The 57671-nt window shown below is 68.5% G+C and carries 45 protein-coding genes (2 of these 45 cut by a window edge); 18 read left to right on the forward strand and 27 right to left on the reverse strand.

Going from position 1 to position 57671, the window contains the following annotated elements; translation table 11 throughout:
• On the reverse strand, window positions 1-188 hold the 5' portion of the coding sequence (locus N8888_RS00240; protein WP_065182116.1) for a hypothetical protein. The gene continues 691 nt to the left of window position 1, outside the view; the window shows 188 of its 879 coding nt (coding positions 1-188); the start codon lies at window positions 186-188; the stop codon falls past the left edge of the window.
• A gap of 259 nt (window positions 189-447) precedes the next feature.
• Between N8888_RS00240 and N8888_RS00245 the strand changes: the two genes are divergently transcribed.
• Complete coding sequence (locus N8888_RS00245) at window positions 448-1287, forward strand: acid phosphatase (RefSeq protein ID WP_263176682.1); 840 nt, start codon at window positions 448-450, stop codon at window positions 1285-1287.
• A 106-nt stretch (window positions 1288-1393) separates the two neighbouring features.
• Here the strand turns inward: N8888_RS00245 and N8888_RS00250 are convergent, their stop codons facing one another.
• Window positions 1394-3661, reverse strand: coding sequence for a TonB-dependent receptor (locus N8888_RS00250; protein WP_193395692.1), 2268 nt, complete (start codon window positions 3659-3661; stop codon window positions 1394-1396).
• A gap of 160 nt (window positions 3662-3821) precedes the next feature.
• Between N8888_RS00250 and N8888_RS00255 the strand changes: the two genes are divergently transcribed.
• Both N8888_RS00255 and N8888_RS00260 read left to right on the forward strand, forming a co-directional pair.
• Window positions 3822-4844 carry a TIGR00266 family protein gene (locus tag N8888_RS00255; protein ID WP_053516031.1) on the forward strand — a complete coding sequence of 341 codons (1023 nt, stop codon included), beginning with the start codon at window positions 3822-3824 and terminating at the stop codon, window positions 4842-4844.
• Between the two features lie 182 nt (window positions 4845-5026).
• The gene (locus N8888_RS00260; RefSeq protein WP_065174096.1) at window positions 5027-6019 is read left to right on the forward strand and encodes a patatin-like phospholipase family protein; all 993 of its coding nucleotides are present in this window, start codon (window positions 5027-5029) and stop codon (window positions 6017-6019) included.
• Window positions 6020-6049: 30 nt separating this feature from the next.
• Here N8888_RS00260 and N8888_RS00265 read toward each other — a convergent pair whose 3' ends face one another.
• The gene (locus tag N8888_RS00265; protein ID WP_263176684.1) at window positions 6050-6529 is read right to left on the reverse strand and encodes an Lrp/AsnC family transcriptional regulator; all 480 of its coding nucleotides are present in this window, start codon (window positions 6527-6529) and stop codon (window positions 6050-6052) included.
• A gap of 125 nt (window positions 6530-6654) precedes the next feature.
• Here N8888_RS00265 and phhA point away from each other — a divergent pair, with 125 nt between their 5' ends.
• Window positions 6655-7548: a phenylalanine 4-monooxygenase gene (gene phhA, locus N8888_RS00270; protein ID WP_053516024.1), complete on the forward strand. Its 894-nt coding sequence runs from the start codon at window positions 6655-6657 to the stop codon at window positions 7546-7548.
• Between the two features lie 47 nt (window positions 7549-7595).
• Here phhA and N8888_RS00275 read toward each other — a convergent pair whose 3' ends face one another.
• The 9 genes from N8888_RS00275 to N8888_RS00315 all read right to left on the reverse strand — a co-directional run bounded on the left by N8888_RS00275 (window position 7596) and on the right by N8888_RS00315 (window position 17070).
• Window positions 7596-8696 carry a GDSL-type esterase/lipase family protein gene (locus N8888_RS00275; protein ID WP_263176686.1) on the reverse strand — a complete coding sequence of 367 codons (1101 nt, stop codon included), beginning with the start codon at window positions 8694-8696 and terminating at the stop codon, window positions 7596-7598.
• A 93-nt stretch (window positions 8697-8789) separates the two neighbouring features.
• Entirely contained in the window at window positions 8790-9545 is a 756-nt protein-coding gene (kduD, locus tag N8888_RS00280) for a 2-dehydro-3-deoxy-D-gluconate 5-dehydrogenase KduD (protein WP_053516021.1), read from the reverse strand.
• An 80-nt stretch (window positions 9546-9625) separates the two neighbouring features.
• A complete protein-coding gene (gene kduI, locus N8888_RS00285; RefSeq protein WP_197572129.1) occupies window positions 9626-10474 on the reverse strand; it encodes a 5-dehydro-4-deoxy-D-glucuronate isomerase in 849 nt (282 codons plus the stop codon).
• 184 nt (window positions 10475-10658) lie between these two features.
• Window positions 10659-11717, reverse strand: a complete 1059-nt coding sequence (locus N8888_RS00290; RefSeq protein WP_053516017.1) for a LacI family DNA-binding transcriptional regulator — start codon at window positions 11715-11717, stop codon at window positions 10659-10661.
• A 40-nt stretch (window positions 11718-11757) separates the two neighbouring features.
• Window positions 11758-13347, reverse strand: coding sequence for a family 43 glycosylhydrolase (locus tag N8888_RS00295; protein WP_263176690.1), 1590 nt, complete (start codon window positions 13345-13347; stop codon window positions 11758-11760).
• A 16-nt stretch (window positions 13348-13363) separates the two neighbouring features.
• Window positions 13364-14647 carry a TRAP transporter large permease gene (locus N8888_RS00300; RefSeq protein WP_053516013.1) on the reverse strand — a complete coding sequence of 428 codons (1284 nt, stop codon included), beginning with the start codon at window positions 14645-14647 and terminating at the stop codon, window positions 13364-13366.
• Between the two features lie 3 nt (window positions 14648-14650).
• A complete protein-coding gene (locus N8888_RS00305; protein WP_164151498.1) occupies window positions 14651-15190 on the reverse strand; it encodes a TRAP transporter small permease in 540 nt (179 codons plus the stop codon).
• A gap of 10 nt (window positions 15191-15200) precedes the next feature.
• Complete coding sequence (locus N8888_RS00310) at window positions 15201-16205, reverse strand: TRAP transporter substrate-binding protein (RefSeq protein ID WP_263176693.1); 1005 nt, start codon at window positions 16203-16205, stop codon at window positions 15201-15203.
• Window positions 16206-16245: 40 nt separating this feature from the next.
• On the reverse strand, window positions 16246-17070 hold the full coding sequence (locus tag N8888_RS00315; protein ID WP_053516007.1) for a 2-keto-4-pentenoate hydratase: 825 nt from the start codon (window positions 17068-17070) through the stop codon (window positions 16246-16248).
• 155 nt (window positions 17071-17225) lie between these two features.
• Here N8888_RS00315 and N8888_RS00320 point away from each other — a divergent pair, with 155 nt between their 5' ends.
• The 3 genes from N8888_RS00320 to N8888_RS00330 are packed head-to-tail and all read left to right on the forward strand — an operon-like array spanning window position 17226 to window position 20482.
• Window positions 17226-18209, forward strand: a complete 984-nt coding sequence (locus N8888_RS00320) for an alpha/beta hydrolase (protein WP_430542964.1) — start codon at window positions 17226-17228, stop codon at window positions 18207-18209.
• Window positions 18206-19843 (forward strand): carboxylesterase/lipase family protein, encoded by a 1638-nt coding sequence (locus N8888_RS00325; RefSeq protein WP_263176695.1) that lies wholly within the window; start codon window positions 18206-18208, stop codon window positions 19841-19843. The genes N8888_RS00320 and N8888_RS00325 overlap by 4 nt, the downstream gene beginning before the upstream one ends.
• A 51-nt stretch (window positions 19844-19894) precedes the next feature.
• Complete coding sequence (locus tag N8888_RS00330; RefSeq protein WP_053516003.1) at window positions 19895-20482, forward strand: cysteine dioxygenase family protein; 588 nt, start codon at window positions 19895-19897, stop codon at window positions 20480-20482.
• Between the two features lie 19 nt (window positions 20483-20501).
• On the opposite strand, the gene N8888_RS00335 is transcribed toward N8888_RS00330, so the two are convergent.
• Complete coding sequence (locus tag N8888_RS00335; protein WP_263176697.1) at window positions 20502-24302, reverse strand: LamG-like jellyroll fold domain-containing protein; 3801 nt, start codon at window positions 24300-24302, stop codon at window positions 20502-20504.
• A 137-nt stretch (window positions 24303-24439) separates the two neighbouring features.
• Window positions 24440-27205, reverse strand: coding sequence for a TonB-dependent receptor (locus N8888_RS00340; protein ID WP_065182101.1), 2766 nt, complete (start codon window positions 27203-27205; stop codon window positions 24440-24442).
• Window positions 27206-27490: 285 nt separating this feature from the next.
• Between N8888_RS00340 and N8888_RS00345 the strand changes: the two genes are divergently transcribed.
• The 3 genes from N8888_RS00345 to adhP all read left to right on the forward strand — a co-directional run bounded on the left by N8888_RS00345 (window position 27491) and on the right by adhP (window position 30258).
• Window positions 27491-28510, forward strand: a complete 1020-nt coding sequence (locus N8888_RS00345; RefSeq protein WP_053515997.1) for a sugar kinase — start codon at window positions 27491-27493, stop codon at window positions 28508-28510.
• Window positions 28497-29135: a bifunctional 4-hydroxy-2-oxoglutarate aldolase/2-dehydro-3-deoxy-phosphogluconate aldolase gene (gene eda / locus N8888_RS00350; protein ID WP_065174105.1), complete on the forward strand. Its 639-nt coding sequence runs from the start codon at window positions 28497-28499 to the stop codon at window positions 29133-29135. The genes N8888_RS00345 and eda overlap by 14 nt, the downstream gene beginning before the upstream one ends.
• 94 nt (window positions 29136-29229) lie before the next feature.
• Complete coding sequence (adhP, locus tag N8888_RS00355; RefSeq protein ID WP_053515992.1) at window positions 29230-30258, forward strand: alcohol dehydrogenase AdhP; 1029 nt, start codon at window positions 29230-29232, stop codon at window positions 30256-30258.
• 92 nt (window positions 30259-30350) lie between these two features.
• Here adhP and N8888_RS00360 read toward each other — a convergent pair whose 3' ends face one another.
• Window positions 30351-31226, reverse strand: coding sequence for a methylglyoxal synthase (locus tag N8888_RS00360; protein ID WP_065182100.1), 876 nt, complete (start codon window positions 31224-31226; stop codon window positions 30351-30353).
• A 287-nt stretch (window positions 31227-31513) separates the two neighbouring features.
• Here N8888_RS00360 and N8888_RS00365 point away from each other — a divergent pair, with 287 nt between their 5' ends.
• Window positions 31514-33847: an ATP-binding protein gene (locus N8888_RS00365; RefSeq protein ID WP_263176702.1), complete on the forward strand. Its 2334-nt coding sequence runs from the start codon at window positions 31514-31516 to the stop codon at window positions 33845-33847.
• On the opposite strand, the gene N8888_RS00370 is transcribed toward N8888_RS00365, so the two are convergent.
• The 3 genes from N8888_RS00370 to N8888_RS00380 all read right to left on the reverse strand — a co-directional run bounded on the left by N8888_RS00370 (window position 33833) and on the right by N8888_RS00380 (window position 40392).
• Entirely contained in the window at window positions 33833-35278 is a 1446-nt protein-coding gene (locus N8888_RS00370; RefSeq protein WP_065182099.1) for a glutamate synthase small subunit GltD family protein, read from the reverse strand. The two genes, N8888_RS00365 and N8888_RS00370, sit on opposite strands and share 15 nt — an antisense overlap.
• Window positions 35279-35373: 95 nt before the next feature.
• Window positions 35374-39828: a glutamate synthase large subunit gene (gltB, locus tag N8888_RS00375; protein WP_263176704.1), complete on the reverse strand. Its 4455-nt coding sequence runs from the start codon at window positions 39826-39828 to the stop codon at window positions 35374-35376.
• A gap of 174 nt (window positions 39829-40002) precedes the next feature.
• Window positions 40003-40392: an I78 family peptidase inhibitor gene (locus N8888_RS00380; RefSeq protein ID WP_053515984.1), complete on the reverse strand. Its 390-nt coding sequence runs from the start codon at window positions 40390-40392 to the stop codon at window positions 40003-40005.
• A gap of 111 nt (window positions 40393-40503) precedes the next feature.
• On the opposite strand from N8888_RS00380, the gene N8888_RS00385 reads away from it, so the two are divergent.
• Entirely contained in the window at window positions 40504-41559 is a 1056-nt protein-coding gene (locus N8888_RS00385) for a DNA topoisomerase IB (protein WP_263176706.1), read from the forward strand.
• Here N8888_RS00385 and N8888_RS00390 read toward each other — a convergent pair.
• Window positions 41537-41845, reverse strand: coding sequence for a hypothetical protein (locus N8888_RS00390; RefSeq protein ID WP_128987665.1), 309 nt, complete (start codon window positions 41843-41845; stop codon window positions 41537-41539). The genes N8888_RS00385 and N8888_RS00390 overlap by 23 nt on opposite strands.
• A gap of 151 nt (window positions 41846-41996) precedes the next feature.
• Here N8888_RS00390 and N8888_RS18755 point away from each other — a divergent pair, with 151 nt between their 5' ends.
• Together N8888_RS18755 and N8888_RS00400 are read left to right on the forward strand one after the other, a co-directional pair.
• Entirely contained in the window at window positions 41997-42230 is a 234-nt protein-coding gene (locus N8888_RS18755; protein WP_053516095.1) for a metallothionein, read from the forward strand.
• Between the two features lie 34 nt (window positions 42231-42264).
• A complete protein-coding gene (locus N8888_RS00400) occupies window positions 42265-43380 on the forward strand; it encodes an SDR family oxidoreductase (RefSeq protein WP_065182097.1) in 1116 nt (371 codons plus the stop codon).
• On the opposite strand, the gene N8888_RS00405 is transcribed toward N8888_RS00400, so the two are convergent.
• On the reverse strand, window positions 43346-44434 hold the full coding sequence (locus tag N8888_RS00405) for a serine hydrolase domain-containing protein (protein ID WP_263178441.1): 1089 nt from the start codon (window positions 44432-44434) through the stop codon (window positions 43346-43348). The two genes, N8888_RS00400 and N8888_RS00405, sit on opposite strands and share 35 nt — an antisense overlap.
• A gap of 256 nt (window positions 44435-44690) precedes the next feature.
• Between N8888_RS00405 and N8888_RS00410 the strand changes: the two genes are divergently transcribed.
• On the forward strand, window positions 44691-45317 hold the full coding sequence (locus N8888_RS00410) for a hypothetical protein (RefSeq protein WP_263176710.1): 627 nt from the start codon (window positions 44691-44693) through the stop codon (window positions 45315-45317).
• Between the two features lie 9 nt (window positions 45318-45326).
• On the opposite strand, the gene N8888_RS00415 is transcribed toward N8888_RS00410, so the two are convergent.
• Entirely contained in the window at window positions 45327-45779 is a 453-nt protein-coding gene (locus tag N8888_RS00415; RefSeq protein WP_128987667.1) for a hypothetical protein, read from the reverse strand.
• Complete coding sequence (locus N8888_RS00420; RefSeq protein WP_263176714.1) at window positions 45779-46213, reverse strand: Rap1a/Tai family immunity protein; 435 nt, start codon at window positions 46211-46213, stop codon at window positions 45779-45781. The genes N8888_RS00415 and N8888_RS00420 overlap by 1 nt, the downstream gene beginning before the upstream one ends.
• Before the next feature lie 242 nt (window positions 46214-46455).
• Between N8888_RS00420 and N8888_RS00425 the strand changes: the two genes are divergently transcribed.
• On the forward strand, window positions 46456-46842 hold the full coding sequence (locus tag N8888_RS00425) for a BlaI/MecI/CopY family transcriptional regulator (protein ID WP_053515971.1): 387 nt from the start codon (window positions 46456-46458) through the stop codon (window positions 46840-46842).
• Between the two features lie 3 nt (window positions 46843-46845).
• Entirely contained in the window at window positions 46846-48819 is a 1974-nt protein-coding gene (locus N8888_RS00430; protein WP_263176715.1) for a M56 family metallopeptidase, read from the forward strand.
• An 86-nt stretch (window positions 48820-48905) separates the two neighbouring features.
• Here the strand turns inward: N8888_RS00430 and N8888_RS00435 are convergent, their stop codons facing one another.
• The 4 genes from N8888_RS00435 to N8888_RS00450 form a co-directional block, all read right to left on the reverse strand.
• Window positions 48906-49241, reverse strand: coding sequence for an I78 family peptidase inhibitor (locus N8888_RS00435; RefSeq protein ID WP_111187061.1), 336 nt, complete (start codon window positions 49239-49241; stop codon window positions 48906-48908).
• Between the two features lie 17 nt (window positions 49242-49258).
• Window positions 49259-51388, reverse strand: a complete 2130-nt coding sequence (locus N8888_RS00440; RefSeq protein WP_263176716.1) for a DUF4132 domain-containing protein — start codon at window positions 51386-51388, stop codon at window positions 49259-49261.
• A gap of 132 nt (window positions 51389-51520) precedes the next feature.
• Window positions 51521-52561 carry a ribonuclease H-like domain-containing protein gene (locus N8888_RS00445; RefSeq protein ID WP_065174118.1) on the reverse strand — a complete coding sequence of 347 codons (1041 nt, stop codon included), beginning with the start codon at window positions 52559-52561 and terminating at the stop codon, window positions 51521-51523.
• The gene (locus tag N8888_RS00450; RefSeq protein WP_065182089.1) at window positions 52558-55047 is read right to left on the reverse strand and encodes a DEAD/DEAH box helicase; all 2490 of its coding nucleotides are present in this window, start codon (window positions 55045-55047) and stop codon (window positions 52558-52560) included. Before N8888_RS00450 ends, N8888_RS00445 begins: the two co-directional genes overlap by 4 nt.
• 343 nt (window positions 55048-55390) lie before the next feature.
• On the opposite strand from N8888_RS00450, the gene N8888_RS00455 reads away from it, so the two are divergent.
• Window positions 55391-55870, forward strand: a complete 480-nt coding sequence (locus N8888_RS00455) for a hypothetical protein (RefSeq protein ID WP_430542991.1) — start codon at window positions 55391-55393, stop codon at window positions 55868-55870.
• 18 nt (window positions 55871-55888) lie between these two features.
• On the opposite strand, the gene N8888_RS00460 is transcribed toward N8888_RS00455, so the two are convergent.
• Window positions 55889-57671 carry the 3' portion of a hypothetical protein gene (locus N8888_RS00460; RefSeq protein ID WP_263176721.1) on the reverse strand. The gene runs 47 nt beyond the window's last position, so the window shows 1783 of its 1830 coding nt (coding positions 48-1830); its start codon lies beyond the right edge, outside the window; the stop codon is at window positions 55889-55891.

The following is a 57671-nucleotide window of genomic DNA, read 5'->3' on the forward strand; positions in this document are numbered from 1 at the left end:
CTGCTGTTCGGCAGCCCCTGGCGGACGGTGTCGATGATCGCCGGTTGCCAGTAGTCCTGGGTGGCGTTGGTCTGCGCGCCGGTGCCGTGCACGAAGGCCACGCCGACCACATCGGCGGCGGTGGCCGGCGTGACGGCCATGGTGGCGAGCAGGACCAGGACGGTACTTCCTGTTGCGGTGCTGCGCATCGCTTCTCTCCCTCTGTCAGCGGATCCCCCCGACCCGGCTGGAATGGAATGGCATGCATGCCATCGTTGCGCCGATGCTCGATGCCCCGGCGCGTGAAAGTCCGTGCGCTGCGCCCGGATTCGGGAGAATGGCGGAGCGCGATGACGCTTTTGCCCCGTTTTGATGACCATGCCGGGTCTGGCCGTATGACCGACGGCCACTGCGACGCCGGCTGCGGGCTGCGATCATGGCGTGGTGTTTCCTCTGCTGAGCCTGACCATGTCTGTGATCTTCCGCCCTGCCCGTCCCCTGCTTGGCCTGGCCATCGTGCTGGCGCTGGCCGGCTGTGCCGCGTCTGCTGCCCGGCCGACCGCCGTCGAAGCCAACGTCACCACCAAGGCCGTGGGCTATCTGGACGCGCGCGCCGTACCGGCCAGCCTGGCCCTGGTTCCGGCGCCACCCACCGCGGGCTCGGCGGGCTTCGCCCTGGATGAACAGGTCAGCCGCGAAGCGCGTGCACTGCGCGGCAGCCCACGCTTCGCCCAGGCCACGCTGGATGCCGAACTGGCCTTTCCGGAAGGTGCCAACCAGTTCTCCTGCGCGGTCGACATCGATGTGGACGCGGTGAAGACGCCCGCGCTGTACCGCCTGCTGGAGCGCAGCCGGATCGACGCCAGCGCTGCCACCAAGGTCGCCAAGAACCACTACCAGCGCCCGCGCCCGTTCATGGTCAATGGCGAGCCGACCTGCACGCCGGATGATGAAGCGGGCCTGCGCAGCAACGGGTCCTATCCGTCCGGCCACACCTCGATCGGCTGGGCATGGGCCCTGATCCTGTCGGAGATCGCGCCGGATCGTGCCGATGCCATCCAGGCCCGTGGCCGCAACTATGGCGAGAGCCGCCTGGTGTGCAACGTGCACTGGCAGAGCGACATCCTCGAAGGCCGTTTCATGGGGGCTGCCGCCGTTGCCCGGCTGCATGACAATGCCGCGTTCCAGCGCGACCTGCTGGCGGCACGCAGCGAGATCGCCGCCGCGCGCAAGGCCGGCCTGCACTCCAGCCGCAACTGCACCGCCGAAGAGGCAGTGCTGAAGGTACGCCCGCAGAGCGCGCTGTAAGCGCTCGCGGCGCACAGGTGGCACCGGGCCACGCCCGGCGGACACCGAACGCAGAAGGGCCGGCATTGCGCCGGCCCTTCTACAGTGCCTCGGTACAGCGACCGCATCAGAACTTCGCGGTGAACTCCACGCCCCAGGTCCGCGGCTCGTTGAGGAAGCCGGTCAGGTTGTTGAAGTCGATCGCACCGACCACGCGTGTCTGGTTGGTGAGGTTGCGGCCGAACACCGCCACGTCGTACTGGCCGTACTCCCAGTTGTAGCCCAGGCGCAGGCCGCCTTCCAGCGAACTGCGGCTGCGGAACTCCGGCGACTCGTAGATGAAGAAGTTCACCGGGCTGCGGTAGGCCCAGTCGGTGTAGGCGTACAGCTCGCTGCCATCGGTGAGCGGGAAGCCCACGCGCAGGGTCATGTTGTGGATCCACTTCGGCGCCTGCGGCAGCGGATTGCCGTTGACCAGGGCGTAGGTGCCGCCGTTGATCACCGTGGTGGGATCGGTGATGGTGCAGCCACCGCCGCAGATCGCCACGGCCAGGTTTCCGTCCTTGATCTCGGTGTCGTTGTAGCTGCTGCCCAGGGTCAGCAGGACGTTGTCGGCCAGGTAGGCTTCCAGGTCCAGCTCCACACCCTGGCCGATGGTCTTGTCGGCGTTGAGCAGGGTGGCGGTATTGTTGCTGCCGCCGACCGCGATCAGCTGCTGGCCGTCGACGTCGTAGCGGAACACGCTGAAGCCCAGGCGGGCGCGGCGATCGAACAGGTCGGCCTTGATGCCGGCTTCGTACGAGATCACCTTCTCGGAATCGGCCTGCGACACGCCACCGAAGGCCAGACGGCCCTGGATCGACGGCGCGCGGAAGCCCTTGGCCACGCGCGCATACGCATTGACGTTGTCGGTCAGCTTGTACACACCGCTGACATCCCAGCTGACGTCATCGACGTCGGTGTTGGCCAGGTACGGCCCGCTCACCGGGGTGCCACCCTGCACGGCCTGCAGCACGCGCGCGGTGAAGTCCTTCTTGTCCTGCGTGTAGCGCACGCCGGCGCGCAGCTTGAAGCGGTCGGTGACATCGAAGTCGCCCGATGCGAACACCGCCCACGCCTTGTTGCGCTGGCTCTGCACGGCATGGCCGGTCTGCGGATTGCCCGGCGTCAGCGAGTCGTAGTTGAAGCTGTCGATGGTGACGTCTTCATCGAAGTAGAAGACACCGGCCTGCCAGTCGAAGCGGCCCCACTCATTGGATTCCACGCGGAATTCCTGGGTCCACTGGCGGTGGTGCGGCAGGCCATCGGCCGATTCGGACGGGAACGGAATGAAGCCCGGGCCATAATTGCCGGCGCCGAGGAACGAAGCACCGTAGCCACCGTCGATATCGCCGCGGTTGAGCGATTCGGCAGTCTCGTAGCCGGTGATGGAGTGCAGGGTCACCGAGCCGAGGTTCCACTGCAGGCGCGCGCTGCCGCCCCAGGTTTCCAGGTCGGAGAAGTTCACGCCGTCGTTGGCCACCTTGTCGCGGTCGAAGTTCTCGACCAGCGCGTTGCTGCCCTTCTGGATGATGTTGGCGCGGAACAGGCGGGCGGTGCCGTTGAGCTTGCGCTTGTGCAGGTTGAACAGGGCCTCGAAATCGTCGCCCTCATACAGGAACTGCACGCGGCCGGCGGCCTCGTCATAGCCTTCAAAACCACTGTTGGGCGCGCCGACGCGGGTGTTGTCGACCCAGTCGTCGCGGCGCTGGTAGATCGCCGAAACGCGTGCCGACCAGCGGTCGGTCAGCGGGCCGCCGTAGGCGCCCTGCACGTTCCAGCTGTTGTAGCTGCCGTAGCCGACGCGGACGTAGCCATCGGCATCCTGCGACGGACGCGCCGAATCGAACTTGACCACGCCGGCCGGCGTGTTGCGGCCGAACAGGGTGCCCTGCGGCCCACGCAGCACTTCCACGTTGGCCAGGTCGAACAACGGGAAGCCCTTCAGCAGCGGGCTTTCCTGCACCACGTCGTCGTACACCAGCGAGACCGGCTGCGAGGCATTGAGGTCGAAGTCGGTGTTGCCGAGGCCGCGCATGTAGAAGCGCGGGAAGGCACGGCCATAGGACGATTCGATGTTGAGGCTGGGTACGCGCGCGGCCAGGAAGCGGATGTCGTCGCCGGCCGAGCCGAGCACATCGAGCTTCTCGCCCTGGATCGCGGTGATCGCGACCGGCACGTCCTTGGCATTCTCGACGCGGCGCTGGGCCGTCACCTGCAGGGTATCGAGCGCGACCGGATCCTTGGCGGCGGGGGTTTCCTGGGCGGCTGCAACCAGCGGCAGCAGGGCGGAGAGAGCGGCAACGAGGGGGCGCGCGACCGGAATACGGCCGCGGGAAGTGCGGGTCGGGGACATGGCGGTAGGCTGTGTTTGGAGGGGTGGTAAAACGGCGCTACCAGATAATTGTTGCAATACAGCACCTGCGCCGCAAATGGCCGCTGTTCATGGCGCGGTCGCGGGCCACCGGGGAGGGTCGCTAGACTCGGGCTTTCCCACCCCGACCCGGCGCACCGCCATGACCCAGTGGTACTTCCATTCCTCCGCCCAGGCCGACCGCATCGGGCCGCTCGATGACGAAGCCGCGCGCCGCTACGCGCAGGCCAACCCCCGCGCGCTGGCCTGGTGCCAGGGCATGAGCGGCTGGACCGCCATCGCCGAGGTGCCCGAGCTGCAGGCGCCCGCCCCGGGCATGCCCAACACGCCGCCACCCGTGCCGGGCGGGCCTGCGCGGGGCCGGGCCGACGACATCGACTTCCGCATCGTCGGCCATGAGATGCAGTTCGTGGAGATCGAGCTGGATCCCGGCGAGAGCGCCATCGCCGAAGCCGGCGCGCTGATGTTCAAGGACGCCTCGGTGCAGATGGATACGGTGTTCGGCGACGGCACGCACAGCGGCCAGGGCGGCGGCATCATGGACAAGCTGATGTCGGCCGGCAAACGCGTGCTGACCGGCGAGAGCCTGTTCGCCACGCTCTATACGCATACCGGGCAGGGCAAGGCCAAGGTCGCTTTCGCCGCGCCCTACCCCGGCACCGTGCTGGCCATGAAGCTGGACCAGCACGGCGGCCGCCTGGTCTGCCAGAAGGACAGCTTCCTGGCCGGGGCGCGCGGTGTGCAGATCGGCGTGCAGTTCCAGCGCAAGATCATGACCGGCCTGTTCGGCGGCGAAGGCTTCATCATGCAGAAGCTGGAAGGCGATGGCTGGGTGTTCATCCACGCCGGAGGCTGTGTGGTCGAGCGCGAACTGGCCGCCGGCGAGCGGCTGGACGTGGATACCGGCTGCGTGGTCGCCTACCACCCGACGGTGGACATGGACGTGCGCCGGGTCAGTGGCATCAAGAGCATGGTGTTTGGTGGCGAGGGTGTGTTCCTGGCAACCCTGACCGGACCGGGCAAGGTCTGGCTGCAATCGCTGCCGTTCTCGCGCCTGGCCGGCCGGATGTGGATGGCCGCGCCGCAGGGCGGCGGGCAGAACCGCGGCGAAGGCTCGGTGCTGGGCGGCATCGGCCGCATCCTCGACGGCGACAACCGGTTCTGATCGCCTGCGGGTAGCGCCGGGCCAAGCCCGGCGAGCGCAGCGGCCCTGAACTGCCCGCCAGGCCATGCCCGGCGCTACCCATGGCGGTCCATGAATAGGGCGTCGTCCTGCCCTGCCCGGCCCGCCGTGGCTTCGGTATGCTGGCGCCCTTCCCTGAATCCGGCGCCGCGAGCGCATTGCCGATGAGCCTGTTCCGTCCCCGCGTGCTGCTGTCCGTTGCCCTGCTTGGCCTGCTGGCCGGTTGCGGTGGCGATCCGGTGCGTCCGGCGCCGCCGCCGGCGCCGACCGTGGTGCCGCAGGCCAAGCCGGTGAAGATCGGCATCGCGCTGGGCGGCGGCGCGGCCAAGGGCTTTGCCCACATCGGCGTGATCAAGATGCTCGAGGCCAACGGCTTCGAGCCGGTGGTGGTGTCCGGCACCAGCGCCGGCAGTGTGGTCGGCGCGTTGTACGCCAGCGGCATGGATGCGTTCCAGATGCAGAGCCGGGCCGTCGCGCTGGATGAAGCCAGCATCCGCGACGTGCGCCTGTTCTCCGGCGGGCTGGTGCAGGGCCAGAAGCTGCAGGACTACGTCAACGAGCAGGTCGCCAACCGTCCGGCAGAGCGCCTGAAGAAGCCGTTCGCCGCCGTCGCCACCCAGCTCGAAACCGGCGAACGCGCGATCTTCGTGCGCGGCAACGTGGGCCAGGCCGTCCGTGCGTCCAGCAGCATCCCTGGCGTGTTCGAGCCGGTGAAGATCGGCGGCCGCAACTACGTCGATGGCGGCGTGGTCAGCCCGGTGCCGGTCGATGCCGCGCGCCAGCTCGGTGCCGACTTCGTGATCGCCGTGGACATCTCCAGCAAGGCCAGTGGCAAGGCACCGACTGACATGCTCGGCATCGTCAACCAGTCGATCGCGATCATGGGCCAGCGCCTGGGCGAGCAGGAACTGGCCCGCGCCGACATCGTGATCCGCCCGCGCGTGCTGGATATCGGTGCGGCTGATTTCAGCCAGCGCGGGACCGCGATCCTGGAGGGCGAAAAGGCGGCGATGGCCGCGATGCCGCAGATCCGCGCGAAGATCCAGCAGCTGCAGAAGGCGCGCGCCGCCGCGCTGGCACCGCCGCCGGTCGCCGCGCCGAAGTGCGAGGAGACCTCGCGGCTGGGCAGGCTGATGGGGCGCAAGGACAAGTGCTGAGCCCTCGCCCGCGCTGAGCGGTGCTCAGGGTTACAGCTGCGACAGTGGCAACGCCTGGAAGCCCTTCACCGTGCGCAGCACGAAGCTGGAATTGGCATCGGCCACGCCACCGGCATTGAGCAGGCGGTCCAGCAGGAAGCGCGAGAAGTGCTCGAGGTCGCGCACGTAGACGTGCAACAGGTAATCCATGTCGCCGGTGAGCGCATGGCAGGCCACCACTTCATCCCAGCCCTGCACGCTGTCCACGAAATGCGCGATGGCCGCCTGGTCGTGCTTTTCCAGTTGCACCCGCACGAACGCCTGCAGGCCCAGCCGCAGCTGCCGGGGTTCCAGGCGCGCGCCATAGCCGACGATCACACCCTCGCTCTCCAGCCGCTGCAGGCGGCGCAGGCAGGCGGAGGGGGAGAGGTTCACCCGGGCCGCGAGCTCGGCATTGGTGGCGCGACCATCCCGCTGGATTTCGGCCAGCAGGCGTATATCCGTGCGATCGAACTGGACTTCTCCGGCCATTGTTGCCCCGCAACATGGTGAGTACGCAAGGATATTGCGCCAGCAAGGTTATTCCGCGCAACTTTTGCAACCCTGTTGCGCCCGCACTGCCCTAGCATCGTGGACATCCCTTCAAGGAGCGTCCCATGGATCCCGCCCAGCCCCGCCGCGTCGAACACCAGCAGACCGACAAGGGCTACGTGCCGGTGTACACCACCGCGCTCGTCGAGCAGCCGTGGGATACCTACAGCGCCGATGACCATGCGACGTGGAGCACGCTGTACCAGCGCCAGCGCGAACTGCTGGTCGGCCGTGCGTGCCGGGAGTTCCTGGACGCGCAGGACGAGATGGGCATGAGCGCGCACATGATTCCGCGCTTCGACCAGCTGAATGAAGTACTCGGCGCAGCCACCGGCTGGACGCTGGTGGGCGTGGAGGGGCTGCTGCCGGAGCTGGACTTCTTCGACCACCTGGCCAACCGCCGCTTCCCGGTCACGTGGTGGATCCGTCGCCCCGACCAGATCGACTACATCGCCGAGCCGGACCTGTTCCACGATCTGTTCGGCCATGTGCCGCTGCTGATGAATCCGGTGTTTGCCGATTACATGGAGGCCTACGGCCGTGGCGGTGTCAAAGCCCACGCCATCGGTCCGGAGGCGCTGCAGAACCTCACGCGCCTGTACTGGTACACGGTGGAGTTCGGCCTGATCGATACCCCGGATGGCCTGCGCATCTACGGCGCCGGTATCGTCTCGTCAAAGGGCGAATCGCTGTACTCGCTGGAATCGGCCGCGCCCAACCGCATCGGCTTCGACCTGCAGCGCATCATGCGCACGCGCTACCGCATCGATACCTTCCAGAAGACCTACTTCGTCATCGACAGCTTCGAGCAGCTGATGCAGGCGACGTCGCCGGACTTCACCCCGATCTATGCCTCGCTGGCCGAGCAGCAGCACCTGCCGGCCGGTGACGTGCAGGCCGACGACCGTGTGTTCCAGAAGGGAACCGGCGAAGGCTGGGCCGACGGCGGCGACGTGTGATGCGGCAGGGGCATCCCTAGGGCCGGCTCCACGCCCGGCTCCGCGGGTCAGCGCGGGTATGCCAGCAGCAGCACCAGATCCTCGTCACCCACCTGCTGCAGTGCATGCGAACTGCCTTTGCGCGTCAGCAGGGCATCGCCTGCGCTGACGTCGTACTGCCTTCCGTCCAGCACGTAGCTGCCTTTCCCGCTGACGATGTAGTAGATCTCGTCCTTGTGCTGCGGATGCAGGCCGATGCCTGCACCCTTGTGCAGCACGCGCTTGCGCAGCACGAACGGCAGGTTCTTCTCTCCGGCGAAGAACGGATAGGCCGTGGTCGGCCCGGCGCCACCATGCGGGCCGGGCTGGCGGATGGCGATGTCATGCTCATGGACCACGCGCGAGGGCTGCGCCGGTTGCCCGCCCTGCCCCGCCGCCGCGCCCACGTCACAGTCGATGTCGCGCACGAGTGCATCTTCCAGCCCCGGCTGCAGCACCCTCCACTCGCGCAGCACCAGGCAGGCAACGGCGTTGGCGCCGGCCACACTGAAGTGGGTGCCGTCGGCCTTGCCCTGCTCGGGCACGAACAGGAAGTAGGGGCGTGCACCCTGCTCGCCCAGCGCGCGTATCCAGCGCGTGCTGCGGTCGTTGAGTTCGATCAGGGCAACGCGCTCGCGCGCGGCCAGCTGCTGCATCGCCCGCGTGTAACGCGCATGTGTGTCCAGCAGCGAACCGAAGTCATACAGCAGCCGCGCCACCGGCGTGACCAGCACCGGCGTGGCGCCCTTGTCGCGCGCCACCTGCACGTAACGCATCAGCAGGCGCGGATAGTCGCTGTCCGGATCGGTATAGCGCGTGGGATCTTCGAACTTGGCGTCGTTATGGCCGAACTGGATCAGCAGCACGTCGCCACGGCGCAGCTCGGTGGCGATCGCATCCAAGCGGCCTTCATCGATGAAGCTGCGCGTGCTGCGGCCTCCCCGGGCGTGGTTGCGCACTTCGAACCGCGCCGGATCGAGGTAGCTCTGCAGGGCCTGGCCCCAGCCCGCCTGCGGCGCGCGCTCGGGACCGTACTCGGCCGCGGTGGAGTCACCTGCGATGAACACCCGCACCGGCGCCGCCTGCGCGGTGGTGCACGACAGCAGCAACAACAGCAACAGCCTTCGCATCGCGGCACTCCTGTAGAGCCGAGCCATGCTCGGCTGTTTTTCGATCAGAGCGCGACAGCCGAGCATGGGCTCGGCTCTACAGACCGGTGTGCCTCAGCGCGCCAACCAGCCACCATCGACCGGCAGCACGGCGCCGTTGATGTAATCCGATGCGCTGGATGCCAGGAACACCGCCGCGCCGGCCAGATCCTCCGGTGTGCCCCAACGGCCGGCCGGAATGCGATCCAGGATCGCCTTGTTGCGGTCGGCATCGGCACGTAGGGCCGCCGTGTTGTCCGTGGCCATGTAGCCCGGCGCGATCGCGTTGATGTTGACGCCCTTGCCGGCCCATTCGTTGGCCAGCAGGCGGGTGATGCCGGCGATGCCACTCTTGCTGGCGGTGTACGACGGCACCCGGATGCCGCCCTGGAACGACAGCATCGAGGCGATGTTGATGATCTTGCCGCTGCCCTGGGCGATGAAATGACGGCCCGCCGCCTGCGAGATGAAGAACGCCGACTTGATGTTGACGTTCATCACGTCATCCCAGTCCTGTTCGCTGAACTCCACCGCGTCGGCGCGGCGGATCAGGCCGGCATTGTTGACCAGGATATCCAGGCCACCCAGTCCCTCGATGGTTTCGCGCACCACGCGCTCGACCGGCTCGATGCTGATCAGGTTGGCTTCCACCGCCAGGCAGCGTCGGCCGAGCGCGGTGATCTTCTCGATGGTTTCGGTGGGCGGCGCGATGCCGGCCACGGCGACATCGGCGCCGGCGGTGGCCAGCGCAACCGCGATACCTTGGCCCAGACCGGTATTACCACCGGTTACCAGAGCGACTTTGCCTTCCAGGCTGAAGGGATTGGCCATTGCGTGTGCGTTCCTTGGTAGAGGTGTGCGTGATGCAGGCGAACGGCCACCGGCACGCGTGCGCGGCGGCCAGGCAGGACTTACTTGAGCTGGCAGATGTCCAGCACGTGCATGTCGGTGTAATCCAGGTTCTCGCCGCCCATCGCCCAGATGAAGGCGTAATTGCTGGTACCGGCACCCATGTGGATCGACCACGGCGGCGATACCACGGCTTCGTTGTTCTGGATGACGATGTGGCGCTGCGCGTCCGGTTCGCCCATGAAGTGGTACACGCGGTCGTTGTCGCCCAGGTCGAAGTAGAAATAGACCTCGCTGCGGCGGTCATGCAGGTGCGGCGGCATGGTGTTCCACACGCTGCCGGGCTTGAGCACGGTCAGGCCCAGCAGCAGCTGCGAGGACTGGCAGGTGGCCGGCACGATGTACTGGTAGATGGTGCGCTCGTTGCTGGTCTCCAGCGCGCCGCGGTCCAGCGCTACCGCGTCCTTGATCGACAGCTGCTTGGTTTCAAAGCGCGCATGGGCCGGGGTCGAGGCCAGGTAGAACTGAGCCGGGTTGGCGGCGTCCTGCGAGGCGAACACGACGTCCTTGCTGCCCATCGCCACGTACAGGCCATCCTTCGGGCCCAGCGTGTAGACGGTGCCGTCGACGGTGACCGTACCGGTACCGCTGCCGACGTTGATCACGCCCAGCTCGCGACGCTCCAGGAACGGATGGCCGGCGGCCGACGCCGGGTCGGTCTGCACCGGCAGCGCCAGCGGCGCATCCAGGGGCGCCGCGCCACCGAGTACGAAGCGCTCGTAGTGGGTGTACTTCAGCGTCACCTGGCCGGGGTTGAACAGGCCGTCGAGCAGGTACAGCTCGCGCAGCTGGTCGTTGCTGGCGCCCTTGATGGCGTCGGGATGGGTGGCGTAGTGGGTCTTGCAGTACATGGCATCTCCAGAGCAGGGGGCGGGCCGATCATTCGGCCCCGGCACGGTTCAGGGGGATTCTAGCGACGTTGGTAACCGGTGTCATTTTGCGCCGCACGATAGCGCTCAACGATCGCGGCAAGGTGAGGCGGCTTCAACGGAGTCGCAGGCAGGCCTGCGGGCTACCGGACTGATCCCCGCCGGATCAGTCCTCCGGCGGCTGGCAGGAGTCGCGCACGATCAGGTGCGGGCGCACGCTGGCGATCTGCAGCGCCGGTTGGCCGTCGGGCTGGATCAGCATCGCCGCAGCGGTGCGGCCGGTATCGCGGGTATGGCGCCGTACCGAGGTCAGCGACGGCCACAGGCGCGAGGCCAGCGGGCTGTCGTCGTAGCCGATGATGGACAGCTGGCGCGGGATGTTGATGCCTGCACGCAGCGCCACCTTGTAGATGCCCGCCGCCATTTCATCGTTCCCGGTGAAGATCGCGGTCGGCCGGCGCTTGCCCAGCAGCAGCTTCTCGGCGGCGGCCACACCCGATTCAAAGGTGTAGCCCGCCTCGATGATGCGGTCCTTGGGCAGCTCGATGCCACGCTGCGACAGCGCATCGATGAAGCCGGCGGTACGCTCGTGCGCCGAACGATAGGCGCTGGGCCCGGTCACCAGGGCGATGTCGCGGTGGCCCAGCGAGAGCAGGTAGTCGGCGGCTTCGGCGGCGCCGTCACGATCGTGGGTGACCACCATCTGCGAACTCTCGTCCAGCGGCAGCGCAGCCACGCGGGTGAAGCGGCAGCCGATCTCATCCAGCATGTCCGCCAGCGCCTGGTCCTCGGAGGCACGCGGCACCAGGATCACCCCATGCAGCTTCTGCTGCTGCACGAAGCGGCGCACGCCGTCGATGTAGCCCGGGCTGCGGCTGTCGCAGGGGTGCACGACCAGCTCGAAGCTGGAACCGCGCAGCGCGTCGAGTGCACCGTACTGCATGTCCACGATGTACTGGGCGGTGGGGTTGTCGTAGACCATGCCGATCAGGAAGGATCGACGGAAGGCCAGGCCGCGCGCCAGCGGATCGGGCGTATAGCCCACCTCGCGCATCAGGGCTTCTACCTTGTCGCGCGTGTCCTTGCGCACCAGCGGTGAGTTGTTGATGATCCTTGAAACCGTTTTCTTGGACACTCCGGACAGTCGCGCGATGTCGTTGATCGTGGCTGCCTTGCCTTTGGCCAATGCCGGCGTGGCGGCATCATTCTTGTTGCGCACTGACATGTAATGGACCAGGTAAGTCGGGGGATTTCCGGCCGCGCACTCAGTCCAGCGCGCGGTAGCGGAAGCTGCGGAAGGTCACCGCACCGTCACCGGCAGCGTACAGCGCCGGCTTCAGGGCGAGAAACTTACCAGCCACATTGTGATGGTAACCCGAGGTTTCCATCTGAACCGGGTACTTCTGCCAGGTCCGGCCGTCGCTGCTGGTATGGAAGGTGACGATATGGCGGTTGTTGGTGACGCGCAGCCAGAGCCGCCCGCCGCGCTCGCTGGGCGCAAGCCGGGCAGGGCGTTCCTCGCCGTAACGGTGCATGATGAACTGCTCGCCGTTGCTGCCCACGCCCACATAAAGACGGTCGCTGTAGAACAGCAGCGCGCCCCCGACTGCGCCCGGCGCTACCTCCAGCTCCACCTCGAACTGGTAGGCCGGATCGCCGGCGATGGTGGTCAGCGGAGACGCATCGCGCGGCGCACTGCCCTTGCCCTGCATCACCAGCCCATCGCCGCTGAAGCGCAGGCGCTCGTATTCGTCACTGCCCGGGTTGAAGAACGCCCACTGTGGCCCGAGCCTGCCGCCGCGGAAATCATCCGAAAGCGCCATGCCGTGCGGTGCCAGGCCGCTTCCGGAAGGCTTGCGCAGCGGTTGGCCGAGGTCACCGCCCCTGGCCACGAACCAGCCATCGTCCGTCCACTCGATCGGGTCCAGCAGGGTCTGCCGGCCCAGGGTCCAGAAGCCGTTCTCATACCCGTGGTACATCATCCACCAGCGACCGTCGGTGCCTTCGATCACTGTCGCGTGGCCTCGTGACCACCACGGCTCGGACGCCGACTGCGTGCGCGTGATCGGATTGTTCGGTGCGTTCTGCCAGGGCCCATGGATGGAGCGCGAGCGCGCAGTGATCACCATGTGCCCGGTGGGTGGGCCGGCGGTGCCTCCCACGGCGGTGGTCATGTAGTACCAGCCCTCGCGGAAGTGGATCTTCGGTCCTTCCTGCGCATAGGCTTCCACATCCCAGCTCTGCGGATAGCGCCAGCCGTCGTAGACATGCTTCGGTGTGCCGACCACGCTCAGCCCGTCATCGGCCAGCTGCACATAGTCGCCTCCGCTGAGAAACAGGTAGCGCTTGCCGTCCTCGCCCACCGCATGGCCGGGGTCGATGTAGCCGCCCAGGCCGATGTCGATCGGATCGCTCCACGGCCCGCGGATGTCATCGGCCCACACCACGAAGTTGCTGCGGTGTTCGCCGGTCCGGGCCGGGAAGTAGATGAAGTAGCGACCCTGGTGCTTGACGATGTCCGGTGCCCAGATCGCACCCACGTTGCGGGTGATGGCATGACCCAGCGGCTGCCAGTTGACCAGGTCCCGCGAATGCCAGATCGGCAGGCCGGGATAGGCGTCGAAGGAGGACAGGGTCAGGTAGTAGTCCTGTCCGTCCTTCAGTACCGACGGATCGGGGCGGTCGCCGGCCAGCACCGGGTTCAGGTAGGTGCCGTCGCCGAGATCGGCCTGGCGCTGGTTCTCCAGCCCACGTGCCCAGGTTGGTGAGGCCGGGCCGGAGGCCAGCGCCGGAAGCGCGGCCAGAAGCAGGCTGGCCAGGGCCACGGCAGGGATGCGGCGAAGCGGACGGTGCATGGCAGCGGTCTCCGGCTCAGCTGCGCAGCGTGGCCGGCAGCCACAGCGACAGGGCAGGGAAGAAGGTGACCACCAGCAGCACGCCCAGCGCAGCGAACCAGAACGGCCAGATGGTACGCATGCTCTGGCCCACGCTGATCTTGCCGATGGCGGTACCGATGAACAGCACCGAGCCCACCGGCGGTGTCACCAGGCCCAGGCCGCCGGTCAGCACCAGCACCAGCCCGAAGTGGATCGGATCGATGCCGTACGCGCGCGCCACCGGCAGGAAGATCGGCGTGCAGATCAGGATCATCGGTGCCAGGTCCATGAAGGTTCCCAGCAGCAACAGCATCACCACGATCATCAGCAGCACCATGAACTGGCTGTGCGCGAAGGACTGCAGGAAATCCACCGCCGCCGCCGGCACCTGCAGGTAGGCCAGCAGCCAGCCGAATACCGCAGCGGTGGCGATCACGAACAGGATCACGCCGGTGCTGCGTGCGGCGTGGACGACCGTGGCGAAGAACTCGCGCCAGCGCAGTTGCCGATACAGCACAGTGGTCACCAGCAGTGCGTACACCACGGCGATCGCCGCGCTTTCCACCGCAGTGAAGATGCCAGCGCGGATGCCGACGAAGATCAGCGCGACCAGACCGAGGCCGGGCAGGGCGGAGATCATCCGCAGCATCACCGCGCGCCAGCCCGGGAACACCTCCACGCCATAGCCGCGGCGGCGCGCGACGACGTAGCCGGTGATCATCAATGCCAGCGTCATCAGCAATGCCGGAACGATACCCGCCGCGAACAGATCGGCGATCGAGAGGCCGCCACCGGCTGCGGCCGAGAACAGGATCAGGTTGTGCGAGGGCGGAACCAGCAGCGCGACCAGGGCGGCGGTGATGCTGACATTGACGGCGAAATCGCGGTCATAGCCGCGCTTGACCATCTGCGGAATCATCGTGCCACCCACCGCCGAGACATCCGCGATGGCCGAGCCGGAGACGCCGCCGAAGAACAGCGAAGACAGGATCGAAACCTGGCCCAGGCCACCACGCAAGCGCCCCACCAGCGAGGACGCCAGCGCGATCAGGCGCTCGGAGATGCCGCCGCGCATCATGATCTCGCCAGCGAAGATGAACAGTGGAATGGCGATCAGCGATGCAGACCCGGTACCTGCCGAAATCTGCTGGACCAGAACGATGGACGGGATGTCCAGGTAGAGCAGGGTGGCAAGGGCGGCCGCAGCCAGCGCGTAGGCCACCGGCACGCCCAGCAGCAGGAACACTGCGAACACCGAGAACAGAATGGCGATACCCATGGATCAACGATCTCCTTCAGCGTCATCGGCGGCAGCGTCTGCCGGCGTGGACTGCGTGGCCTTCCACGCACGGTTCAGCGCGAACACCACCATCAGCACGCCGCCCAGCGCCAGCGGCAGGTAGTTGATGCTCTGCGGAAGCTCGGCACCGGCGGTCTTGATGTCCAGGCCGTCGAGAAGAAGCTCGGCCGACCACACTGCGATGAACGCGCCCAGCACGGCCACCACCAGTTGCACCAGCACGTCCACAGCGCGGCGCAGCGCCGGCGCCATATAGGCATGCAGCAGGAAGAAGCCGAAGTGGCGGTTGGTGTGCACGCCACAGGCCGCGCCCAGGCTCATCGCGGTGCTGAGCAGCAGCAGGGTCACCGGTTCGGTCCAGCTCGGGGAATCGTTGATCACATAGCGCGCGAAGACCTGCCAGCCCTGCACCACCACCAGCCCCAGCAGGGCCGCCACGGCGGTGTAGATGGCAATGTCGGCGATGCGGTCCAGCAGGCGCTGCCCGGGGCCGGGTGGGGAAAATGTCGTCGTTTCGGTCATGGCTGTGTCCTCAGGCTGCACCGCGGATGCGATCGACCAGCGCGGCGATTTCCGCGTGCTGCAGGTACTGCTGCAGCAGGGGCTGCGCGGCGGCGCGGAACGCCGGCATGTCGACCTCGTTGGCCTTCACGCCGTACGCCAGCACCGCGCGTCGTGCCGCATCCTCGGAGGCATCCCACTGGTCGCGCATCACCTTCACCGACGCACGTGCGGTCTCCAGCAGCAGCTGGCGGTCATCCGGCTGCAGCCGCTCGAAACTGGCGCGTGACATCAGCAGCACGTCCGGTGCATAGGAGTGATCGCTCTGCGACCAGTAGTGCGCAGCCTCGAAGTGACGGCTGGAATGGAAGCTGCGCATGTTGTTCTCGGCACCGTCGATCATGTGCGTCTCCATGCCGGAGAACGTATCGCCCAGCGACATCGGCGTCGGGTTGGCGCCGAGCAGCCGCATCAGCTGGATGAAGATGTCCGATGATGCGACGCGCAGCTTCAGCCCGTGCAGGTCACCGGGCTGCGTGATCGGATGCCGGGTGTTGTAGAAGCAGCGCGCACCGGAATCGTAGATGGCCAGGCCGACCAGGTCGCGGCGTTCGAAGCCGCGCAGCACGGCATCGGCCACGCCGCCATCAAGCGCTGCCCGCTGATGCGCCACCGATTCGAACACGTAGGGCAGGCACAGCGCCTGGGTCAGCGGAAACGCGTTGTTCAGCGCGCCCGCATAGACACGGGTGATGTCGATGGCGCCGAAGCGGGCCATGTCGATCGCTTCGGACTCGCGGCCGAGCTGGCCCGAGTGGTACTGGCGCAGACGCAGGCGTCCCTGGGTCTCACGCTGCAGGGTCTCGCCGATCCACTTCACCGCTGTCACGGTGGGGTAATCGGCCACGTGCACATCGGTCGCCGTCAGCAGTTGGCTGCCGGCTGCGTCAGGGCCCGGCCCGCGGCCACAGGCGGCGAGCAGGGGAGTGGCAAGTGCAGTGGCGCCACCGGCCAGGAAATGTCGTCGTGTGATCATCTGCGCCCTCCCGCGCGTGTTCACTGGATCGTGCCGCGGCTTACCCGGCCGGCACGGCCCTGCAGGCAATCTCGCCGAAGCCGGCGAAGCGCACCAGCGCCGTTTGTCCTGCCTGGATGTCGTGGATGCCGGTCGCATTGCCGGTGGCGATCAGGTCGCCACGCCGCAGGGGCCGGCCGCGAAGCGCGGAACGGGACAACGCGAACGCGTACGCTGCGCGCAGGCCACCGGGCAGGCGGCTCGCGCCGCCGACCCCGACCACTTCACCCTCGATCAGGGTCTCGGCGCGCAACGCCGACTCATCGAGGGACGTCCAGTTGCCGATCTCCGGCCCCAGCACGAGGCCGTTGTTGTTGCCGAAGTCGGATACCACCACGCGCGGGCCCAGCTCGTTGATCGTTGCCAGCGGGCTGCTGGCAACCTCGACACCGAGGTACAGGCGGGCCGGCAACGCTTCAGCCTGTTCCGGCGACCAGTGCAGCTGGTCGGCGGGGGCATCCTCCAGCAGTTCCAGCACGTACTCGGCCTCGATCGCGGCGAAACCGCCGACGAACACCGGAACATCCGTTGTTCCACCGGTAGCATTTTTGAGCTGAGGCTTGAAGATCGGGCCCAGCAGCCGTTCGTCCCCGGACGCATCGCGGCGTTCGGCAGCGATGTAGCCGACCTTCCAGCCGACCACCGGCTGGTTCCAGCGGGCGATGGCCAGGTCCTGGACCTGGTAGGCCGCGACCAGGTCCGCCGGGATGTCGCCCGGGAACGCCTCCAGTGCCTGGCCCGCAAGGCGTGCGGTGGTGAAGGCCTGGGCAATCGCGGCCGCATCGGCCGGCGGCGTGTGCCCATGTGTGCCGTGTTCGTTGCTCAAGAACGTCTCCCTCTGGCGTTGTTGCGCTGCCTATCGACAGCGTCTGCAGGACGTGTATATGGTAAACCGGTGTCATCACGCAAGCGGCAGCGCATCACGCCGTCTTTGCCGACGCCGCCAGCGCCCTGTCCTGTCCTGTTGGAGCCCCGTCAGTCATGCGTCTGCCCATCGTGTTGCTGTGCCTGTCCCTGCTGCTGCCGGCGGCGCCCGCCTGCGCGGTCGACACGCCGCTGCGCGAAGGCGAGCGTGTGGTCCAGGCGTTGCCCGGCGAGCAGCTGCCGTTGTGGCCGGCAGGCGCAGTGCCGGGCGAAACCGGCACTGCACGTCCGACGCGGGTGGTCGAGCGCAGTGCGGACCCTGCACGCCCGGACCGCTACGCCGACCAGATCGACGCGCCCTCTCTGCAGGTGTACACACCCGCCCGGCCGAACGGCCGGGCCCTGCTGGTGATCCCCGGCGGCGGCTACCAGCGGGTGGTGATCGACAAGGAGGGCAGCGCGCTGGTTCCGTTCTGGGTGGACGGCGCCGGCTACACCCTGTTCGTCCTGCGCTACCGCCTGCCGCAGCCGGGGCGCGACCGCCAGGCCGCGCTCGCGGACGCGCAGCGCGCGCTGCGGGTGGTGCGCGACCAGGCGCGACGGCGCGGGCTGGACGCGAACGACGTGGCGGTGATGGGCTTCTCGGCGGGCGGCCACGTCGCGGCGCGGCTGGCCACCGGCTTCGACATCGCCGTCCATCCCGCACGGGATGACCTCGACCGGCTGAGCGCCCGCCCGAGCCGTGCCGTGCTGGTCTACCCGGTGATCGACATGGGCGCGCATGCGCACAGCGGCTCGCGTGCCCGCCTGCTGGGCGAGCATCCGGGGACCTCGCTGCAGGCAGACTATTCAATGCAGCAGCGGGTACGCGGCGACATGCCGCCGACGCTGCTGGTCCACGCCGCCGACGACGCCGTGGTGTCGGTGCACAACAGTGAACTCATGGCGCAGGCACTGGCGGGTGCGGGTGTCGAGCACGAACTGCACGTCTTCGCCCATGGCGGCCACGGCTTTGGCATGGACATTCCCGCGCGGTCGACGCTGGCACTCTGGCCGCTGCTCGCGCAACGCTGGCTGGGCCCTGCGGAGGACGCGCGATGAACGATGCGCCGGCCGACCTGCAGCGTCGGCGGTTCCTGCGCGACAGCGCCCGCTGGGCGCTGGCCACCGCGTCCGCTACGGCTGCCTTCACCGCATTGCCAACGCTGGCCAGCGTGCCGGGTGTCCGCGACGACCGCCTGCCATTGGCCCGGGTCCGTGGCGGACGTGTGCGTGGCCAGCGCGAGCACGGGGTACTGGTGTTCCGTGGGCTTCGCTATGGTGCCGATACCGCTCGCCACCGCTTCCAGCCGCCGCGGCATGAAGCTGCCTGGCGCGGCATCGCCGATGCACTGGAGTACGGTCCGGCCGCACCGCAGGGCGGCAGTGAAGGGCCCGGCAGCGAGGACTGCCTGTTCCTCAATGTGTGGACGCCCGCGCTCGGCGACGGTGGACGCAGGCCGGTGCTGGTGTACGTTCACGGCGGTGGATTCAACAACGGGTCCGGCAGTGATCCGCTGTACGACGGCGCTGCGCTGTGCCGCCGCGGCGATGTGGTGGTGGTCACCCTCAATCATCGCCTGAACACGTTCGGCTATCTCTACCTGGGGGCGTTGGGCGATCCGCGCTACGCCGCCTCGGGCAACGTCGGCCAGCTCGACCTGGTACAGGCGCTGCAGTGGGTGCGGCAGCACGCGGCGGTCTTCGGTGGCGACGCGGCGAACATCACGGTGTTCGGGCAGTCCGGCGGGGGCGCCAAGATCGCCACGCTGATGGCGATGCCTGCGGCCCGAGGGCTGTTCCACCGCGCGTGGACGATGAGTGGCCAGCAGGTCACCGCTGCCGGACCGCGCGCGGCCGCGCAGCGGGCTGCGATCGCGATGCAGGCCGTCGCTGCACGAGACGTGCAGGCACTGCTGGACCTGCCGGTCGACGTATTGCTGGAAGCCACCCGTGCGCGTGATCCCTCGCGCGTGGAAAGCACGTCGCTGTACTTCGGCCCGGTGCTGGACGATGTGGTGCTGCCGGTGCATCCGTTCTGGCCACAGGCGCCGCAGCAGTCGGCGGCGATTCCGATGGTGATCGGCAACACCCGCGACGAGACCCGCGCGTTCCTCGGCAACGATCCCGCCAACTTCGCCCTGACCTGGGAAACATTGCCGGCACAGCTCGAACGACAGCAGTTCGTCGATCTGCGGCCGGAGACCGTGATCGCCGAGTATCGCCGCCTGTATCCGCACTACACGCCCTCTGAAGTGTTTTTTGCTGCAACCACGGCTGGCCGCAGCTGGCGTGGAGCGGTGGAGGAACTGGAAGCGCGGGCGCGCCAGCCCGCGGGCGCAGCACCGACCTGGGCGTACCAGCTGGATTGGGGGTCGCCGGTGGAGGAGGGGCGCCTGCGTGCTTTCCATACGCTGGACATCCCGCTGGTCTTCGACAACGCAGGGCTGCCGGGCGCGCGCACCGGGGGGGGCGATGATGCGCGTGCGCTCGCGGCGACCATGAGCGAGGCCTTGATCGCCTTCGCCCGCAGCGGCGACCCCAATCACGCCGGATTGTCGCAATGGGCCCCTTATACGCTGCCGCAACGGCGGACAATGCTGTTCGATCGCACCAGTCGCGCGGTTGACGATCCGCGCGCAGGCGAGCGCGCGCTCTACGGAAAAGTGCCTTTCGTGCAGCGCGGCACGCAGTGATGACACCGCAGCACAAACATTCTGTTAACTCCGCTCGGCTAGAGTCGAGTCATGGGAGACACGTTCACGCCACTGCCGTTCGCCGGCCGGGAGCGCCTGCTTGCCGCCATTGATGGTGCGGTAGCACTGGCGGATCCGCACGCGATCACCGAGGGCCTGCAGCGCGTGCTGCGTGATGCCATCACCGATCCTTCGATACAGCTGCCGCCGTGTGTACGGCGACCGGTGCGTGGTCACTACGCACGTCGTGAACTGCACCGCAGCCGGACCCTGGGGTACAGCGTCATCGCCATGTGCTGGGGACCGGGGCAGGGTACGCCGCTGCACGATCACGATGCGATGTGGTGCGTGGAAGGCGTCTGGCAGGGCGAACTGCTGGTCACGCCGTATGCGCTGCTGGAGCGGAAGGGCACTCGCCACCGCTTTGCTGCGCAGCCTACGCTGTATGGCCAGCGCGGCAGCGCCGGCAGCCTGATTCCCCCGCACGAATACCACACGCTGCGCAATGCCAGCGATGCCGATGTGGCCGTGTCGCTGCACGTCTACCAGGGCGTGATGGAGCGCAGCGCGGTGTTCGAGCCGCTGGGCGATGACTGGTACCAGCGACGGGTGAAGCGGATGGAGACCGACGCGGCATAGGCCGCGCCGGCCGCGCCGTTCAACGCTGCACGTCCACGACGTTGTTGAGCAGGGTCACTTCCTCGCCACCGTCAGCGAGGGCGACGCGCACGCGCAGGCCACCCCGATGACCGGCGGGGATCATCAGCGTCACGTGGGCGGTCTTCGGTTCCAGGTCATCGGGTGCCGCCATCGCGGGCACATCGGTACGCGCGATCTCACGGCCCGTGGTGTCTTCCAGGATCGCCACGCCCGCGCCGGTGGCCACGTGGCCCAGGCTGTGCACGGTCACCCGCACACGCTGGCCGTCCACCTGCACATCACCGCGGCCGACGCCCAGGTCGGCGCGTGTTTCCACCGGGCTGCCGGCGACGACGCGCTCGAACTCGAACAGTTCCGTGCGCCCGGGACGGAACTGCATCGGCACCGCGCGGCTGGTTTCCAGCCGCACCGTGCGCTCCGTCGGCGTGCCATCGATGCGTCCATCTCCATCGGCATCCACGCCGGCACGGATGCGCCACGTGCCGCTGGCAACGTTCCAGCCGGTCATGTCGGCACTGATGGTGCGGTTACCCAGATTGTGGCTGGTGATGGTGAAGCGCTCGCGCGAGGGCGCATGCACCAGCAGTGCAACCTGTTCGGCGGCACCGTCGCGATCGAAGCGCCAGCTGACCGTATGCCCGGGCCAGCTCTGGTTGCGCTTGAGCGCGATGCCCCCCAGCCGGGCGCGCTGCAGGAACTCGCTGGGTGCTTCCACGCGATCGGACCACCAGTGGCCCTCGGTGTTCATGTAGGCCCGCAGCACCTTCGCCTGCAGTCCTTCGGCATGCAGTGCATCGATGTACTTCAGGTCACCACTGGCCTGCCAGGCCATCAGGCTGGCGAAACCGGTCTTTCCGGCGTCGGCTTCGGCAGTCAGTTGCGGATACCAGTCCTGCTGGCGTCCCAGCACCTCGACGATGTTCTCGCCGAGATTGGCCAGCGCGCCCGGTCCCCCGCGTGCCACGCGATAGTCCAGCGCCTGCAGGTACTTCGCATCGCCGGTCCAGCGCCAGGCGGCCCAGAAGGTGTGCAGCGTGTCGCCGCCGCCGGAACCGTCGTTGAGTTCACCGCCGCGGGTGGCGCCGGTGGCCCAGTGGATCTCGTTGGGCAGGGTGAAGCGTCCTTTCGCGTCCGTGCCGGCATGGGCGAGGTAGCTGTCGGCCAGGCCGGTCACCAGCCGGCGCCCGGTGGGATCGGCGTTGTACTGGCCCAGCAGGAACGCGGGGTGCAGCACCGGGAACGAATACGGCTTCTGCCATTGCCAGTTCGGTTCGCGGTAGATCCTGTTGCCGCCGAACCAGTTGCTGGAGAACAGCAGGTGTCCCTGCGGATTGGGCAGGATGATCCGCTCGTCGAATGCCTTGACCGTCTCCATCAGCCGCTCCAGCGTCAGCGGATCACCCCAGTTGAGGTACAGCATCGCGCTGTTGGTGTTGATGCCCTCTTCGTAGGCATGCAGCTCATCGGTTTCGATGGTGCTCAGGCCGTTGCTGAACATGCCATTGCGATACACCGCATCGGACAGGGCGGTGAGCGAGGCATTGAGGCGGTCCGGCTGCACGCCCATCAGCGCCAGGCCCGGCCACTGCTGGGTGAGATCGGAATCATCGGAGATGCCGCCGCCGAAGTCGCCGTAGGGCACCTGGCGATGGTCGATCCACCAGTCGACGAAGCGACGCACCTGTGCAAGGTCCTGCACCTGGTGGAAGGCCCAGGCCGGCACACCGGCGGGCACCGCCGGTGCGGAGTAGGGCGGCCGGCCCTGGCTGTTGTAGCTGATGTAGTTCCAGTACTGCCGCCCCAGTGCGTGGTCCGGATCGACCCGCAGCAGGTCGCTCAGGTCGGCGTAGACGCGCGCATACAGGCGCTGTCGTTTGGAGGTGGTGTGCTCCTCCACCAGGAATCCCCAGTTGTCGCGCACCTGGTTGAAGCGGTCGGCCACGTGCTCCTTCAGCGCTTCGGCGCGCGGCTTGAACACCAGCCGGATCTGCGCGCCATCGAGCGCCCGGGCATCGAAGCCGGGCGCGGCCGAGGCGATGCTCAACCACAGGCTGTCAGGGGTGAGGATGCGGTCGCGCAGGTCCAGCCACAGGGTGCGCTTCTGTCCCGGCTGCACCGAGACCGACACGTCGATCATGTCGCGCGCCGGCCAGATCGGGTCCTTGATGCGGATGTTGAGCGGAATCAGGCCTTCATGCGTGGCCGCCAGATCCAGCGCGGGAAGATCGATGGCAACGCCGTCCAGGCCGTCGTGCATGTTCTCCCAGCTGTAGGCCCAGCTGCGGATCAGCGGCTGGTCGGGCGGCGCATCGCCTACCCCGGAAGGAATGAGCACGTGCACGATCGGGCGCGGCTGCGCGGGCAGGGTAACGGCATCGCGGCGGCGTGAGCCGGCCCCCTTGGGCAGCGCCATCACCGTGCTGCGTTCGGCCTCGGGATAGCGACCGTCGATGTAGCGGCGCAGGGCATCCAGATTGGTGTAGTCCGGCAGCGCCTGGCTGTCGATCGTGTAGGTCTGCTTGACCGTGCCGTCCGGCTCGCTGCCCTCGCTCACGGCGTAGGCCCAGATTTCCTGGATCGGCGTTTCCTGCTCGACGTTGCTGAAGCGCAGCACGCCGCCGCTGAGGGACGGGATCGGATCGACGCTGCGCACCACGCCGCGCGGGCGGGTGAACAGGGTGCGGGTGGCGTGCGCGGCGTCGCTGCCATGTGCCAGCGTGCCGAAGGCCGCGCCGCGGATCTCGATGCGGTTGACCGTCTCGCCGTCCGGCAGCGTCAGGTCCAGGTGCTTTCCACCCTCCACGTAGGTGTTCCAGTCCGGCAGCTGGAAGTAGTCGTTGCGTCCGGGCAGCCGCGAGCGGTTGTAGACGCCGGGCCATGTGGTCTCGGCGATGCCGTCGGTGGCCTTCCACATCCACGCCTTCAGATCGCGGGTGTCGGCGAATTCGACCTTGCGGATGCGGGTGGTCGGCGCGGTCAGCGCCGGTGGTGCGGTGCCGTCCCAGCCGAAGCGATGGCGCCAGGCACGCAGGCCTGCCTCGGGAACCTCGGCGGTGGTGGGCGTAACGCCACGGGCCAGCGCCGCCACGGCCGGCGCATCGAGCATGCGGTCGTAGATGCGGATGTGCTGGAAATCGCTGCCGCGCAGGAAGTTGTAACGGCTCTGTACCTGGTACGGTGCCATCACCCGGCCGGCCAGGCCAAGCTGGTCCAGCGCGGCATCGTAGTCGCCGGTGGTCTGCGCGCGGGCCACTTCGCGTCCATCGATGAACAGGCGTACACCCTGGTCCTCGTCCCAGGCGAAGGCCAGATGCAGCCACTGGTCCGCGCGTGGCGGCGTGTCCATGCGGAACGAGACGCGGGTGCGGGCAAGATTGGCATCGGTGACGAACGCATCGAAACCGTGGCCGTTCCAGTCGATGCGCAGCCACGCCATGTCCCAGCTGCTGTGATCGGCATAGCCGACGCGGAAGATCACGAACGGGGCTTCGCCCACCGCGTACCGCGCCCGCCAATCGAAGGCCAGGGTGCCGCGCTGGGCCAGGATGTTGCCCGGCGCATCCCACGCCAGGACGCCATCGTCCTGCCATTGGATGGCCTTGCCGCGTACACCGTCATCGACCACCGCCACCCTGTCGCGGAAGTTCGGTATCGCCTCGCCGTGCGCCACGGTGGCCTGCAGGCCCTGGTTGGCGTCGACGTGGAACAGCAGGGTTGGGCCATCGGCAGCTGTCGCAGGGCCAGCAGCCAGGGCCACTGCCAGCAGCAGGCAGCGGGACAGGGTCGAGCGATGCGGCATCAGATGTTTCCTTTCAACGGGCGACAGCCGGCGTAGGGCCGCCGGACCGTAGCAAGGCCACGCCGCCACGGCACCTTGCGGCGCAGCAGCGGTCGTGGCGAACGGCGATGCACCGGTCGGCGCATCGCCGGCGCTGCTCAGAACTTGTAGCGCACGCCGAGCAGGAACTGACGGCCGGTCTCGGTGTACTGCAACGGCAGGCGGCCGGTCGCGGGCGAATACACCCACTCATCGGACGCTTCGTTGGTCAGGTTCACGCCTTCCAGGCTCAGTTCCAGCTGGTCACTGATCCGGTAACGGATCGACGCATCGATGACCGTGGTACCGGTCATGCCGTGGTAGCCGTCCAGATTGAAGCCGGTTTCCTGGCCCGGCACCTGGGTCAGGTAGTCATCGCGGTTGGTGGCCGAGATGCGCCCGGAGAAGGTGGTGCCTTCGTAGAACAGGGTCGCGTTCCACGAGGTGTTGGACAGGCCCAGCAGATCGTTCTTCATCACCGGCTGACCGGCCGAGTTGATGTACTGGATCTTCGAATCCACCCAGGTGTAGTTCAGCTGCAGACCGAGGTTGGCCCACTTGCCCGGCAGGAAGGTGAAGGGCTGGGTGTAGTTCGCTTCTGCGCCGAACAGCTCGCCACCCGGGGTGTTGACCGGACGGGTGAAGGTGAACTCATCGGTCGGCGATGCGCCGGTGCCGATCAGCAGTTCGGCAGGCAGGCCGCTGTCGGTGTACGGCCGATTCTCGCGCAGCGTCTGTACGGAGGTTTCGATGTCCTTGTAGAACAGGCCAAGGCCGGCCATGGCGCCTTCGGCGAAGTACCACTCGAAACTCAGATCGACATTGGTCGCGCGGGTCGGATCCAGGTTGGGGTTGCCGCTGGAGATGGTGCGTGCGCCACCGGCCACGGCCACAGTGGCACCCGGCGTCAGGCTGCCCAGGCCGGGTCGGGTCATCACCTTGGCCGCACCCAGGCGGATCAGGAAATCGGGGGTGACTTCGGCAACCAGGTTGAACGAGGGCAGGGTGTCGTCGTAGGTGCGGGTGGCGGTGGTGGACGTGGTGCCACTGGCCAGCGTCGACAGCCCGGTGGAGGACTGCTTGGTGCGCACATAGCGTACGCCGACGTTGCCGGACAGCGGCAGCGAGCCGATCTCGGTGGAGAACTCACCCATCAGGTAGGCACCGCGATCCTTCTCTTCCACGCTGCGCACGTTGTTGGCGCGCGGTGCGACGGCGTAGATGCCGCTGTTGCTGTAGATGTCGAACTGATCGGCGACGGCGTCCAGATCCGGCACCACCCAGTTCGAGGGATTGCCGCTGATGCCCTTCAGCCCGGCCTGTGTGGTCATGTCCACCGGAACGATCCTGCTGCCATCGGCGAAGGTGGGCACGGCCAGCTCGCTGCCACGGCGCAGTTCGGTGGTCTTGAACGTGTAATCCTTGGCCAGCACGCCACCCTTGAGGCGGAAGCCGGGGCTGATGTTCCAGTTGAAGTCGATCTGGCCGGTATCGAAATCATTGTCCACGTACTGCGGTCGCAGGCGGATCTCCGCCAGTTCCCAGCCGTTGGGATCGGTGGGATCGATGCCGTAGTTGAGGATCGGCGAGCGGTTGTTGCCCCGGTAGTCGTAGCTGTAGCCGTCGACGTCGTACTTGTCCATGATGATGGTGGTCTGCACCGGGTTCTCATGCCGGGACCGCGAGACCCCCAGCTTGCCGGACAGGGTGAAGTCGTCGCTGAAGCGGTGCTGGCCGTTGAGGCTGATCTGCTTGAACTCGGTGCTCCACTCGTCGTGGCGGTTCTCGCTGCGGATGTCGACGTTGTCGAACTCGCCGTAGACCAGCGCGTTGTTCTCGATGACGCCGTTCCTGACGATCATCGACGGCTTGCCGGCCAGGCGTGGCTGGCTGGTGTTGGCACCGCGGCTGAAGGAAATCGCCTCGATGTAGTGCTCGTCGCGGGTGGCATCGATTTTCGAGTACAGCGCGTCCAGCGAGATCTCGGTCGCGTCGCTGGGCTTCCACTGCAGCGTACCGGTCACGCCCAGGCGCTTCTGCTCATGTTCCATCTGCACGTAGCGCGGGAAGCGCGGGTGGTAGACGTCGGCACTGCGCGCGGCGGTGAACGGGGACGAGGCACTGAAGTTGCCGTTGCTCGGGCCGTTGGCCCAGCGGCCCGTGTTGGAGCCCTCCTCCAGCGCCTGGCGCTCGGAGTAGGCCACCGACAGCAGGGCGCCGAACGTACCGTCGGCGAAGATGTTCGACACCAGCGCGGCCATGCGCGGGTCGGCCTTCTCCGCCATCGCGTTGTAGCCGGCCTGGCCGCTGGCGGCGAAGGTGAAGCCGTCATAGTCGAACGGCCTCGCCGTGCGCAGATCGACGGTGGCGCCCAGCGAGCCTTCTTCGACATCGGCCGAAGCGGTCTTGCGCACCACCAGCTGCGAGAACAGGTCGGAGGCGAAGACATTGAAGTCGAAGCCACGGCCGCGGTTGGTACCACCGCTCTGATCACCGGCGCCGACGGTGGTCAGCGCCTCCATGCCGTTGATGCGCACGCGGGTGAAATCCGGGCCGAGGCCGCGCACCGAGATGTTGCGGCCCTCGCCGGCCTCGCGGGTGATGACCACACCCGGGATGCGCTGCAACGACTCGGCCAGGTTCAGATCCGGGAACTTGCCGATGTCCTCGGCGACGATGGCGTCGACCACGCCGGCCTCGCCACGCTTGATGTCCAGCGCCTTCTCCACGCTGGCGCGGTAGCCGGTGACGGTGACCGTATCCAGGTCCGTGGCGCCGGCGGCGCTGCTCTGCTGCTGGGCGGTCGCATTGGCCGCCAGGGCCAGTCCGACGGCCATAGCGAGCAAGGTAACCGGTGTCTTTTTTTGGTGGTTCCGAGACTGCATGCCTTTCCCCTCTCCCAAAGGTCTGGTGCTGCGGCTGTTTCAGCGTGATGACACCGCTGGTCAGAGCGGACGTTAGCAGCACGTCCCGGATCCGGCATCTTGCACCGCAACAGATCTGAAATGTCTCCAAGAGGCTTGCAGGACAATGCTTCCGTCAGTTCCTACGGGTGCGTGGGGCGCATCGGAAGGCTAGAATGACACCGATGGCCAAACGCCGCGCCGACGCGTGGTACACATTCACGCCGTGCAGTTTCACATGCTGGCGGCAAGCGGGGAGGAGTGGAGATGGGGCGTATCGTATGTTTCGGGGAACTGCTGCTGCGGCTCGGCGCGCCCGGTCGCGAGCTGCTGCTGCAGTCGCCGCAGCTGCAGGTGCACGTGGGCGGGGCGGAAGCAAACGTGGGTGTCTCGCTGTCCCGATTCGGACATGACGTGGCCATGGTCAGCACGGTGCCCGGCAATGCCCTGGGGGCGCACGCACTGGGTGAACTGCGCCGCCATGGCGTCGATACGCGGGCGGTGCGCGAGGTGGCGGACGGTCGCATGGGCCTGTACTTCCTCACCACCGGCGCGGTGCAACGTGCCAGCGAGGTGGTGTACGACCGGGCCGATTCAGCCTTCGCGCGCAGCACTGCAGCCGATCATGACTGGCCGGCGCTGCTGCAGGGCGCGGACTGGCTGCACCTGTCCGGCGTCAGCCCTGCGCTGGGGCCGCAGGTGGCCGAGGCGACGCTGGCGGCGGCATGCGCCGCGCGTGCCAGTGGCGTGCGCGTTTCCTTCGACGGCAATTTCCGGCCCACGCTGTGGCAGCGCTGGGGCGGCGACGCGCAGGCGATCCTGCATGCCCTGTTCGACCAGGCTGACATCGTGTTCGCCGACTACCGCGATATCGAAGTGATCCTGGGCCAGCGCTTTACCCAGGCCGGCGCCGTGGAGCGCGTGGACGCTGCCGCAGCGGCGGCATTCGCCGCGTTCCCGCGGCTGCAATGGCTGGCATGCACGCAACGGCAGGCGCTGAGCGTGGACCATCATGCGCTGGGCGCCCTGCTGCTGGGCCGTGAGGGCGTGCGTGCGCAGGCGCCCGTGCGGCAGCTGACCGGCATCATCGATCGCATCGGCGGCGGCGATGCCTTCGCGGCAGGCATCCTGCATGGCATCCTGTCAGGCTTCGATGCCGACGCCACCGTGCGTTTCGGCCTGGCTGCCGGCGGACTGAAGCATTCCATCCCCGGCGATTTCAATCCTGTCAGCGAAGCTGACGTGCTGGCCCAGATGGGCGAGGAGCGATTCGATGTCCGGCGCTGATCCGCGCGTTCGCGCGGTACTGAAACTGGCACCGGTGATTCCGGTGTTCACCCCCGATGATGTCGACGATGCCGTGCAGGTGGCGCAGGCGCTGTTCCGGGGCGGTCTGCCGGTGATCGAGGTCACCCTGCGCACACCCCGTGCGATGGATGCCATCCGGGCAATGGTCGAGGCCGTACCCGACGCGGTGGTGGGGGCCGGAACGGTGCTGACGCCCGCGCAGATGGAGGCGGCCAGGGCCGCAGGTGCGCGCTTCGCGGTGTCGCCGGGCGCAACGCCGACGCTGTACGCGGCCGCGCGCGATGCCGACCTGCCGTATCTGCCGGGCGTGGCCACGGGGTCCGAGCTGATCCTTGGCCTCGAGCATGGCCTGGATACCTTCAAGTTCTTCCCCGCGGTGCAGGCCGGCGGCGCGGCACTGCTGGCGGCCTGGCACGGCCCCTTCGCCGACGTGCGCTTCTGCCCGACCGGTGGCATCAGTGCCCAGACCGCGGCGCAGTTCCTGCACCTGCCGAACGTGCTGTGCGTGGGCGGTTCATGGCTGACCACGGCGGCCTTGCTGCAGACCCGCGACTGGGGCGCGATCGAACGCCTGGCACGCGAGGCGTCCGTGCTGGCGGGCTGAACCGGCAGGCAATCTTCCAGGATTTGATCGGGATCAAAGCGCCGGCCTCGTGCCGGCGTCACTCTGTCTGCAAGCGCACGACGGAGGAAAACCCATGAACAGAACCATGAAGGCCGCTGTCGTTCGCGAGTTCGGCAGCCCACTGGTCATCGAGGAAGTTCCGGTACCACGCCCGGGGGCGGGCGAGGTGCTGGTCAGGATCGAAGCCTGCGGTGTCTGCCACACCGACCTGCACGCCGCCGAGGGCGACTGGCCGGTGAAACCGGACCCGCCGTTCATCCCCGGCCACGAGGGCGTGGGGCACATCGTGGCCGTGGGCGGCGGGGTCGGGCATGTCAAGGAAGGCGACAGGGTCGGCATCCCCTGGTTGTACTCGGCGTGTGGCCATTGCGAACACTGCCTGGGCGGCTGGGAAACGCTGTGCGAGACGCAGCGCAACACCGGCTACTCGGTCAACGGCGGCTTCGCCGAGTTCGCACTGGCCGATGCCAACTATGTCGGCCTGCTTCCGAAGGAGGTGGGCTTCGTCGAGATCGCGCCGGTGCTGTGCGCCGGCGTGACGGTCTACAAGGGCCTGAAGGTGACGGACACGAAGCCCGGTGACTGGGTGGCGATCTCCGGCATCGGTGGCCTGGGCCACATGGCGGTGCAGTACGCGCGTGCGATGGGCCTGAACGTGGCTGCCATCGACGTGGAGGACAGCAAGCTGGCACTCGCGCGGCGGCTGGGCGCGCAGGTCACGGTCAACGCGCGCACGACCGATCCGGCAGCATTCCTGAAGAAGGAGATCGGTGGCGCACACGGGGCGCTGGTCACCGCGGTATCGCCCAAGGCCTTCGAGCAGGCGCTGGGCATGGTCCGGCGGGGCGGCACGGTCTCGCTCAACGGACTGCCACCGGGCAACTTCCCACTGGACATCTTCGGCATGGTCCTCAATGGCGTGACGGTGCGCGGTTCGATCGTCGGCACGCGGCTGGATCTGCAGGAGTCGCTGCAGTTCGCCGCCGAGGGCAAGGTGGCGGCCACGGTCAGCACCGACCGCCTGGAAAACATCAACGAGGTGTTCGCCCGCATGCGCGCGGGCACCATCGACGGGCGCGTGGTACTGGACATGGCCGCCTGACACCCGTGCATGGCCGCCGCGGCCCGGCACCCTCTCCCACGGGTGCGGCGGTCATGCCGATCGATGCGCGCCCGGCGCAGCGGCACAGGTGGTCAGCGCTGTGACCCAGCGCGCCGGGCGGCAGCCGTCGCCCAGCGCGCCGCCACCACCGGAGCCGTGATGCACACCGCCTGGTCGGTCACCGTGGTCACCGCGCGTTCCAGCAGCTGGATGTCTGCCTCGTGCTGGCGTGCCACGTGCGGGTCCTCGAAGAAGATGGCGCGCTGGCAACGGCCCTCCAGCACGCGGTCGGCGATCTGCGCATCGCCCCCCATCGGTCCGCTCTGGTAGCGCGTCACCCAGGGCGTGTCGCTGGGCCAGCCGCGGCTCCATGCCAGCTCGTTGAGGCGCTGACCGGTGGTCCCGGTCGCCACCCGCTCGCCGAAGCGTGCCAGCACGTCGAAGTGCTCGTCGGCGAAGGCGAGCATCGCCGCCTTCATCGCATCATGCGCGATCAGTGCCAGGGTCTGGGTACCGAAGGCGTGCAGATCGTCGGCACCGGCGTCGGCCTGCAGGCCGGCGTGCACGCGCTCCACCTCGATCCAGTCGCGTGCGGTGGCTACCGTGGAAATGAAAGGTTTGCCGTGGATCACGCACTGCCGCTTGAGCGCGGTCGCTTCGGGAAACACCGAGGACGGATCGACCGGATCGATCAGATAGATGGCACCGTCGAGCGTGCGCTGCGGGCCCATGCCGACCACCTCCGCGACCAGCTTCATCAGCCCGCCCTCGCGGCCGTAGGGATAGCGATGGAGGCCGGCATAGCCGTCGAGGAAGCCGTGGCGCCCGATCGCATCATGGGTGCGGCCGACAGCGTGCAGCGTGATGCCCAGTTCGCGCAGGCCCGGTTCGCAGGCACGCAGCCAGCGGAACAGGGCGGCGCGCGCATCCTGGTGGTGGAGCCGGTTGGCGGCCAGGCCGATACGCATCGAACGCTCCGTGGGCTGGTAGAAGCGGCAGTTTATGTCGCGAATGGCCAATTCTGCGCGCTTTGCAACTTTCCTCATTGTTGCTGTGCCGTGCGTCGCTAGCGTGGCAGGCAGAGCGGTACCGCTGCGCGGCCGTCGTCTCCGCCTGCGATTCGAGGATGCCCATCGTGAATGCTGCCGGCCCTGCGGCCGCATCCATTGCACGCTCCTGCCCGTGGCTGCGATCCCGCATCGTGCTGCCTGCCCTGTTGCTGTGGCCCATGATCACGCGGGCCGACGGGTGCGACATGCCCCTGGTCGTGGCCTGGCCCAGTGACCGCCCGCCACTGTCCTTCAGCGCGCAGGGCCAGCCCGGCGGCCTGGTTGCCGACTACCTGCGGCGGCTGGGCGAGCAGATCGCGCTGCGTCCACATCCGCTTCCCGCCGCGGCCGGCGCGGTCGGGGCGCTGCCGGCCGGTACCCAGGCCGTGCTGGGATGGCCGCGCGAGCAGGTGCCCGACGGCTGGGTCGTGAGCAGGCCCTACCTGCAGCTGTCACAGGTGATCGTGCGCCGTCGCAACGACACGCCACTGCAGGGACTGGGCGGTCTGCGCGGCCGCCGCGTCGCCAGCCTCGACACGGTGCCACTGGCGGCCCACCTGCGTGAGCAGGCGCCGGGCGCATGGCTGCTGCAGGTCGACGCGCTCGATCATGCGCTGCAGCTGCTGGCCATCGGCCAGGTCGACGCGGTAGTTGCCACGTTGGCCGAAGTGGAAGCCGCATTGCGCAGGCCCGGCAGCGATGCCCTGGTGATCGCCGCGCCGGCCGGCTTCGATGATGCCTGGGTGCTGGCGGCTGCGCCGGCCTGTGCGGCCACCGTCGCCGCCTTCGACACCGTGCTGCAGGAACTGGACGACGCGCAGCGCGACGCGCTCCGTGCGACGTGGGCGCCCAGCGGAGCACGCGCGCCGCCCGCACGGTCGCCGCTGCGCTGGCTGGTGCCGGTGCTGCTGGTCGCGCTGGCGCTGATCCTGGTGTATGCCTTCGGCTACTGGAGGCTGCATCGCGAAAGCAGCCAGCGCCGCGCGCTGGAACAGCGACTGCAGGAAGTGACCGCCAACCTGCCTGCGGTGGTCTACCGGGCGCGCCGCAGCGGCGAGGGCGACTACAGCCTGCCGCTGGTCGCCGGCGACGTGCAGTCGCTGTTCGGCATGAGTCTGGACAGTGTGCGGCTGGACCATCGCCGGCTCATGGCGGCGGTGCATGTCGACGATCGCAAGCCGGTGCTGGATCATCTGGAAGCCGCAGCGCGGGCCCGTGCGCCGATCGACATCACCTTCCGCACGCTGGGTCCCCATGGCTGGCGCTGGATCCGTTCGCATGGCAGGCCGTTGCCGGGCGAGAGCGACGACATCGAGTGGAGTGGCTACTGGATGGACGTCAGCCCGGCGCAGGCACGCACCCGTGCCCTGGCCGGGGCACGCCATCAGGCCGAAGAGACTGCAGCGGCGAAGACGCACTTCCTGGCCACCATGAGCCACCAGATCCGCACACCGATGAGCACGCTGCTGGGCATGCTCGAATGCCTGGCGGACAGCCCGCTGGACCCGTGCCAGCGGCAGGTCCTGTCCACCGTCGATGTGGCCGCGCAGATGCTGCGGCAGATTCTCGATGATGTGCTCGACAGTCATCGGTTGCAGGCGCTGCCGTTGCAGCTGCGTGCCACCGACATGGGTGCGCTGGCCACGGCCGTGCAGCAGCTGCTGGCACCGATGGCGGCCAGCCGTGCCTTGCACCTGCGGTGCGTGCTTGATCCTGCGCTGCAGCGGTGGCTGCTGGCCGATGGCCTGCGCGTGCGCCAGGTCCTGTTCAACCTGGTGGGCAACGCACTGAAGTTCACCCTGCACGGAGGTGTGGAACTGCGGCTGCGGGTGCTGCGGACGCAGGCGGCAGGACAATGCCTGCGCCTGCAGGTGAGCGACAGTGGCGTAGGCATCAGTCCCGAGCGGCAGCAGGCCGTGTTCGCCGATTACATCCAGGCCGAGCCGTCGACGGGGCGCCGGTTCGGCGGCAGCGGCCTGGGCCTGGCCATCTGCCGGGACCTGGTGGCCTCGATGGGCGGCGAGCTGCAGCTGCAAAGCTCGCCGGGCAAGGGCACGCGCATCTGGTTCGACCTGGAGTTCGCCAGCTGCCTGGCGCCACTGGAGGCGGTGCCGGCCATGGCCGAGGTGGTCGCGCGACTGCCTGCGGCACGGGTGCTGGTGGCCGAGGACCACCCGACCAACCTGCAACTGCTGGTGCAGCGGCTGCGCGAGCTGGGCCTGCAGGTGCACGCCACTGCCGATGGCCTGCAGGCGCTGGCGGCATGGCGGGCGCAGGGCTTCGATGTTGTCGTTACCGATTGCCACATGCCCGGCATGGACGGGTTCGCGCTGGCGCGTGCGATCCGCGAAGACCCCTGCCCTTCGCGTGCACGGGTGCCGATCATCGCGCTGACGGCCAGCGTGCTGGAGAGCACGCGCGAGGCCTGTCGTGCCGCCGGCATCGACCGGTTCCTGGCCAAGCCGGTCGACACCCAGGGGTTGCGCGCGACGCTGGCCGACGTACTGCCGGCAATGGAACCCGGCTCAGTTGGACAGTAGACGGACGATGCTGGCAGCGGCGTCGCGGCCTTCAGCCACAGCGGTTACCACCAGGTCGGCGCCGCGTACCGCATCACCGCCGGCGAACAGGCGCGGATGCGCGGTCTGGAAGGGCAGCCGGTCCTTGCCGCCGGCAACGATGCGACCGTTCGCCTGGCCCTGCACACCGTGTTCGGCCAGCCAGGCCGGAACGCTCGGCGCGAAACCGAAGGCGATGATGACCACGTCCGCCTCCAGCAGCGACTCGCTGCCCTCGATCGGCACCGCGTTGCGGCGTCCCTGGGCGTCGGCCTCACCCAACCGGGTTTCAACCACGGTCACGCCGATCGCTTCGTCGTCGGCGCCGGCCTCGATCGACAGCGGCTGCCGGTTGAACAGGAAGCGCACGCCTTCCTCGCGCGCATTGGCGACTTCACGCGCGCTGCCGGGCATGTTGGCCTCGTCGCGACGGTACGCGCAGGTGACCTTGGCCGCGCCCAGCCGCACCGCGCTGCGCACGCAGTCCATGCCGGTGTCGCCGCCGCCGAGCACGACCACGCGCTTGCCGTTGAGGTCGGGCAGGGCGATCTGGTCCTCCCAGCCGGCGATCGGTCGACCCTGCGGGTCATCGCCGCCGACGATGCGGCTGTTCTGCACCAGGAACGGCAGGGCCGGCAGCACCCCCTTCAGGTCCTGGCCCGGCAGGCCGCCGTCGGTGTAGCGGTAGGCCCCGGTGCCGACGAACACCGCGTCGTGGCTGTCCAGCAGCTGCTGCACGCTGATGTCGCGGCCGATCTCCACGCCCAGGCGGAACTGCACGCCCATCCCTTCGAGCACCTCGCGGCGACGATGGATGACGTCCTTGTCCAGCTTGAAGCTGGGGATGCCGAACTGCAGCAGGCCGCCGATCTGCTCGTAGCGGTCGTACACCACGGCGGTGATGCCGGCCCGGGCCAGGCGATCGGCACAGGCCAGACCCGCCGGACCGGCACCGATCACCGCCACGCTGTGGCCGGTGGGCTGCACGGCACCCAGGTCCGGACGCCAGCCGCTGGCGAGTGCGGTATCGACGATGTACTTCTCCACCGCGCCGATGGTCACCGCACCGAATTCCTCCAGGGTGCAGCTGCCTTCGCACAGGCGATCCTGCGGGCAGACCCGGCCGCACACCTCCGGCAGCGGATTGGTGCTGTGGCACAGGGTGGCGGCCTCGTGGATGCGGTTCTCCTGCACCAGCTGCAGCCACTGTGGAATGGCGTTGTGTACCGGGCATTTCCAGCTGCAGTAAGGGTTGCCGCAGTCCAGGCAGCGCCCGGCCTGGTACTGCGCATCCTCCTTGCCGAACTTTCCGTACAGCTCGCCCCAGTCGCCGGAGGTACGCAGTTCAACCGGAATGCGCTGCGGCATGGTGCGGGGCAGATCGAGGAACTGGAAGGCGTGCTTGCGGCTCATGGCGGGCTCTGTGATTTCGATGGCCGGCCAGAGGCCGGCACTACTGCGGTGAGGGAGCAGGCGCGCGCCGGTTGCGGGCGGCGCGCCGGAGGCGCTTACGCCGCGCGTCGAAGGGTCTCGGTCAGCGATTCGATGCTGGCGGCCTTCGGTTTGACCAGCCAGAACTTGCCGATGTAATCGCGGAACTCGTCCAGGATCTGCTGCGCCCAGATGCTGCCGGTCAGTTCGCGATGGCGGCCGATCAGGCGGTGCAGGTGCTGGCGGTAGTTCTCGAAGCCTTCGGCGGACACGCGATGGATGTCGATCAGCTCGTGGTTGTAACGGTCCACGAAGTCGCGGTCCACATCCAGCACGTAGGCCAACCCCCCGGTGAAGCCGGCACCGAAGTTCAGGCCGACCTTGCCCAGCACCAGTACCACGCCGTCGGTCATGTACTCGCAGCAGTGATCGCCGGCGCCTTCCACGACCGCGAGCGCACCGGAATTGCGGACCGCGAAGCGCTCGCCGGCACGTCCGGCGGCGAACAGCTCGCCACCGGTGGCGCCATACAGGCAGGTGTTGCCGATGATCGCAGTGCTGCGCGCCTCGAACCGCGCGCCGCGCGGCGGACGTACCACCAGGCGGCCGCCGGCCATGCCTTTGCCGACGTAGTCGTTGGCTTCGCCCTCCACTTCCAGATGCAGGCCGCCGACATTGAAGGCGCCGAAGCTCTGTCCGGCGCTGCCACGGAAGCGAAGCTCCAGGGGGGCGTCGGCCATGCCCTGGTTGCCGTGCGCGCGCGCCACCGCGCCGGCCAGGCGGGTGCCGATGCTGCGGTCGGTGTTGTGGATCAGGAAGCGATGTTCGCCCCCCCTGCGCTGTTTGATCGCGTCCGCCAGCAGGCCATCCATCTGCGTGGCCAGGCTGTCCGGCGATTCGTACAGCCGCTGCGCCGCGCAATGGCTGCCTTCGTAGCGCGCATCTGCCAGCAGGCGCGACAGGTCCACGCGCACGCCGTCGCGCGGTGCGGCCTCGATCTGCCGCAGCAGGTCGGTGCGGCCGACGATCTCCTCCAGCGAACGCGCGCCCAGGTACGACAGCCAGCCACGCACTTCCTCGGCCAGCAGGCGGAAGAAATTCTCCACGCGCTCGGGCTGGCCGGTGAAGTGGTTCTCGCGCAGGCGTTCGTCCTGGGTGGCCACGCCGGTGGCGCAGTTGTTGAGGTGGCAGATGCGCAGGTACTTGCAGCCCAGCACGATCATCGGCGCGGTGCCGAAGCCGAAGCTGTCCGCACCCAGCAGCGCGGCCTTGACCACGTCCAGGCCGGTCTTCAGGCCACCATCGGTCTGCAGCAGGGTGCGCCCGCGCAGGTCGTTGGCCAGCAGCGCCTGGTGCGCTTCGGCCACGCCCAGTTCCCACGGCACACCGGCGTAGCGGATCGAGCTGACCGGCGAGGCACCGGTGCCGCCGTCGTGGCCGGAGATGGTGATCAGGTCCGCGCCGGCCTTGACCACGCCGGCCGCGATGGTGCCGACGCCGGCATGGCTGACCAGCTTCACCGACACCAGCGCGGTCGGGTTGACCTGCTTGAGATCGTAGATGAGCTGCGCCAGGTCCTCGATGGAATAGATGTCGTGGTGCGGTGGCGGCGAGATCAGGCCGATGCCCGGCCGCGCGTAGCGCAGGCGGGCGATCAGCTCGTTGACCTTGTGCCCCGGCAGCTGGCCGCCTTCGCCGGGCTTGGCGCCCTGCGCGACCTTGATCTGCAGCACCTCGGCATTGACCAGATACTCGGCGGTGACACCGAAGCGACCCGACGCCACCTGCTTGATCTTGCTGCGCCGTGGGGTGCCGTAGCGGGCCGGGTCTTCGCCACCTTCGCCGGAATTGCTGCGGCCGCCGAGGCGGTTCATCGCGATGGCCAGCGCCTCATGCGCTTCCGGCGACAGCGCGCCGAGGCTGATCGCGGCGGTGTCGAAGCGCGGGAACAGTTCGCTGGCCGGCGCCACCTCGTCCAGCGGCGTGGGTGTCGGCGCCGGCACCAGCTGCAGCAGGTCACGCAACGCCGATGGCGGCCGGGCATGCACGGCATCGCAGTACTGCTGCCAGGCGCGGGCATCACCACTGCGCGCCGCGCGCTGCAGGGTGGTGACCACGTCCGGGTTGTACATGTGGTACTCGCCGCCGTGCACGTACTTCAGCAGGCCGCCGACATCGACATCCTGCTGTGCATCCCAGGCCTGCGCGCACAGTTCGCGCGCATCGGCATCCAGCCGCGCGAAGCCGGCGCCGCCGATGCGCGAGGCGGTGTCGGGGAAGCACAGCGCGACCACTTCCGGCTCCAGGCCGATGATCTCGAACAGCTGCGCGCCGCGGTAGCTGGCCACGGTACAGATGCCCATCTTCGAGATGATTTTCGACAGGCCCTTGTAGATGCCCTTGCGGTAGCGGCGGCCGATCTGCGACTGCTCACCGCCCTTGCTGAGCTTGAGGATGCCGCGCCGGCCGAGGTCGAACAGGGTCTGGTAGGCAAGATACGGGTACACCGCGGTGGCCCCGAAGCCGAGCAGGCAGGCCATATGGTGCGGGTCGCGCGCAGTGCCGGTCTCGACGATCAGGTTGACGTCGCAGCGCAGCCCCAGCCGCGAGAGGTGATGATGCACCGCACTGGTGGCCAGCAGGGCGTGCACCATCGGTCGCCCGGCCACCGGATAGCGGTCGGACAGCAGCAGCATCACCATGCCTTCGCGTGCGGCGCGTTCGGCCTCCGCACAGATGCGCTCGATGCCGTTGCGCAGCCCTTCTTCCTCGCTGTAGGACAGGTCGAGCAGGCGGTTGGCCTGCAGGTACTGGTCCATCTTCAGCAGCTGGCGCAGCTTGCGTTGGCTCAATACCGGCGAGTTGAGGATGACGTGGTTCACCGTCTCCGGGCCGGCATGGAAGATGTTGGTCTCCTTGCCGAGCTGGGTGGACAGGGACATGGCGCAGTCTTCGCGCAGCGGATCGATCGGCGGATTGGTGACCTGCGCGAATGCCTGCCGGAAGTAGTCGTACAGTGGCCGGCTGCGCTGGCTCAGTACCGCCATCGGCGTGTCATCGCCCATCGAGCCGGTGGCTTCCTGCTCGGTCTCGGCCAGCGGCCGCAGCACCTGCTCCACCTCCTCGCTGCTGAGCTGGTACAGCTTGTGGTAACTGCGCAGGGTGCCCTCGTCGAAGGGCTCCTCCACCAGCGAAGGATCGATCAGTTCGGTCTGCAGGTAGGTCACGCCCTGCTGCAGCCACTGCTTGTACGGTGCGCGGCCGCGGTTGATGCGGTCCACCGCGTCCGAATCGAGCAGGTCGCCGCGCTTGAGATCGATGGCCACCATTTCACCGGGGCCGAGCTTGCCCTTGCGTACCACGCGCTCGGTCGGCACTTCCCACACGCCCGCTTCGGAGGCGACCAGGAAGTGGCGGTCGGCGGTCAGCATCCAGCGCGCCGGGCGCAGGCCGTTGCGGTCCAGCGTACACACCGCATAGCGGCTGTCGCAGGCGACGATGCCGGCCGGGCCGTCCCAGGGCTCGCTGTTGAGGCCATGGAACTCGTAGAACGCGGCCAGATCCGGATCCTTGAACTCCAGCGACTGCGTCGCCGGTGGCACCAGGATGCGCAGCGCCTGGATCAATTCCATGCCGCCGGCGACCATCAGTTCCAGCATGTTGTCCAGGCTCTGCGAGTCCGAGCCATGCATGGAGATCACCGGATCGAACTCGGCGATGTCGAAGCGCGGTGTCTTCCACACCTTGCTGCGCGCCTGCGCCCAGCGACGGTTGCCCTCGATGGTGTTGATCTCGCCGTTGTGCGCGAGCAGGCGGAACGGATGCGCCAGCGGCCAGCGCGGCAGCGTGTTGGTGGAGAAGCGCTGGTGGAACACGATCGCGCTGGAGGCCAGCTCGCGCCGCTGCAGGTCCGGATAGAAGCGGCTGAGCTTGTCCGGCAGGACCATGCCCTTGTAGCTGATTGCATCCGGGGTAAGCGTGGTGACGTAGAAATCGCCATGGTCGCGCAGCTGCTGTTCGCTGCGACGGCGTGCGAGGTACAGCGCCAGGGCGAAGCCGGTGCCGTCCTGGCCGACACCGGCATCGACGAACACCTGCTCGATGCGCGGCAGCGTATCGCGCGCGAGCTGGCCGCAGACACTGTCGTCGATGGGAACCTCGCGCCAGCCCGCCACGCGGCAGCCTACCGCTTCAAGCTGCACCTGCAGCTGCGTCCGGCAGGCCTGCGCGGCGTCGGCGTCGTGCGGAAGGAACACCAGGCCCGCCGCGAAGCGGGTGGCCACGGTGATGCCCGCTTCGCTGGCCAGCAGTTTCAGGAATGCATCGGGGCGACGCAGCAGCAGCCCGCAGCCATCACCGGTGAGCCCGTCAGCGGCGACGCCGCCGCGATGGGTCATCCGCGAAAGCGCGGCGATGGCGGTATCCACCAGCAGGCGCGACGGCTGGTCGTCGAGCTGCGCGACCATGCCGAATCCACAGGCATCGCGCTCGGAGCGCGGGTCGTAAAGCCCTTGGCGGTTGCGGGGGGCCATCTCTACCTCGATGCGGAATGAAATGAGCGGGGACACTCAAGCCCGCCCAATCCCTGGAGCGCATCGTGAGGCCACCGGATGCCTCGAATAAAGCACAGGTTGCTGCAACGCCGCAATACACGGTTGCAGGTGCAACGGAAAGCGCCGGCGGTGATCCGCCGGCGCGGGCCGGGATCAGCCGCAGCGGACGCCGCTGACCACGTCCTTGGCGTCCACTTCGATGTTCAGGCGGTCGCCCAGGAACTCCATCGTGGTCGCGTCATTGGGATGCAGCACGCGCACCTGCTGAGCACCGGCATCTTCCTGGGCCTGCTTGCCCAGCGCGTCGGTGTAGGCCTGGCCGACCAGGCTCTGCACCTGGCTGGCGTCGCAGGTGCCCACCGGCGGTGCCTCGGTGGCCTTGCCGGCTTCATCGGCCGGTGCCTTGGCGGCTTCGGCGGCCTGCTGGGCGTGGGCCGTGGCCGAATCCTGTTCATCCAGCGCCGGCGCCTGGCAGGCGGACAAGGCCAGCACGGCCGGCAGCAGCAGGGCGGAGAGCGAACGGGCGCGAATCGGGAACGACATCATGACTCCGGAAGGGACTGTGAAAGCCGGAGCATAGCCGCGAACCCATCCTCACGTGTTTGTCTTGCGTTATTGACGCGGCCGCGTCATGTCGATCGCCACACTGCTGGCATGCCCACGTCCCCCACACCCGAGCGCGCGGCGGCGCGCGCGGCCGGCCTGCGCTACGTTGATGACACCCAACCGGGCTTCACCCGGCTGCGTGCAGGCAAAGGCTTCCGTTACCGTGATGCTGACGGCCACGCAGTGCGCGATGCGGCCACGCTGCAGCGTATCCGCGCATTGGCCATTCCCCCGGCTTACACCGCGGTATGGATCTGCGCGCATGCCAACGGCCACCTGCAGGCGACCGGCCGCGATGCGCGTGGCCGCAAGCAGTACCGTTATCACGCCGACTGGGCGAAGGTGCGCGATGCCGGCAAGTTCGATCGGATCATTGCGTTCGGCGAGGCACTGCCCACGCTGCGGCGGCGGCTGGCACGCGACCTGCGGCAGTCCGGATTTCCGCGGACCAAGGTGCTGGCCGTGGTGGTGGCGCTGCTGGCCGATACGCTGGTACGGATCGGCAATGAGACCTATGCCCGCGAGAACCGCTCGTTCGGGCTGACCACCCTGCGCAACCGCCACCTCGAGCTGCTTCGCGGCGGGCGGGTACGCATGCGGTTCCGGGGCAAGTCCGGCCAACTGCAGGAGGTGACGGTGGGCGACCGCCGCCTGGGCCAGATGGTGCGACGGTTGCAGCAGCTGCCGGGGCAGTCGTTGTTCCAGTACCGCGACGATGATGGCCAGGTGCAGCCGGTCGATTCCGGCGCAGTGAACGAGTACCTGCGCGACGTGATGGGTGAGGACTTCACCGCCAAGGATTTCCGTACCTGGGGCGGCACGGCGGCGGCGGTGCAGGCACTGGCTGCCACCGCGCTGCCCGAGCCTGCCAGCCAGCGCGCACTGGCCGCAGCACAGCGCGAGGTGGTCTGCCAGGTTGCCGCGCGTCTGGGCAACACCCCTGCGGTGTGCCGCAGGGCATACATCGATCCCTGTGTGTTCGCCGGCTGGGAGCGTGGCGAACTCACCGCGCTGGCGGGCCTGCGCGGCCCGCGGCAGTGGGAACAGGCCACGTTGCGTGTACTGCGGCGGGCACGCCGGCTCAGCCGCAGTAGATCGCCGTGATGTTGTTGGTGCGTCCCTTCTCGATGGTCAGGCGATCACCGCCTTCGCTGGCGGGCGGAACACGCGGACCGTCGTGGCGCAGCACCTGCACGTGCAGGCTGTCGCTGTCCACGCGTGCACGTTCAACGGTGGCCGCCGACGCTGCCAGACCGACGGCGCCGCGCACCATGTCGCTGTGGCACTGGCCGGAAATCACGCCGTCGATCGGTTGAACCTGTGCGATTGGCGTGCTGCTGCATGCGGCGACGGCAAAGGTCAGTGCGGCTACGCTGAATGCGCGGATCATGATCCTGCTCCATGGTGATGAGGACGCCAGCGTGCCGCGCGCGGCGTGGTGGCGGCATGAACGGCGTGCACATGCGGGACACGGTGCATTCACTGTCGCCGACAGCGGCGATGGCCACACTGCATGTACTGGCACGCCACGGAGGTATGACATGGCCACCTGTGATGTATGCGGCAACGACTACGACAAGAGTTTCACCCTGCAGCAGGGCGGGCGCAGCGGCACGTTCGACTCGTTCGAATGCGCGATCCACGCCTTCGCGCCACGCTGTGCGCACTGCAACTGCACCGTGATCGGCCACGGCGTCGAAGGCAACGGGCAGATCTTCTGCTGTGCGCACTGCGCTGGCCATGCCGGCGTGCAGGGCGTTGCCGATCGCGCCTGAGCCCACCCCATTCCCCACACCTGAAGGAGACCGCATGGCTACGAGCAAGAAGGTTCCCGCCCGCCGCAAGGCGTCGCCCAAAGTACGCAAGGGTACGAAGGCAGCTGCCGAGGGCAGCGCCGCAGCAGCGGCCGAACGCCCCCGCGTGGTGAAGACGGCAACCCGCAAGGCCGCCGCCGGTGATCCACGTGCCGCCCGGGTTGCGGCCCGCCAGCGACGCCTGCAGGACCAGGAAAAGGCCAAGGATGCGCGTGCGGCGAAGAAGGCGACCAGGAAGAAGGCAACCCAGGCGGGCACGCGACGCCAGCCGGAGACCCTGCCTGCCCAGCACCTGGCCAAGCCGGGACATGAGCACGAACTGGACCTGGCCCCGCGCTTCCTGGCACCGGACTACGTCGGCAGCGGCAAGCTGCAGGGCATGCGCGCGATCGTCACCGGCGGCGATTCCGGGATCGGACGCGCCGTCGCTGTCCTGTTCGCGCGCGAGGGGGCGGACGTGGCGGTGCTGCACCTTGATGAGGCCGAGGATGCCGAGATCACCCGCCAGCATGTGGAGAGCGAGGGCGGACGCTGCGTGGTGATTGCGGGCGACGTGCGCGATCCGCGTTTCTGCAACAAGGCGGTGAAGCAGGTCGCCAAGGCCTTCGGGGGCGTCGACATCCTGGTCAACAACGCCGCCTTCCAGCTGCACTGCGAGCGCCTGGAGGACCTGGAGGACGAGCATCTGCAGGAGACGCTGCAGACCAATATCGGCGGCTACGTGCAGATGGCACGGGCCGTGCTGCCACACCTGGGCGAGGGCGCCAGCATCATCAACACGGGTTCGGAAACCGGCCTCTTCGGCAGCAAGGCGCTGATCGACTATTCGGCGACCAAGGGAGCGATCCACGCTTTCACCAAAGCCTTGGCCAGCCAGCTGCTGCCGCGTGGCATCCGGGTCAACTGCGTGGCCCCCGGCCCGGTGTGGACGCCGCTCAATCCTGCGGACAAGCAGGCCCCCGACGTGGCCGAGTTCGGCAAGGACAGTGACATGGGGCGCCCGGCACAGCCGGAGGAGCTGTCTCCGGCCTATGTGTTCCTGGCGTCACCGGCCTGTGCCAGCTACATCAGCGGGGTCATCCTGCCGGTGATGGGCGGCCCGCGGGGCTGACCGGGGGCGCATACAGATCGGCGATGCGCGGAATGAAGCGCTGCGGGTTGGCGCCGACCAGGTTGGTGAGCACCACCACGGCGATGCCGCGGTCAGGGTAGACGATGAAGGCCGAGCGCGCGCCACCGATGCCGGCCACCTGCCGGTCCGGCGCACCCTGCAGTACTGGCCAGCCGGCAGACCACGGGCCCGCCCTGCCATCGGCCAGCGGCTCGGCGGTCCACATCCGTGTGCGCCCGTCCTCGCGCAGCAGTCGCCCGTCCAGCAGTGCGACCAGCCAGCGCGCGGTGTCATCGGCGGTGGTAAGGATGCCGCCGCCGGACCACAGGCTGGGCGGCACGTCGTAGAACCAGTGCGACAGCCGTGGCGGAGTATCGGCGGCTTCGGTCGCGCGCGGGGCCAGGCTGTACATCGTGGCGGCGTCGGGGATCAGGTCGTAACTGTCGCCGAAGGTGGTGCGTTCCATGCCGGCGGCGCCGAACTGCCGGCTGGCCAGGAAGCGGTCGTAGGGCACGCCCGACTGCCGCGCGATGATCCGCGCCAGGAGCAGATAGTTGGTCTGGTTGTAGGCGAAACGTTGGCCAGGTGCTGCATCCATCGGCTGTGCGGTCACGGCCTGCCAGGCCTGTGCCTCGGTGCCTCCGCCCAGCAGCCCGCGCTCGTCAAGGATGTCCGGCAGGCCGGAGGTGTGGGCCAGCAGCTGACGTACGCGCACGGTCTGCCAGGCGGCCGGAAGTGCATCCAGATAGCGCGACAGCGGTGCTTCCAGATCCAGCCGGCCCTGCTGTGCCAGCTGTGCGGCGGCGACGCCGGTAAAGGCCTTGGTGGCGGAGTTCAACGGGAATCGCGTGCTGCGTGTGGCGGGAACGCCGTTTTCCACGTTGGCCAAGCCGAACGCTTCGGACAGCACGACCTGGCCGTCCTTGACCACTGCGATCTGCAGGCCTGGAATGCGCTCGTCCTGCAATGTCTGGCGGATCAGGCGGCGAGCCTGTTCGTTCGCCGGCTCCGGGCTGGCTGACGCCGGCGAGAGGGGCAGAGCAGCAAGCAGCAGGAGCAGAAGGGGAAGCGATGGGCGGAACATGGGTTATTCCCGGCGGGATGTGCGGATGGGATGCAGCAGGCAGCAGGAGGGTTTAGATGCTGCCGTTGCGACTTTCCGAGAGGGAGGACATTCCAACGGGGCCGGCAGTCCACCCTGACTGCGTTGATGCCGATACTGACAGCGAACGGAGGATGCCTGCTGCCGGACTTGCTACAGTCTGTCCGCTGCACGCAACGCAGACCCATGCCCAGGAGGAAGGGCGGCGATGTCCGAACCGTACTCGGCTTTTCTCAGATTGAGGATTTCACGCGCAGATCTTGCGCGGTGGCTTGCGGCAGCACCGCCGGACGTGTCCCGCTGGTCGGACTGGCGCTCGATCGGCGGGCAGTGGAGTCTTCCCGGAGGCGGGGATCTTTCCGACCCGGATGCGCCGGGTCTGCAGACGCTCATTTCAGACTGCAACGCGATGTTGGCGCGCCATCGGGACAACCGCGCGGCACTGGAGTTCGTGCTGGGATCGGCAGAGGCGGAGAACATCAGGATTGCGGCCTATGACCATCAGGGAAGACACTTCGTTGCCGGGTCGTTGACCTATTCGGAGAGTCTCTACGACATCCTGTTCTTTCTGGCCCTGGGGCGCAGCGCAGCCGAGTTCCTGGCCACGGACGATGCCGGCCTGGTCGTTGTCCACGACTATCTGTGGGGCGAGGACGGCGAACGGAGAACGGTCGCCGCGCTTGGCCTCGCTGGAAACGGATACTCCGCATTCCTGGGGCCCGACGCCTCCGCTGCCGCCGCCCGCGAGTTCGACGAACGGGTCGAGGCGATGCTGGATGGACAGGACGATCCGGACTTCTTCCCACGCGATCAGCTGCAGGATCTGCGGGACTGATCCCGCGCATCAGCTATTGTTGAAGGGCACATAGGGTGTAAACGGCCTGGAAGGATCGAAGTCCTTCTGGCCAGGGTACAGAAGGCAATAGAGCCTGCCTTCATGCACGACTGCCAACGGGTAACAGGCATCCTGCCTGCTCATTCCGCCTGCGCCGCATTCCTGGAGGCCTTCCAGCACCTCCATGGCGGTGCACTTTCCGGCCTTGCAGTCATGTTCCCGGATCGCGCTGAAGCCCTTTGAATAGAAGATCCTCGGTGCCCGATAGCCCTGCAGCGGTTGCAGGTGCTTGGCCAGGGCGGCGTAGGCCCTGTCCACTTCCTCCCGCTCACCCAGGTTGAACGTGGAAGGCGAGTCCGATGTGAACCTGAACTTCGCAGGATCCGTCTCGCACTCCCACGCATGTGAGGCGGGAATGTGCAGCACAAGCAATGCGAACGCACTGATCAAGGATCGGGGCATCATCGCTCCTGGGCAGGTCTGCTGTTGCTCGATGGAGCCGCATGGGAACACGGGAAAGAGTGAACCAGCGCTTCCCGCGTCAGCGTCGATGCGTCTTCCTCGAGGCGGGCGCGCGGAAGCGCCTTCAGGTGGCTGTACACGCGATCCACAAGCTCATGGGGCAGGACCGTGGCTCGTCCACACCATTGCCCGGCGCTGCTGTCGGCGACTGCCGCGATGTAACCCTGGGCCCAGGACACCGCGCGAGCGCGGCACAGTGCGTCGCTGCACTTACGCCCCTCCTCGTTGCCTGTGATTCGCTCCAGCAGTGCGCGGCCACTGGAAAGTGCATTGCCTGCGTCTGCCGCATGCGCGGGCAGAGCGGCGGACAGGCACGCCGCAAGTAAGGAGGCTGTTGAAGGCCGCCGCAGCCAGCGGCCAACCGGAGTACGCATGCATGCGATTCCTGAAGATGGAGAAGAGAAGGCTCGTCGCCAGGGCCAACTCTATCGGATCGGCCTGCCCGACCGGGATGCACGCGCCCGGCGGAAGGGGGCGCCAGGAAACGCCGTGCACGGAGAGGAGACGGGGATGCTGCGCTTGCCCCCTACCGTTCGTCGGCCCATGACTTCCGGGGGGTTGACTACAGGTGTCGTCACGCCGACAGTGACGACACGTGTAGTCAAGGGAGCCTGTCATGCGCGGCAAAACCATCGGGGACCAGGAGCTGGCCCTGCTGCAGTACATCGATGAACATGCGCCGGCCAGTGTCGGCGAGGTCGCCAGCGGCTATGGCGAGGCGCGCGGGCTGGCCCGTTCCACCGTGCTGACGATGATGGAGCGGCTGCGCACCAAGGGGTACCTGCAGCGACGGCAGCACGAAGGCCTGTACCGCTACCAGGCCACCCGTGGCCCTGACAGCGTGCTGCAGGGTGCGGTGGCCCAGTTCGTCGACAACACCCTGCAGGGCTCGGTGTCGCCGTTCGTGGCCTATCTTTCGCAGCGCCAGCAGGTCAGCGACAACGAGCTGGCCGAGCTGGAAGCGCTGGTCGCCCAGCTCCAATCGCGTCGCCACGAGGGCTGAGCCATGGACACCACGATGCTGATCCCGATGCTGGAACGGCTGGGCTGGACCAGCCTGCAGACCGTGCTGCTGGTGGCGCTGGTGTATGCCGTGTGCCGGCTGATGCCGTCGCTGTCGGCCGCCACGCGTTGTCGGTTGTGGTGGCTGGTTTCGTTGCAGGCCGTGCTCGGCCTGGTGTGGAGCCAGCCGGTGCAGCTGCCCTGGTTGCCCGCGTCGCCGTCGGTGGCGATGACCGCTGCCGATATCGCCGCCGATGTGGTCTATCCGCTGTCTGCGGAAGGCTCCGCGCAGCTGCTGGCCACGATGCCGGTGGAGGTCGTGGCGACGCCCGCAACAGCGTGGTGGGCGCTTGCACTGGCCGCGCTGTGGGCCTCCGGTGTGCTGCTGATGGCCTGGCGCACCCTGGCGGAGTGGCGGCGTTGCCGCGCGATGCTGGCCGCCGCGTATCCCTGCGAGGACGCGGCGCTGGTGCAGGCGCTGCACCTGGCCGCCGACGCGCATGGACTTCGCCGCCCGCCGCGCCTGTGGATGAGCGCACAGATCGATGCGCCGCAGCTGGTCGGGCCGCTGCGCCCGGTGCTGCTGCTGCCGGCCGGCGCCACTGCACTGCAGGGCGACGCGCTGGACCTGGCATTGACCCATGAACTGCAGCACCTGCAGCGCCGTGACCTGCAGTGGGGATTGTTGCCGGCACTGGCGCAGCACCTGTTCTTCTTCCACCCGCTGCTGCGGCTGTCTGTGCGTGAGTACGCCCAGGCCCGGGAAGAAGCGGTGGATGAGGCGGTGGTGGGCCAGCATGGGGCCAGTCGCCACGCGTACGGGCGTCTGCTGCTGCAGCTGGGCGTTGCACCGCAGCCGCACCTGGGGGTGGCCAGTGCCGCGCCGGACACGACCAGCCTCAAGCGCCGGCTGCTCTCGCTGCAGCCGCGCAAAGCCTGCCCGCGCGTGCTCGCGGTTGCCCTGACGGCCGTGGTGCTGGTGGTGGGTGTGGCACCCATGCGACTGGTCGCAGCGCCGGTGCCGCCGGCGCCTCCCGCACCGCCGGCGGCCCCGAAGCCCCTGTCGCCGCCGCCGGCTCCGAAGGCACCGCCGGCGCCGGCAGCGTCGGCGCACCTGCCGGCCGTGCCGGTTCCCCCCGCGCCGCCGGCTGACGTGACCGGGCCGGACGATGTGACCGGACCCGATGATGCCGATGTGGGGGCCTTCGACGATGGGACCGACGTGGACGAGGACCATGACGGCATGACCTCTACCGGCACCTCCATCACCACCTACGGGACGTTGGATCTGGGCGAGTCGCCGCGCCAGGCCTACGTGCTGGTGGATGGGGATTCGACCTTCGCCAATGGCGGCATCGATGACGTGGCGCAGGCCCGCAGGCAGCTCGGCAAGGGACCGGCACTGTGGTTCCGCCAGGGTGACAAGCGCTACGTGGTGCGTGATCCGATGCTGGTGCAGTCACTGCAACGTGCCTATGCCGGCGCGGCGGAACTGGGCCGTCAGCAGGGCGAACTGGGACGCCAGCAGAGCGTGCTGGGTCGCCAGCAGGGCGAGCTCGGCCGCCGGCAGGGCGAACTGGGCCGGTTGCAGAGCGAACATGCACGCCAGATCGCGCAGGATGCGATGCGCACTGCGCGCAGTGCGATGGCTGCCCATGACATCAATCGTGAAGCGGCGGCCGAAGCGGCCAGGGCCGCGCGTGACTCGGTCGACGATGCAGCGCTCGCGCGGCAGGCCGCCGCTGAAGCGCGGCGCGCCCTTCAGGCTGCTCGTGATGACGAACGCCAGTCGGGGCGGAGCAGCGAGATGGGTCGGCTGGCCGGAGAGCAGGCCGCGCTGGCCAGCCGCCAGGCGGCGCTGGGCAGCCAGCAGGCCGCGCTCGGCGAACGCCAGGCACGCCTGCACGAGCAGGCCTCGCGACAGGCGCAGCAGGTGATCGCCCGTGCGCTGGCCAATGGCAAGGCCCAGCAGCTGTGAAGCGGCGGTAGCGCCGGGCCATGCCCGGCGTGCCCAGCGACGTGCATGCGGATGGAAACCGCCGGGCCCGGCCCGGCGTTAGCGGCTCAACCGCAGTTGGCGCGCACGATCCGGTTCTGCGCGTCGACCTCGATGGTGACCCGGTCCTCGCGGAAATCCATGGTCACCGCCATGCCGGGCTTCACCACCCGCGCCGTGCGTGCACCACTGGCTTCAACCACCTGCTTCACCGTGGCCTCGTCGGCGGCCCTGCCTGCCAGCCCCTCCAGCTTTTCCGGGTTGCATCGCTGCGGGCTTCCTGCGACATGCGGAGGCCGGGGTGCAGGATCGCTGCTGCTGCCACTGCCTGCACTGCCGCCCGCATGGCTGCAGGCGGCCAGCGGCAGGGTACAACCGAGCATCAACCAGAGACTGGAACGCATCGCGGATCCTCCACGCATCAGGAGCAGACAGTCTCATCGATCGGGGCTTCAGGGGGCGTCAATACCCGTTCGGCGAGCTGTTCGATGCGGCCCAGCAGCTGCGCCAGCACGGCGTCGTCGTAAGGCAGCCAGCGGCGTGGCCGCGCCGGCAGATCCGGCAAGGCCAGCGTCTGCCCGGCAAGGCTGGCGCGGGCGGTGGCCAGGTGCAGCCTGTAGTGGCCGACCTGCACATGGCGGCGCTGGAAGGTCATCAGGTCACGCTGCGGATGAGCGGCCAGCAGATGCTCCAGGGTCCGCCCGCGCAAGCGGACCATGCGGGCCGGCGGCAGTGGCATGCCCTCGCCACCGCATGCGCAGGTACTGGCCAGCAGGTCGAGTTCGCGCAGCAGTTCGGACGCCACCACTGCGGGCAGCTCGCGCGCCTGCACCGGTTGCCACGCGTCGCGATGCTGCCGCTGGAACTGGACGCGGCCGCTGCGGATCTCACCGGCAAGGCCATGCGACAGCGGTGCTGACAGCTGCCAGCCGATCCGCCACGGGCCTTTGGCCAACATCAGCTGGCCGCCGTCATCGCCGTGCCAGCCTTGCCGACGGGCCAGCCCGGCCAAGGTCGCCACCGACAGCGTCAGCCCATTGAATGCAGCGGTATCGGCGGGTTCGCCGCGGGCGTCCAGATAGTGTTCGCGGAACACCTGGCGAAGCGGTTGCCGGCAGCGCTGCTCGATCAGCCGCGCGCGCCAGGCGGCGCGCAGATGGGGTTGGCTGCGGGCGGGATGCCACAGGCGCAGGCGGTTGCGGCCCTGCAACGCGACCACGATGCCATGCGCATCGGCGAACGCCTCCGCGCCGTCCACCGGCATCGCATCGATCCAGTGCCCGCGCGCATCCGCGAGCTGCCAGACCAGGCCCTGCAGCAGGGTGGCCAATGCCGGTTGCCGGCACGCGTCGCGCCAGTCCTGCAGTGCCCACTCGCCGCCCAGCACGAACGTGGCCTCCAGGGCACGGGCCAGGCTGGCCAGTGAGCGCCTGCCGGCGGCAATGACCGGCAGGCGCAGCAGCAGTTGCGGGCGCTGTGCGAGGCGGCGTTCGGCGGCGGCCAGATGGCGGTCCAGCTTCCGCGCGATACCGGCATGGCGCACCTGCGACCGCGCCAGCGCCAGCGCGGCGATGGCCTCGGGGGTGGGCATCGCATTGACCGCCTTGGCCAGCGCCACCGCCACCGATTGCGAGGGCAGGGTCCGGGCGGCGGTCGGGGCAACGCACACCGGTGGCAGCACCTGCGCCAGCAAGGGCCGCAGCCAGGGCGCATCGCATTCCAGTGCCGCGCGCGTGGCACGCCAGAGCACACCGGCTTCGGCGATGCTGAAGGCACGGTCAGCGATGTAGGGCGCCTGGCCACTGTGGATCGCCTGCAGGCGCTGCGCTGCCTGCTGCAATGCGTGCTCGGCGAACTGCAGGTAGGTGTCGTGTTCGCTCAGTGGCTGCAGATCGGCGGGTGCCGGATCGATGTCGGCCTCGGTGGGGTACAGCTCGGCGATGCGGGCATGGCGCAACAGGTCCTGCAACGGCCAGTGCGCCACCAGGCGAAGCTCATCACGCAGCAGCGGGTGCGCGCTGCAGCCGTCCAGCAGCGAGGCCAGCGTTCCGCTGCCGTCGGCACCGGCACAGCGCGCCAACGCCAGCAGCGCCAGTGCATCGCTGCCGGCTTCGACGCTTGCCCCGGCGTGCAGGCCGCAGTGCTGCAGCAATGCCAGCGCGGGCGCCTGCAGCCGCTCGTGGCCGGGCTCGGTGCAGCGCGCAAGCAGGGCCACGCCGTCGACCGGACGAAGCGCGCCCGACCGTGTACCGGTGCTGCGCCGGGACAAGCGCAGCAGTGCAGCGGCGCAGATCGCAACGGTAAGACGGGGCTGCCGCTGCGCGTCGGCGTCGAGAATGCGGTGCGCCCACTGGCGGGCGCTATCGGTGGGCGGCAGCCCGTCGCACCCCAGGGCCATCGGCAGCAGGCTGGCCAGTTGCCCGTCATCCAGCCGGGCCAGCAGCGCCGCCTGGTCCTCGCCATGGAATCCGGCCAGCGTGCTGGACGCCTCCGTGCCGGCCAGCAGGGCAGCAAGGGAGCGCAGCTGGGAGCCCGGGACCTGGGTGCTCATGGAACCTCCGTGTCGTGAGCCGCGCCAGTCTCCGGCGGGGCCGCCTGGGGGTCCAGCGGCAGGGCATCATTCTGCCAACCCCATCGCATTCAGTCATAAAGTCACACCGTCCGCGAACACACAGGACCCGGCTCAGGCCATGCCGGGTGGCGCCTGCAGGGCGAGCAGTTCGCGCTCCTGTGCTTCCTCGCGGACCAGCCGCTGCAGCAGCAGGGCCAGGGTCACCACGTCCTGGTGATTGTGATCGGCCACCCGGCGCAGGTTCACCGCGTCGCCGCCGCGCAGGAACCGCAGCCACGCGCCCGGTGCCTCCGATCCCGGCAGATCGTCTTCGCGGATCACGCGCAGCAGCTGGCGCTCGATGGTGGACAGCCTGCAGTTCTCCCAGGTGCCGCGATAGCGGCGGCGGGTCGGATACAGCAGGTCGACATGATCCAGGGCACTGATCGGGTCGCGTTGGCGCGCCAGCCGGTAGCGCGCCTTCAGCAGGGGCGCATCGTAGCTGCGGCCGTTGTAGCTGCAGAACACCGTGGAGGGCTGCAGCCAGCCGGCGAAGGTGGCCAGCATCGCCTCTTCGGCGGCCATCGTCGATATCAGCAACTGGCGGATGCGCAGGCCTTCGCCGCGCTGCGGGCAGGTGTACCAGTCGGCAGCACCGATCATGAAGGCGCGGGTCCCGGTGCCGCCGGCCAGCCCGGTGGTCTCGGTATCGAAGAACAGCAGGTCGTGCGCGGCCACGTGCTCGTTCTCGCGCCGGGCGAACGCCAGCGACAGGGGAACCTTCGGAACCGGCTGCGGCTGCAGGGATTCGATCAGGAACAGGCCTGGCGCGATCTCCTCGCCGGGCAGCCGCCGGTCCTGTGCGGTCGCGTGCAGGGGCGCTGCGCTGCCGCGTGTGCGCAATCCCAGCAGGCGATGCAGGCTGCCGACGTGGGGCTGCCGCAACGGTGGCGTGGTGGGGGCGGGTGTCATGACGGCCGGGCCGGTCGGCTTGTGGCGGATCTCCTGTTCAACCCAGGCGAATACCGAGCGTTCGGCCGGTGGCTGCCGTGCATCATTGGCCGCTGCCGGGACGACCGCTGCGGGCGCCGCCGCCGTGACAGCCGGCGGCCCGGCCTTCGGGTCGCCCGCCTGCTTCCGCAGCAGACGCAGCTTGTCCAGGCTCAGGCTCACGGTGCCAGCAGCTCCACGGCGCCACGGGTGGCGGGCACCGCATCGGGCACGTGCTGGCAGGCGTCGGCATCGAACAGGTCCAGCACGCGCAATGCCAGTGCGCGCGGCGAGGTCTCGTCCTCCTCCTGCGCCGCCAGTACCGGGCCGACGCAGGCCGGACAGCCCGCCGTGCAGTCGCAGCGCTGCACGAGTTCGCGCGCGCGCTGCACCAGCTCCGCCTGGCGCTGCCACAGGGGTTCGCTCAGGCCGACGCCGCCCGGGAAGTTGTCGTACAGGTACACGGTCGGCACGAACACCTGCAGCAGCTCGACCGCGCCCGGATCGCCATCGCTGCCGCGCAGCTGGCCGCGGCCGCTCTGGTCGGCAACCGCGAACCATGCACCGTCGCCATTGCCGACCGACTTCTGCAGATCGCGTGCGTCGGCCATCACCGCCACCGTAGCGACGATGTGCAGCGCGTAGGCGGCACCCAGGAAGCCATCCAGCGCGTCCTGCCGGCTGGCGAACGCACGCAGCAGCAGCGCCTGCGGGAGCTGCCACCACACTGCGGTGGTGTGCAGTTCCTGGTCGGGCAGGTTGACCGGGCCGTAGCCGATGTTCTCGTGGGTGTAGTACCGGATCTTCTTGTAGCCGGCCACGCGGCGCACCACGTGCACCTCGCCGTGGTGCGAATCGCCGCGCCCGGCCACGCCGCCGTCGAAACGATCCAGCACCTTGAGCTTGGTGAAGTCGATGCTGTCGGTGTAGTAGTCCACGTGGGTGCGGGTGACGTAGGCCTTGCGCCCCTCCCAGTCCAGCGTCTCCACCTGGTACGGCGTGGACTGCACCATGTGGATGGCGCCCTCGTACAGGGTCAGCGCGGCGGCGGAGTAATCGACCTCGGCGATGATCTGCTGGCGGCCGTCGCTGCGGTCGACCACCACGAAGTTGCCGTCGGCCACCGCGCGCAGGCTCACCGCGTTGGCCGGATAGCTGTCGGCGATCCACTCCCAGCGCTCGCCTTCGCGATGGACCACGTCGGTCTCGGCCAGGGCTTCCAGGAACACCTCCGGATCGATCGGGCCGAAGCCATCGCCGACCCGGAACGGCAGCTCGAAGGCCGCGCAGCGGATGTGGTCGAACAGGATCAGTGGCTGGTCCGGGGCGATGCGCGCATGTTCGGGCGAGGCTTCGGCGAAGAAGTCCGGATGGCGTACCACGTACTGGTCCAGCGGCTGCGAACTGGCCACCATCACGCCCAGCGCGGGCTGCTGGCGGCGTCCGGCACGGCCGAAACGCTGCCAGGTGGCGGCCACGCTGCCCGGATAGCCGTTGAGGATCACCACGTCCAGACTGCCGATATCCACGCCCAGTTCCAGCGCCGAGGTGCTGACGATGCCATCGATGCTGCCCGCGCGCATGGCGCGTTCGGTCTCGCGACGCTCGGTGGGCAGGTAACCGCCGCGATAGGCGCGGATGCGCGGTGGCTTGCGCGGATCGTGGTCGAAGATGTCCTTCAGGTACTTGGTCAGCACTTCGACCATCAGCCGCGTCTGCGCGAACACCAGGGTCTTGAGGCCGGACTTGATCGCGATGCGGGCGATGCGGTTGCTCTGCGAACGCGCCGATGCACGCAGGCCCAGGTCCGGGTTGATGACCGGCGGGTTCCACAGCAGCACCTGCTTCGGTCCGCTGGGCGCACCGGACTCGGTGATGGCCGTGACCGGTGCTTCGATCAGGGCTTCGGCATGGGCCTGCGGATTGCCGATGGTGGCCGAGCACAGGATGAACTGGGGTTGCACGCCATAGAACGCACAGATGCGCTTGAGCCGGCGCAGTACGTTGGTGACATGGCTGCCGAACACGCCGCGGTAGGTATGCACTTCGTCGATGACGATGTAGCGCAGGTTCTCGAAGAACTGCGCCCACTTGGTGTGATGCGGCAGGATCGCCTGGTGCAGCATGTCGGGATTGGATACCACGATGTCGCCATGCAGGCGGATCGCCTGCCGCGCGTCCCCGGGCGTGTCGCCATCGAAGGTGAACGCCTTCACCCCGAGATCGCCGGCGCGGTTGAGCTCCAGCAGTTCGGCCACCTGGTCCTGCGCCAGCGCCTTGGTGGGGAACAGGTACAGCGCCTTGGCGTTGTCCTGCATGGCCGCACTGACCACCGGCAGGGTGTAGCACAGCGACTTGCCGCTGGCGGTCGGGGTGACGATGGCCACATGCTCGCCGCGCTGGCTGGCCTCCCAGGCCTCGGCCTGGTGGCTGTACAGCTGTTCGATGCCACGTGCCTTCAATGCGGCGGCAAGGGCCGGCGGTACCGATTCCGGAATGGGCGCATATCGGCCCTCGCGGCCGGGGATGGCAAAGCTGCCGGTGATGCGGTCGTGGTAGCGGCGCTGCAGGCGCGCGCTGAGCAGGGCACCGTCGCGGGCGGGCAGACCGTCGCGGGTCGCGAGTTGCTGCTCCGCGTCGGCGGTGCGCTTGGCGAGTTCGTAGGCCATGGGTGCACGGATTCCAGGGGGGCACATGGCACCACAGATGGGTCTCAGGATGTGAGACCCCGCAGCGGGACGGAGTGAACCGTTCAGTGCGCGGGCGGCAGCCGGACGTCGAATCCAGTGAAACGCCTGCCGCGTGCGCCGGAACAACGGGCTGGCCCGCCTCGAACAAATGACAGGTGCACCTCGCGGGCGCGGACGTGCAGTCCACTTCAGCGCGGGCTGAACAGCGCGCGCCGTTCCAACGAAATCTGAAGCCGCCATCCGTATCCTCAGGCGAAGGATGCAACCAACAGGGGCGGTAGGGGTGGCACGACGAGCAACGCAGGGAGCACTTCTGGCCGGCCTGGTGCTGGCCGGTACCGCGCAGGCGCAGCAGGCGCCATCACCCGTATCGGTGGTGCCCGAACCCGGGCAGACCGTCGCCGCACCGCCGGAGTCTGTCGTGACCCCCGAAGGCACGCCCGCGCAGGGCAACGTCACCACCCTCGGCGAAGTGCGCGCGCTGAAGCCTGAAGACGATCAGCCACTGGATCTGTACCGCTTCAGGAACCCGGTGAAGATCGAGAACAACCGCTTCAGCCGCAACTGGAGTGAACCGCCGACGCCCGAGCAGGTAAGCATGGCCGGCGGCTACGTGATGATGGGCGTGGTCAAGGGCTTGCTGGCGGCGGGCAAGGGCTTGAACAAGATCACCGGGGGGCCGGATCAGATCCAGTCCGCCATCGCACGGCCACCGCCGGAACTGAGCGCGGAACAGCAGCGTCGCGCGCTGCAGTTCTGTGCGCAGCAGGAGGGTTGCGGTGGTGCACCGCCGCTGAAGTGAGCGAAGGATGGGGGGAAGCTATGCCGTACGGGCAACGCCGGGCGGCCGCCGTTCCAGCCACCACAGCAGCGAGGCACACAGCACGAAGGCCAGCCACCACGGCCAGCGTGATCCCGGTACGGGCTGCGTCGCCTGTGCCTTGACCGGTGCCGAGGTGGCCAGGGCCTGCGCCGTCGCATCGATCATTCCCTGCCGGTGCAGCGCCGCCGCATCCGTCCTGTCGAACACATAGCGCCAGTAGGAGCGTTCGCCCTGCTGGAGCCGGTGCCAACCGGCCTCGCGTGGCCACCAGCCGGCACAGCGTGCGCTGCCGGTGCCGCCGTCCACGATCAGCGCCACCGACGCGCCCCGTGCATCGAACACCTGCAACGGCGCCTGCACATCGCACAGGGCCTGTCGTTCCCCGGCCCACGCAATCGGCTGCGGCGACCACGGCGCGGTGCTGCCGCCCTGCGCGCGCGCCAGGGTGCCGACCACGTCGCTCCACAGCTCGCCATGGCGATCGTCGCGGCCGGCCAGCACCCAGCGCCACGTGTCGGTCAGCGGCAGCAGGCCGATGCGACCCTTGCCGGCATCGCGCCAGCCTCCGATGGCAGCGCCGCTGCGGTCGTGCAGCAGCGCGGTGGTGGCAGGCACCTGCAGCGCAAGCTGTTCCAAGGTGGGCAGCGCGGCGGCATGCGAATCACGATCAGCCTCTTCGCCATCGCGGGTGGGCAGCGTGCCCGACGCCAGCGGACCGCGTCGGGCTGCCAGCATCGCGCTGTCACCATCGCCGGGCAGCGTGACGCTCCGGCTGGCGCCATCGCCCTGCACGGGCAGGCCGAGCTCACGCAGGCGTTGCCGCGCACCGGCCGATGGCACGCCGGCACTGCGGACCAGCACACCCAGGCCCTCGTGCATCGCCTGGCGCACCGCTGCGAGCTGGCCACTCCCCAGCGTGGCCAGGCTGCGCTCGTCCAGCAGCAGCAGGTCGGTGCGCGCCAACGATGCCGCGTCCAGACCGACCTGACCTTCGCTGATGCTGAGGCCGGCGCCGGTGTCGGCCTGCATCTGCACGTCGATGCCGGCATCGGTGGCCCAGCGTCGCAGGTATTTCAGTTCGGGTCCCGGCGTGCCGGCACGGATCTGCAGGCGTACCCGTGTGGCCGGCAGGGTCTGCTGGGGTACCGGAACGGTATCGACGACATGGCCTTCGCCATCCAGCAGGCGCAGGCGGAACACGCTGCGGCCTTCGGCACGGGCCACGCCACTCAGTCGCACCCGTCCGTCCTCGCCCAGCGGGGCACGATCGATCACCGTGTCAGCCGGGTCCAGCAGCTCAGCCTGCGCACGGGGGACGCCGCGGGCCTGCGCCTGCACGTCGAAGCGCGCGCCAGGGGTGACATCCGCGGGCAGCTGCAGCGCGGTCCAGCCGCGAGGGGCGGGCGGTGCCCGCCAATGGACCTGCGCGGGCAGCGTGGCGTCGCGGTCGCGTGCCTCCAGGCCGGCGCCGACCAGGGTCAGCCGCGTCGAGGGATGCTGGCGCAGCGCCGTCGCCAGGTCCGGCACACGCGTCGCGCCCGGCACCTGGGTGGCTTCGGGCAACAGGAGGAGCGGTCCCTCGCTTGCCGGCGGCGCGCTGGCCCTTCCGGCATCGGCACCCAGCACCACCAGGCCCGCAGCGGGCTGCTGCCGTGTGGGCGGCAGCAGGCATGCGTACAGCAGTGCAGCGGCGATGACCTGCAGGCCGAGCACGGCCAACAGCGGGCCACGCGGTCGCACCGGTGCGCGCAGCTGGCGCGCGCTGGCGACGAGTACGATC

The organism is Stenotrophomonas maltophilia (assembly GCF_025642255.1).
GTDB lineage: Bacteria > Pseudomonadota > Gammaproteobacteria > Xanthomonadales > Xanthomonadaceae > Stenotrophomonas > Stenotrophomonas maltophilia_P.

Coding starts and splice junctions, on each gene's coding strand:
- N8888_RS00245 (WP_263176682.1), top strand. CDS start 448: ATGTCTGTGATCTTCCGCCCTGCCCGTCCCCTGCTTGGCCTGGCCATC.
- N8888_RS00250 (WP_193395692.1), bottom strand. CDS start 3,661: ATGTCCCCGACCCGCACTTCCCGCGGCCGTATTCCGGTCGCGCGCCCC.
- N8888_RS00255 (WP_053516031.1), top strand. CDS start 3,822: ATGACCCAGTGGTACTTCCATTCCTCCGCCCAGGCCGACCGCATCGGG.
- N8888_RS00260 (WP_065174096.1), top strand. CDS start 5,027: ATGAGCCTGTTCCGTCCCCGCGTGCTGCTGTCCGTTGCCCTGCTTGGC.
- N8888_RS00265 (WP_263176684.1), bottom strand. CDS start 6,529: ATGGCCGGAGAAGTCCAGTTCGATCGCACGGATATACGCCTGCTGGCC.
- phhA (WP_053516024.1), top strand. CDS start 6,655: ATGGATCCCGCCCAGCCCCGCCGCGTCGAACACCAGCAGACCGACAAG.
- N8888_RS00275 (WP_263176686.1), bottom strand. CDS start 8,696: ATGCGAAGGCTGTTGCTGTTGTTGCTGCTGTCGTGCACCACCGCGCAG.
- kduD (WP_053516021.1), bottom strand. CDS start 9,545: ATGGCCAATCCCTTCAGCCTGGAAGGCAAAGTCGCTCTGGTAACCGGT.
- kduI (WP_197572129.1), bottom strand. CDS start 10,474: ATGTACTGCAAGACCCACTACGCCACCCATCCCGACGCCATCAAGGGC.
- N8888_RS00290 (WP_053516017.1), bottom strand. CDS start 11,717: ATGTCAGTGCGCAACAAGAATGATGCCGCCACGCCGGCATTGGCCAAA.
- N8888_RS00295 (WP_263176690.1), bottom strand. CDS start 13,347: ATGCACCGTCCGCTTCGCCGCATCCCTGCCGTGGCCCTGGCCAGCCTG.
- N8888_RS00300 (WP_053516013.1), bottom strand. CDS start 14,647: ATGGGTATCGCCATTCTGTTCTCGGTGTTCGCAGTGTTCCTGCTGCTG.
- N8888_RS00305 (WP_164151498.1), bottom strand. CDS start 15,190: ATGACCGAAACGACGACATTTTCCCCACCCGGCCCCGGGCAGCGCCTG.
- N8888_RS00310 (WP_263176693.1), bottom strand. CDS start 16,205: ATGATCACACGACGACATTTCCTGGCCGGTGGCGCCACTGCACTTGCC.
- N8888_RS00320 (WP_430542964.1), top strand. CDS start 17,226: ATGCGTCTGCCCATCGTGTTGCTGTGCCTGTCCCTGCTGCTGCCGGCG.
- N8888_RS00325 (WP_263176695.1), top strand. CDS start 18,206: ATGAACGATGCGCCGGCCGACCTGCAGCGTCGGCGGTTCCTGCGCGAC.
- N8888_RS00330 (WP_053516003.1), top strand. CDS start 19,895: ATGGGAGACACGTTCACGCCACTGCCGTTCGCCGGCCGGGAGCGCCTG.
- N8888_RS00335 (WP_263176697.1), bottom strand. CDS start 24,302: ATGCCGCATCGCTCGACCCTGTCCCGCTGCCTGCTGCTGGCAGTGGCC.
- N8888_RS00340 (WP_065182101.1), bottom strand. CDS start 27,205: ATGCAGTCTCGGAACCACCAAAAAAAGACACCGGTTACCTTGCTCGCT.
- N8888_RS00345 (WP_053515997.1), top strand. CDS start 27,491: ATGGGGCGTATCGTATGTTTCGGGGAACTGCTGCTGCGGCTCGGCGCG.
- eda (WP_065174105.1), top strand. CDS start 28,497: ATGTCCGGCGCTGATCCGCGCGTTCGCGCGGTACTGAAACTGGCACCG.
- adhP (WP_053515992.1), top strand. CDS start 29,230: ATGAACAGAACCATGAAGGCCGCTGTCGTTCGCGAGTTCGGCAGCCCA.
- N8888_RS00360 (WP_065182100.1), bottom strand. CDS start 31,226: ATGCGTATCGGCCTGGCCGCCAACCGGCTCCACCACCAGGATGCGCGC.
- N8888_RS00365 (WP_263176702.1), top strand. CDS start 31,514: ATGCCCCTGGTCGTGGCCTGGCCCAGTGACCGCCCGCCACTGTCCTTC.
- N8888_RS00370 (WP_065182099.1), bottom strand. CDS start 35,278: ATGAGCCGCAAGCACGCCTTCCAGTTCCTCGATCTGCCCCGCACCATG.
- gltB (WP_263176704.1), bottom strand. CDS start 39,828: ATGGCCCCCCGCAACCGCCAAGGGCTTTACGACCCGCGCTCCGAGCGC.
- N8888_RS00380 (WP_053515984.1), bottom strand. CDS start 40,392: ATGTCGTTCCCGATTCGCGCCCGTTCGCTCTCCGCCCTGCTGCTGCCG.
- N8888_RS00385 (WP_263176706.1), top strand. CDS start 40,504: ATGCCCACGTCCCCCACACCCGAGCGCGCGGCGGCGCGCGCGGCCGGC.
- N8888_RS00390 (WP_128987665.1), bottom strand. CDS start 41,845: ATGATCCGCGCATTCAGCGTAGCCGCACTGACCTTTGCCGTCGCCGCA.
- N8888_RS18755 (WP_053516095.1), top strand. CDS start 41,997: ATGGCCACCTGTGATGTATGCGGCAACGACTACGACAAGAGTTTCACC.
- N8888_RS00400 (WP_065182097.1), top strand. CDS start 42,265: ATGGCTACGAGCAAGAAGGTTCCCGCCCGCCGCAAGGCGTCGCCCAAA.
- N8888_RS00410 (WP_263176710.1), top strand. CDS start 44,691: ATGTCCGAACCGTACTCGGCTTTTCTCAGATTGAGGATTTCACGCGCA.
- N8888_RS00415 (WP_128987667.1), bottom strand. CDS start 45,779: ATGCCCCGATCCTTGATCAGTGCGTTCGCATTGCTTGTGCTGCACATT.
- N8888_RS00420 (WP_263176714.1), bottom strand. CDS start 46,213: ATGCGTACTCCGGTTGGCCGCTGGCTGCGGCGGCCTTCAACAGCCTCC.
- N8888_RS00425 (WP_053515971.1), top strand. CDS start 46,456: ATGCGCGGCAAAACCATCGGGGACCAGGAGCTGGCCCTGCTGCAGTAC.
- N8888_RS00430 (WP_263176715.1), top strand. CDS start 46,846: ATGGACACCACGATGCTGATCCCGATGCTGGAACGGCTGGGCTGGACC.
- N8888_RS00435 (WP_111187061.1), bottom strand. CDS start 49,241: ATGCGTTCCAGTCTCTGGTTGATGCTCGGTTGTACCCTGCCGCTGGCC.
- N8888_RS00440 (WP_263176716.1), bottom strand. CDS start 51,388: ATGAGCACCCAGGTCCCGGGCTCCCAGCTGCGCTCCCTTGCTGCCCTG.
- N8888_RS00450 (WP_065182089.1), bottom strand. CDS start 55,047: ATGGCCTACGAACTCGCCAAGCGCACCGCCGACGCGGAGCAGCAACTC.